Annotated in this window: 52 protein-coding genes and 1 pseudogene (1 of these 53 running past the window's edge); 33 read left to right on the forward strand and 20 right to left on the reverse strand. The window is 39.6% G+C overall.

The window, feature by feature from the left end:
- Positions 1 to 408 precede the first annotated feature (408 nt).
- From ACE1B6_RS26965 to ACE1B6_RS27000, 8 genes are all read left to right on the forward strand, one after another.
- Positions 409 to 1,302, forward strand: coding sequence for an AraC family transcriptional regulator (locus ACE1B6_RS26965; RefSeq protein WP_413260389.1), 894 nt, complete (start codon positions 409 to 411; stop codon positions 1,300 to 1,302).
- Between the two features lie 269 nt (positions 1,303 to 1,571).
- Complete coding sequence (locus tag ACE1B6_RS26970; RefSeq protein WP_413260390.1) at positions 1,572 to 1,763, forward strand: hypothetical protein; 192 nt, start codon at positions 1,572 to 1,574, stop codon at positions 1,761 to 1,763.
- 101 nt (positions 1,764 to 1,864) lie between these two features.
- A complete protein-coding gene (locus ACE1B6_RS26975) occupies positions 1,865 to 2,068 on the forward strand; it encodes a hypothetical protein (protein WP_413260391.1) in 204 nt (67 codons plus the stop codon).
- Between the two features lie 32 nt (positions 2,069 to 2,100).
- Complete coding sequence (locus tag ACE1B6_RS26980) at positions 2,101 to 2,277, forward strand: eCIS core domain-containing protein (protein WP_413260392.1); 177 nt, start codon at positions 2,101 to 2,103, stop codon at positions 2,275 to 2,277.
- 130 nt (positions 2,278 to 2,407) lie between these two features.
- Positions 2,408 to 2,584, forward strand: coding sequence for a hypothetical protein (locus ACE1B6_RS26985; protein WP_413260393.1), 177 nt, complete (start codon positions 2,408 to 2,410; stop codon positions 2,582 to 2,584).
- A gap of 22 nt (positions 2,585 to 2,606) precedes the next feature.
- The gene (locus ACE1B6_RS26990; protein ID WP_413260394.1) at positions 2,607 to 2,801 is read left to right on the forward strand and encodes a hypothetical protein; all 195 of its coding nucleotides are present in this window, start codon (positions 2,607 to 2,609) and stop codon (positions 2,799 to 2,801) included.
- Between the two features lie 130 nt (positions 2,802 to 2,931).
- Positions 2,932 to 3,144, forward strand: coding sequence for a hypothetical protein (locus tag ACE1B6_RS26995; RefSeq protein WP_413260395.1), 213 nt, complete (start codon positions 2,932 to 2,934; stop codon positions 3,142 to 3,144).
- Positions 3,145 to 3,188: 44 nt separating this feature from the next.
- Complete coding sequence (locus ACE1B6_RS27000; protein WP_413260396.1) at positions 3,189 to 3,368, forward strand: hypothetical protein; 180 nt, start codon at positions 3,189 to 3,191, stop codon at positions 3,366 to 3,368.
- A 61-nt stretch (positions 3,369 to 3,429) separates the two neighbouring features.
- Here ACE1B6_RS27000 and ACE1B6_RS27005 read toward each other — a convergent pair whose 3' ends face one another.
- The gene (locus tag ACE1B6_RS27005; protein ID WP_413260397.1) at positions 3,430 to 5,574 is read right to left on the reverse strand and encodes a peptidase domain-containing ABC transporter; all 2,145 of its coding nucleotides are present in this window, start codon (positions 5,572 to 5,574) and stop codon (positions 3,430 to 3,432) included.
- Between the two features lie 87 nt (positions 5,575 to 5,661).
- On the opposite strand from ACE1B6_RS27005, the gene ACE1B6_RS27010 reads away from it, so the two are divergent.
- From ACE1B6_RS27010 to rppB, 3 genes are all read left to right on the forward strand, one after another.
- Positions 5,662 to 7,245 carry an HlyD family efflux transporter periplasmic adaptor subunit gene (locus tag ACE1B6_RS27010; protein ID WP_413260398.1) on the forward strand — a complete coding sequence of 528 codons (1,584 nt, stop codon included), beginning with the start codon at positions 5,662 to 5,664 and terminating at the stop codon, positions 7,243 to 7,245.
- A 38-nt stretch (positions 7,246 to 7,283) separates the two neighbouring features.
- Positions 7,284 to 7,976 (forward strand): two-component system response regulator RppA, encoded by a 693-nt coding sequence (rppA, locus tag ACE1B6_RS27015; protein ID WP_413260399.1) that lies wholly within the window; start codon positions 7,284 to 7,286, stop codon positions 7,974 to 7,976.
- A 188-nt stretch (positions 7,977 to 8,164) separates the two neighbouring features.
- Positions 8,165 to 9,559, forward strand: coding sequence for a two-component system sensor histidine kinase RppB (gene rppB, locus ACE1B6_RS27020; protein ID WP_413260400.1), 1,395 nt, complete (start codon positions 8,165 to 8,167; stop codon positions 9,557 to 9,559).
- A gap of 130 nt (positions 9,560 to 9,689) precedes the next feature.
- Here rppB and ACE1B6_RS27025 read toward each other — a convergent pair whose 3' ends face one another.
- Positions 9,690 to 11,558, reverse strand: coding sequence for a hypothetical protein (locus ACE1B6_RS27025; RefSeq protein WP_413260401.1), 1,869 nt, complete (start codon positions 11,556 to 11,558; stop codon positions 9,690 to 9,692).
- Between the two features lie 114 nt (positions 11,559 to 11,672).
- On the opposite strand from ACE1B6_RS27025, the gene ACE1B6_RS27030 reads away from it, so the two are divergent.
- On the forward strand, positions 11,673 to 12,278 hold the full coding sequence (locus ACE1B6_RS27030) for a glutathione binding-like protein (RefSeq protein WP_413260402.1): 606 nt from the start codon (positions 11,673 to 11,675) through the stop codon (positions 12,276 to 12,278).
- A 66-nt stretch (positions 12,279 to 12,344) separates the two neighbouring features.
- On the opposite strand, the gene ACE1B6_RS27035 is transcribed toward ACE1B6_RS27030, so the two are convergent.
- Both ACE1B6_RS27035 and menB read right to left on the reverse strand, forming a co-directional pair.
- Positions 12,345 to 13,586 carry a M20 metallopeptidase family protein gene (locus ACE1B6_RS27035; protein WP_413260403.1) on the reverse strand — a complete coding sequence of 414 codons (1,242 nt, stop codon included), beginning with the start codon at positions 13,584 to 13,586 and terminating at the stop codon, positions 12,345 to 12,347.
- Positions 13,587 to 13,802: 216 nt separating this feature from the next.
- Positions 13,803 to 14,636, reverse strand: a complete 834-nt coding sequence (gene menB, locus ACE1B6_RS27040) for a 1,4-dihydroxy-2-naphthoyl-CoA synthase (protein WP_413260404.1) — start codon at positions 14,634 to 14,636, stop codon at positions 13,803 to 13,805.
- A 297-nt stretch (positions 14,637 to 14,933) separates the two neighbouring features.
- Here menB and ACE1B6_RS27045 point away from each other — a divergent pair, with 297 nt between their 5' ends.
- Together ACE1B6_RS27045 and ACE1B6_RS27050 are read left to right on the forward strand one after the other, a co-directional pair.
- Positions 14,934 to 15,473 (forward strand): tetratricopeptide repeat protein, encoded by a 540-nt coding sequence (locus ACE1B6_RS27045; RefSeq protein ID WP_413260405.1) that lies wholly within the window; start codon positions 14,934 to 14,936, stop codon positions 15,471 to 15,473.
- A 133-nt stretch (positions 15,474 to 15,606) separates the two neighbouring features.
- On the forward strand, positions 15,607 to 16,566 hold the full coding sequence (locus ACE1B6_RS27050; RefSeq protein ID WP_413260406.1) for a polysaccharide lyase: 960 nt from the start codon (positions 15,607 to 15,609) through the stop codon (positions 16,564 to 16,566).
- Between the two features lie 285 nt (positions 16,567 to 16,851).
- On the opposite strand, the gene ACE1B6_RS27055 is transcribed toward ACE1B6_RS27050, so the two are convergent.
- The 3 genes from ACE1B6_RS27055 to ACE1B6_RS27065 all read right to left on the reverse strand — a co-directional run bounded on the left by ACE1B6_RS27055 (position 16,852) and on the right by ACE1B6_RS27065 (position 25,813).
- Positions 16,852 to 20,235 carry a right-handed parallel beta-helix repeat-containing protein gene (locus tag ACE1B6_RS27055; protein ID WP_413260407.1) on the reverse strand — a complete coding sequence of 1,128 codons (3,384 nt, stop codon included), beginning with the start codon at positions 20,233 to 20,235 and terminating at the stop codon, positions 16,852 to 16,854.
- A gap of 718 nt (positions 20,236 to 20,953) precedes the next feature.
- Positions 20,954 to 24,109: a right-handed parallel beta-helix repeat-containing protein gene (locus ACE1B6_RS27060; RefSeq protein WP_413260408.1), complete on the reverse strand. Its 3,156-nt coding sequence runs from the start codon at positions 24,107 to 24,109 to the stop codon at positions 20,954 to 20,956.
- Positions 24,110 to 24,490: 381 nt separating this feature from the next.
- Positions 24,491 to 25,813, reverse strand: a complete 1,323-nt coding sequence (locus ACE1B6_RS27065; protein ID WP_413260409.1) for a nucleotide sugar dehydrogenase — start codon at positions 25,811 to 25,813, stop codon at positions 24,491 to 24,493.
- Between the two features lie 455 nt (positions 25,814 to 26,268).
- On the opposite strand from ACE1B6_RS27065, the gene ACE1B6_RS27070 reads away from it, so the two are divergent.
- Positions 26,269 to 26,406, forward strand: a complete 138-nt coding sequence (locus ACE1B6_RS27070; RefSeq protein WP_413260410.1) for a hypothetical protein — start codon at positions 26,269 to 26,271, stop codon at positions 26,404 to 26,406.
- 175 nt (positions 26,407 to 26,581) lie between these two features.
- Here ACE1B6_RS27070 and ACE1B6_RS27075 read toward each other — a convergent pair whose 3' ends face one another.
- The 3 genes from ACE1B6_RS27075 to ACE1B6_RS27085 form a co-directional block, all read right to left on the reverse strand.
- Positions 26,582 to 28,828, reverse strand: coding sequence for a glycosyltransferase (locus tag ACE1B6_RS27075; protein ID WP_413260411.1), 2,247 nt, complete (start codon positions 28,826 to 28,828; stop codon positions 26,582 to 26,584).
- Between the two features lie 435 nt (positions 28,829 to 29,263).
- Positions 29,264 to 30,709 (reverse strand): HlyD family secretion protein, encoded by a 1,446-nt coding sequence (locus tag ACE1B6_RS27080; RefSeq protein WP_413260412.1) that lies wholly within the window; start codon positions 30,707 to 30,709, stop codon positions 29,264 to 29,266.
- A 49-nt stretch (positions 30,710 to 30,758) separates the two neighbouring features.
- Complete coding sequence (locus ACE1B6_RS27085) at positions 30,759 to 31,076, reverse strand: DUF3067 family protein (RefSeq protein ID WP_413260413.1); 318 nt, start codon at positions 31,074 to 31,076, stop codon at positions 30,759 to 30,761.
- Between the two features lie 219 nt (positions 31,077 to 31,295).
- On the opposite strand from ACE1B6_RS27085, the gene petC reads away from it, so the two are divergent.
- The 5 genes from petC to ACE1B6_RS27110 all read left to right on the forward strand — a co-directional run bounded on the left by petC (position 31,296) and on the right by ACE1B6_RS27110 (position 35,061).
- Positions 31,296 to 31,835: a cytochrome b6-f complex iron-sulfur subunit gene (petC, locus tag ACE1B6_RS27090; RefSeq protein WP_413260414.1), complete on the forward strand. Its 540-nt coding sequence runs from the start codon at positions 31,296 to 31,298 to the stop codon at positions 31,833 to 31,835.
- A gap of 120 nt (positions 31,836 to 31,955) precedes the next feature.
- Positions 31,956 to 32,948, forward strand: coding sequence for a cytochrome f (gene petA / locus ACE1B6_RS27095; protein WP_413260415.1), 993 nt, complete (start codon positions 31,956 to 31,958; stop codon positions 32,946 to 32,948).
- A 112-nt stretch (positions 32,949 to 33,060) separates the two neighbouring features.
- A complete protein-coding gene (locus tag ACE1B6_RS27100) occupies positions 33,061 to 33,246 on the forward strand; it encodes a DUF6888 family protein (protein ID WP_413260610.1) in 186 nt (61 codons plus the stop codon).
- Complete coding sequence (locus ACE1B6_RS27105; RefSeq protein ID WP_413260416.1) at positions 33,243 to 33,467, forward strand: DUF6887 family protein; 225 nt, start codon at positions 33,243 to 33,245, stop codon at positions 33,465 to 33,467. Before ACE1B6_RS27100 ends, ACE1B6_RS27105 begins: the two co-directional genes overlap by 4 nt.
- Before the next feature lie 202 nt (positions 33,468 to 33,669).
- On the forward strand, positions 33,670 to 35,061 hold the full coding sequence (locus ACE1B6_RS27110; RefSeq protein ID WP_413260611.1) for an RNA-guided endonuclease InsQ/TnpB family protein: 1,392 nt from the start codon (positions 33,670 to 33,672) through the stop codon (positions 35,059 to 35,061).
- A 145-nt stretch (positions 35,062 to 35,206) separates the two neighbouring features.
- Here ACE1B6_RS27110 and ACE1B6_RS27115 read toward each other — a convergent pair.
- From ACE1B6_RS27115 to ACE1B6_RS27125, 3 genes and pseudogenes are all read right to left on the reverse strand, one after another.
- Positions 35,207 to 35,341: pseudogene (locus ACE1B6_RS27115) on the reverse strand (1,4-alpha-glucan branching protein domain-containing protein); the annotation flags it as partial.
- A gap of 3 nt (positions 35,342 to 35,344) precedes the next feature.
- Positions 35,345 to 35,563 carry a DUF2283 domain-containing protein gene (locus ACE1B6_RS27120; protein ID WP_413260417.1) on the reverse strand — a complete coding sequence of 73 codons (219 nt, stop codon included), beginning with the start codon at positions 35,561 to 35,563 and terminating at the stop codon, positions 35,345 to 35,347.
- Positions 35,564 to 35,787: 224 nt separating this feature from the next.
- Positions 35,788 to 37,377, reverse strand: a complete 1,590-nt coding sequence (locus ACE1B6_RS27125) for a glycoside hydrolase family 57 protein (RefSeq protein ID WP_413260418.1) — start codon at positions 37,375 to 37,377, stop codon at positions 35,788 to 35,790.
- Between the two features lie 426 nt (positions 37,378 to 37,803).
- Between ACE1B6_RS27125 and ACE1B6_RS27130 the strand changes: the two genes are divergently transcribed.
- Positions 37,804 to 38,391, forward strand: coding sequence for a DUF3038 domain-containing protein (locus tag ACE1B6_RS27130; RefSeq protein ID WP_413260419.1), 588 nt, complete (start codon positions 37,804 to 37,806; stop codon positions 38,389 to 38,391).
- Between the two features lie 117 nt (positions 38,392 to 38,508).
- On the forward strand, positions 38,509 to 40,521 hold the full coding sequence (locus ACE1B6_RS27135; RefSeq protein ID WP_413260420.1) for a DUF4335 domain-containing protein: 2,013 nt from the start codon (positions 38,509 to 38,511) through the stop codon (positions 40,519 to 40,521).
- Between the two features lie 194 nt (positions 40,522 to 40,715).
- On the opposite strand, the gene ACE1B6_RS27140 is transcribed toward ACE1B6_RS27135, so the two are convergent.
- Both ACE1B6_RS27140 and ACE1B6_RS27145 read right to left on the reverse strand, forming a co-directional pair.
- Complete coding sequence (locus tag ACE1B6_RS27140; protein WP_413260421.1) at positions 40,716 to 41,024, reverse strand: hypothetical protein; 309 nt, start codon at positions 41,022 to 41,024, stop codon at positions 40,716 to 40,718.
- 297 nt (positions 41,025 to 41,321) lie between these two features.
- Positions 41,322 to 41,474, reverse strand: coding sequence for a hypothetical protein (locus tag ACE1B6_RS27145; RefSeq protein WP_413260422.1), 153 nt, complete (start codon positions 41,472 to 41,474; stop codon positions 41,322 to 41,324).
- Positions 41,475 to 41,692: 218 nt separating this feature from the next.
- Between ACE1B6_RS27145 and ACE1B6_RS27150 the strand changes: the two genes are divergently transcribed.
- From ACE1B6_RS27150 to ACE1B6_RS27195, 10 genes are all read left to right on the forward strand, one after another.
- The gene (locus ACE1B6_RS27150; RefSeq protein ID WP_413260423.1) at positions 41,693 to 42,946 is read left to right on the forward strand and encodes an SPOR domain-containing protein; all 1,254 of its coding nucleotides are present in this window, start codon (positions 41,693 to 41,695) and stop codon (positions 42,944 to 42,946) included.
- A gap of 161 nt (positions 42,947 to 43,107) precedes the next feature.
- A complete protein-coding gene (locus tag ACE1B6_RS27155; protein WP_413260424.1) occupies positions 43,108 to 43,779 on the forward strand; it encodes a PspA/IM30 family protein in 672 nt (223 codons plus the stop codon).
- Between the two features lie 95 nt (positions 43,780 to 43,874).
- A complete protein-coding gene (locus ACE1B6_RS27160) occupies positions 43,875 to 44,864 on the forward strand; it encodes an aldo/keto reductase (RefSeq protein WP_413260425.1) in 990 nt (329 codons plus the stop codon).
- Between the two features lie 207 nt (positions 44,865 to 45,071).
- Complete coding sequence (locus ACE1B6_RS27165) at positions 45,072 to 46,352, forward strand: MFS transporter (protein WP_413260426.1); 1,281 nt, start codon at positions 45,072 to 45,074, stop codon at positions 46,350 to 46,352.
- 90 nt (positions 46,353 to 46,442) lie between these two features.
- Positions 46,443 to 47,459 (forward strand): medium chain dehydrogenase/reductase family protein, encoded by a 1,017-nt coding sequence (locus tag ACE1B6_RS27170; protein WP_413260427.1) that lies wholly within the window; start codon positions 46,443 to 46,445, stop codon positions 47,457 to 47,459.
- A 9-nt stretch (positions 47,460 to 47,468) separates the two neighbouring features.
- Positions 47,469 to 48,224, forward strand: coding sequence for a tyrosine-protein phosphatase (locus ACE1B6_RS27175; RefSeq protein ID WP_413260428.1), 756 nt, complete (start codon positions 47,469 to 47,471; stop codon positions 48,222 to 48,224).
- A 14-nt stretch (positions 48,225 to 48,238) separates the two neighbouring features.
- Positions 48,239 to 50,356 carry a hypothetical protein gene (locus tag ACE1B6_RS27180; protein ID WP_413260429.1) on the forward strand — a complete coding sequence of 706 codons (2,118 nt, stop codon included), beginning with the start codon at positions 48,239 to 48,241 and terminating at the stop codon, positions 50,354 to 50,356.
- Between the two features lie 101 nt (positions 50,357 to 50,457).
- On the forward strand, positions 50,458 to 50,775 hold the full coding sequence (locus ACE1B6_RS27185; RefSeq protein WP_413260430.1) for a hypothetical protein: 318 nt from the start codon (positions 50,458 to 50,460) through the stop codon (positions 50,773 to 50,775).
- The gene (locus ACE1B6_RS27190; RefSeq protein ID WP_459563115.1) at positions 50,772 to 51,140 is read left to right on the forward strand and encodes an aspartyl protease; all 369 of its coding nucleotides are present in this window, start codon (positions 50,772 to 50,774) and stop codon (positions 51,138 to 51,140) included. The genes ACE1B6_RS27185 and ACE1B6_RS27190 overlap by 4 nt, the downstream gene beginning before the upstream one ends.
- Positions 51,141 to 51,295: 155 nt before the next feature.
- Positions 51,296 to 52,405, forward strand: coding sequence for a three-Cys-motif partner protein TcmP (locus ACE1B6_RS27195; RefSeq protein ID WP_413260432.1), 1,110 nt, complete (start codon positions 51,296 to 51,298; stop codon positions 52,403 to 52,405).
- On the opposite strand, the gene ACE1B6_RS27200 is transcribed toward ACE1B6_RS27195, so the two are convergent.
- The 5 genes from ACE1B6_RS27200 to ACE1B6_RS27220 form a co-directional block, all read right to left on the reverse strand.
- The gene (locus ACE1B6_RS27200) at positions 52,395 to 53,171 is read right to left on the reverse strand and encodes a DUF5131 family protein (RefSeq protein ID WP_413260433.1); all 777 of its coding nucleotides are present in this window, start codon (positions 53,169 to 53,171) and stop codon (positions 52,395 to 52,397) included. The two genes, ACE1B6_RS27195 and ACE1B6_RS27200, sit on opposite strands and share 11 nt — an antisense overlap.
- A gap of 236 nt (positions 53,172 to 53,407) precedes the next feature.
- Positions 53,408 to 53,659 (reverse strand): hypothetical protein, encoded by a 252-nt coding sequence (locus tag ACE1B6_RS27205; protein WP_413260434.1) that lies wholly within the window; start codon positions 53,657 to 53,659, stop codon positions 53,408 to 53,410.
- On the reverse strand, positions 53,646 to 53,945 hold the full coding sequence (locus ACE1B6_RS27210; protein ID WP_413260435.1) for a hypothetical protein: 300 nt from the start codon (positions 53,943 to 53,945) through the stop codon (positions 53,646 to 53,648). The genes ACE1B6_RS27205 and ACE1B6_RS27210 overlap by 14 nt, the downstream gene beginning before the upstream one ends.
- Before the next feature lie 248 nt (positions 53,946 to 54,193).
- Positions 54,194 to 55,189, reverse strand: coding sequence for a pentapeptide repeat-containing protein (locus tag ACE1B6_RS27215; RefSeq protein WP_413260436.1), 996 nt, complete (start codon positions 55,187 to 55,189; stop codon positions 54,194 to 54,196).
- Positions 55,190 to 55,563: 374 nt separating this feature from the next.
- Positions 55,564 to 56,553, reverse strand: a complete 990-nt coding sequence (locus ACE1B6_RS27220; RefSeq protein WP_413260437.1) for a pentapeptide repeat-containing protein — start codon at positions 56,551 to 56,553, stop codon at positions 55,564 to 55,566.
- A 252-nt stretch (positions 56,554 to 56,805) separates the two neighbouring features.
- Here ACE1B6_RS27220 and ACE1B6_RS27225 point away from each other — a divergent pair, with 252 nt between their 5' ends.
- Positions 56,806 to 57,671, forward strand: partial view of an ATP-binding protein gene (locus ACE1B6_RS27225; protein ID WP_413260612.1) — the 5' portion only. Its footprint extends 439 nt past the window's final position; the window shows 866 of its 1,305 coding nt (coding positions 1-866); its start codon is at positions 56,806 to 56,808; its stop codon lies beyond the right edge, outside the window.

Here is a 57,671-nt window from a genome sequence, read left to right on the forward strand (position 1 = left end):
TCGTTTCTGCGGGTGGAGGCTTCGTCAATAGACAGCCTGTGAAGCCTGAAGCTTGGGGTTTTAGTGGAGTGCAATTAGCTCTATTTTAGTCCTAAGAAGCCCCCGTTATATTTCGCAGAAATTAACGGGGGAGAACGTCACGTAAAAGGACATAATGAACCAGAAAATAAATGGCGATATCTGGAAAGTAATGGCAAATTAGCTGCCTACGAAATTCCAGCAAATCAAACCAGGATGTATAATTGGGCTTGGAAAACTTCTCGACCTAGTGATTTTCGTTTAGTTGTCAGATATGCTAAAAATTGGGATGAGTTTGATTTGATGATGGATAAATAAGCAATAAGATTGGGGTGCTATTTCTACCAGTTAGGTAAAATAACAAAGTCACTTACTGGTAGGAGGTGAAGAATGTCACGCAAAAAGTCACCAGATATTGGTACAAACCGCGAAAATTCTTTGACAGAGCTTTTCATCAAACCACCTAGACTTTCTAGCAGGGGGAAAATGTGGAGTGGGATCGGTTTAGAACAGCACTATTTACCACCAGGAGAAACTCCTGAATATTCTCTGGAAAAATTCGCGATCGCTATTAATCTTGGTCAAAGTTTTGAGATAGAGAGAATTGCCGATCGGCATCTCGAAAAAGGTTTAATGATGACGGGTGCTGTTGGGCTTTGTCCAGTATACATTCCTCAAGTAATTCGTTGGAATAGAGATGCTAACATTTTGATGCTTAGTTTAGATGATGAATTACTGAGCAGTCATGCTTTAGAGTTGTTGGATACCGATCGATATGAGATGTTACCTCATTTGATCGCTCAGGATACTTTGATTTATCAAATGGGATTGAACCTTCAGGAACACCTGAAAAATAATGATTCAGATAGCCGTCTTTATGTTGAATCTGCTGCTAATTTTTTGGCTGTTCATCTTTTGCAAAATTACTCAATTCAAAAAGCTTTAGTTCGGGAGTATGCTGGGGGTTTACCAAAACAGCAACTAAGAAAAGTAATTGATTATATCGACGCTCATTTAACACAGGATATTTCCCTGGATGCGATCGCCAATTATCTCGGCATGAGTCGCTATCATTTTAGTCGATTGTTTAAACAATCTACTGGTTTGAGTCCACATCAATATGTGATTCAACAGCGGGTAGAACGAGCGAAACAACTATTAAGGCGAGGGAAGTTGAGTATTGCGGAAACTGCGATCGCTTGTGGTTTTAACCATCAAAGTCATCTTCATCGCCACTTTAAACGGTTAACAGGTACAACACCAGGAAATTTTCTCAATTCTTAGCAAGTTCGTGCAAAAACAGCAAGAAGGTGCAAGACTTTTGTACAATTATTTGCGACTATTAAGGCATCTTGATGAGATGTTCTACGCTTCAGTAGCAATTAAAAAACGGTAATTAGGCATTTTCCAGCATCTACCAAAGCTGGTTAAATCAATCAACAGGTATTTAACTTATTTTTCCTAAAGTCCCGAAAAATTTACTATTGCAGCCTCATGTTAGTGCTTGGCAAATAGTTAGTTCGCTCTCAAATGATTCTACAGGAGGAAATCTGATGAATAAGAAAGAAACTAAGAAATTACAATCTGCACAAAATGACTCAGTTGAAACTTTATTGACTGAAATCAACGATCGAGAAAGTGCTCAATTGGTAGGTGGTGGATCGCCCTCAATTTGGGAGTGGATTCGCGACAATGCAAGAGATTGGGGTTGGGCGATCGATCCTTACGCCGGAAAGTATAATTAAGCGGCAATTTTTTGATTTGGGTTTTCGATCTGATACAATCTTATGCGATCGCTTCCTTACCCCATTGTTGGACGTAAATCATAGTTGAATTTAGGAGTTGAATGATGTTTAATAAACATTCAAACAAAAGCATTTCTCAATCATCTTCAAAAGATGTACCTGCTAATGAAATGATCGTGGAATTAACAGATAACGATCAAGAATCATTGTCTGGTGGAACTATTAGTCCTCTTGACGACAAACTTACTATTACTCCTCCAAAAATTACTGCGCTAGTACTGCTATTTGCTAATCCTTTTGCTTAAGGTCGATCGCATTTAGAGGAGATTAATCTATTGTGGCTAAGTCATCAAAAAACCAAACATTGCCATTAGATCGAAGCTTGTACCGAGAAATTTCTGAGGTTGAAGCTAGTCAGTACCAAGGAGGAGCAATCTCCCATGAATTAACTCATGTTGTTCAACAAAACGGTGTTGTTTCTTCCCAAACAAAAATAATTATCTTCGCTGCATAGAAAGTTGCTTTTGTTTGAATTAGTAATTTGTAGTATTCCAACTTTAATGTAGCGGAATAGGGAAAATTTTGTGGAGATTAAAGCCAATTCTAAATTGGCTTTAAGGTTTTTGTTTTAGGGAGAAGTGACCATGAAAAAAGAAAAAATCAAAACAGATATTTGGCAAGAATTAGATGATTCTCAAGCTGAACTCGTTAGTGGAGGTAGTTTATATAACTTACAGCGACTTCAGCAAGAGTTTGAGGCTGAGTTAGCAAGATCCTCAAAACCAAAAGAAATTGTTGTCGTAGGCCCAAAAATTGATTAGTTGAGGTTTAGGAGTCAAACCAATGATTAATTTGTTTTCCAAAAGAGTGGCATTGAAAGATAGTTTAGGCAGGATTTCGTCAGAAAAACTGATTGAAAATCTGGACGAAAAACGGGAGGAGTTGTTAGCAGGAGGTTCGATCGCCACACCTAGTTTCCTCGGTCAAGTGAATAAGGCTAAGACTGCTAAATCAAGCGGCGTACTTTTTTGGTTCTAGAAGCCAATGAAAGTCAGGAAGCGATCGCTATCCTTAAAGATTCAAAAATTCCTAATGTTTAAATAATCACAAATAAGGGGCGATCGCATCTACCAATCATTCAATAAAAACTTACAAAGGAGTAAAACAAATGATTCGCAAGCCTTCAACCAAACAAGCTCCTAAGATTGTTTTAGATAGCGATCGATTGCAAGCATTGGTGACAGATCTAGGTGAAACAAAGGAAGGGATAATTGTTGGTGGGAACTACAATCGCTATGCCAGTATTGAATTGAACTATTTGGTGATCGAAAATCAAGAAACAGGATCTTATGGCGCTATTCGAGCGACGTTCAGGTTCTAGATTGGCAAATTTTTTGAGTACAAAATCACAAAGGAGTTAAATAAATGTTTCGTAAATCCTCAACTAAAAAACCATCTCCGCCTGTTTTAAAGAGCGAACAGTTACAAAATTTAGTGGTGGAAGTAACCGAACAAAATCAAGCAAATATTTCTGGTGGCTCTCGCTTCCCTTCTGATGGGCCGGGTCGGGGTGGTACTTGCGACATATCCGGCTGGTGGATATAAAGGAAAATTGGGTTTTTAGTTTGAAATTGGGTCAACTCTTCGGCGATAGATTTCGGAGTAATTACGGATTCAAAAAATCCAAATGTTCTCCCGGAAGTTTGCTTAATTCTGCCGTAGTTCCTGTTAGTTTCAGTTGACCTTGTTCTAACAAAATAATCCAATTTGCTCGTTGAATTACTCTCGGACGGTGGCTAATAATAATTGTGGTTTTGCCTTGACGGTAAGCTAAAAGTCGGTCTAAAATTTCCGTTTCTGTTACTGGGTCGAGTGCGCCTGTTGATTCATCTAAAATTAGCACAGGTGGGTCGGTGACAATGCCACGAGCGATCGCTAATCGTTGTCTTTGTCCACCCGAAATATTAGCCCCAAACTCTCCCAAAACCGTTTTATATTTGTCAGGTAACTGACTAATAAATTCATCAGCACCGACAATTTGACAAGCCGCAACAATTTGTTCAAAACTTACTTGGGGATAGCTAAAACGGAAATTATCCACAATAGCCCGACTCCAAAAATGCGGTTCTTGTGGCACTAAAACTACTTGCCATCTGAGACATTCTAAAGAAAGGTCATCTTGGTTATAAGCACCAAAGCGAATGTTACCAGATTGTGAGGAATATAGCCCAGCAATTAACTTAGCCAGAGTGCTTTTACCACAACCAGATTTACCAATTAATGCCGTAACTTTTCCCCCTGGAATTGTGACTGAAAAATCTTTGAGCAAGTCTACTCTACCAACATGATGAAAGTTGAGGTTAGTACAATTAATTTCGACATTGTTAGCAATTTCTACCCATTCTTTTTGGCTATCTTCCGAGCTTTCTGGTGTGGCATCAATGATGTCATTTAAACGCTGAGTCGCTGTTTTCGCTCTGGCAAATTCATCCATAAAATTGATTTGGGTGTTAATAAAGTTGGTAAAATTGCGATTCACAGCGTTAAAAGCTAATAATTGACCAATAGTTAGTTCTTGGTTGATTACTAAAACACTACCAAACCAAAGAATAGCAATGCTACCAACCCCGGAAATTAAGCTAGAAAAAACATTGTTAATAATGGCAATTTTTAATAGCTTTAATGTAACATTAGCTAAACGACCTAAACGACCTTGCATTTCGTCCCAAGCTTGGGGTGCTGCGCTGGAAGCTTTCAGAGTTAATGCACCTTTGAAAGTTTCGACTAATACACCTTGATTTTCTGATTCTGTGACTAAAACATCACGGGTTTTTTGTTGCAGTGCGGGTAAAAATATGAAGGTTGAAAGAGTCATTAAACCAGCTAAAAGGATAGCTGCTGCTGTTAGTTTCCAACTGTAAATCAGCATTAAAATTAAAGATAATAAAGCAATGAATAATCCACTTGGTAAGCTGATAATTACTTGCGAAACTAACAAATTAACTTCCCGAATATCTCTCAGGCGGCTGACTATTTCTCCACTGCGATGAGATTCGTAATAAGTTAAAGGGAGTTGTAAAATTTGTTGGGCAAATTCTAAGGCTAAACCTAATTCTAATCTTTGGGCGAAGTGAGCAACTAAATAGGATTGAACTAACTGTAATAGATTGCTAAAAACGATCGCCACCATCACCCCAATAGCCACAACAGTTAATAACTGCAAATCTCCTCTAACTATTACCTCGTCGGTAATAATTTGGATTAAAATTGGTAGAGCGAGTGAAAGAATGCCAATTGCTAAGTTGATCAGCAATACTTCTGCGAGAAGTCCTTGATAGTTCCAAACTCGTTTTAAAAAACGGGAAAAACCGGAAATGCGATCGCTCTTTTGCTCATAAAAACGGTCTTCATCTATTACTAAAAGTAACATGACACCGTTTGTCCATCCTTCCATTAATGCTTGCTTGCTTAAATAGCGAATTCCCACTGCTGGATCGGCGACAACATATTTATTTCTTCGTTGTCCGTATAAAACAACCCAGTGATAACCTTTCCAGTGAATAATTGCAGGTAAGGGAACTTCATTTAGGCGATCGATCAACTCAGGAGATGCTTTAACTGAACGAGTGTCAAATCCTAAAGTTTCCGCACCTCTTCTTAATCCTAAAAGAGTTGTCCCTAACTGTCCTGTACCCACTGCTTCTCTAACGCGAGAAATTGCAAATTTCCGCCCATAATATTTAGCAATGGTAGCGAGACAAGCCGCACCACAATCTTCTTCACTATGCTGTAAAACGAGAGGATTCTTCATGTTAAATTGCTAAAATTTTCCCTTAGTAAATACTTTATAATTAGATCCATATAAATTGCAAAATATCAGGCAAAAAAAACCAAATTTATGACAGATACAACTAGTTTACCGACAATTTCTGAATCCCAATCTAAAAATCGTTATCAAGTGAACTCTGCTTTTCTGCAAACTGCTAAACCGGATGAATTTTTACCCCCTATTAGTAGATGGGCAGTTGTTGGCGGGTTATTGTTAGTTGGAACGATGGGAACGGCGATCGCTTATGCGGCGATCGCTCCCTACAATGTTACTGTGAAAGCTCCGGCTACTGTTCGTCCTACGGGAGAAATTCGCATTGTGGAAGCGGCGACTGCGGGAGTAGTTAAACAAATTTCAGTTAAGGAGAATCAGGTTGTTAAACAGGGAGAAGCGATCGCTTTTCTAGATTCCTCTCAACTGTTAACAAAAAAAAGTAAACTCGAAGGAAATCTGCAAAATTACCAACTTCAATTAAATCAAATTTCTGCTCAAATTAACGCTTTAGAAAATCAATTAAACGCTGAAAGACGAGCTATAGAAAGGACAATTGCTTCGGCTCAAGCTGATTTAAGTCGCAAGCAAAAAGAGTATCAAGAACAAAAAACTAGTATAATTACAGAAGTACAAGCCGCCGAAGCTAACTTAAAATTAGCTGAATCGGAATGGCAAAAAGCCCAGAAAGATTTACAAAAGGAACAAGCAAATTTACAAACAGTTATCGCTAATTTAAAAGCAGCAGAAGCCAGTTTAAAAGCAGCAATTTCTAAATTTAATCGCTATTCACCTTTACGAAATTCTGGGGCAATTTCCTTAGATTTACTGGAAGAAATCAAACTGGATGTTGACCAACAAAAACAAGCATTAGCTGGACAAAAGGCGGCTTTAGAAGTACAAAAGCAAGTAGTTGAAAGTCAAAGAAAAACTGTTACCAAACAACAACAAGCGATAGCTGTAGCTAAAGCTAAATTAACCGGAGTTAAAGCTACTCTTAATCCTACTAATGCAGCAGTTGTAATTGCTACTGAAAGAATCGCAGAAGAAAAAGCGAAAGGTGAGGTAACTTTGGCGAATTTAAAACAAGAACGAGAAGCTTTAGTGCAGCGTCGAGTGGAAATTCAAAATCAAATAAATCGCGATCGCCAAGAGTTGCAACAGTTAAAAGAAGATCTGAAAAAAACTATTGTGCGTTCTCCTGTCACCGGAACAATTTTTCAATTAAATTTACGAAATTCAGGACAAAATGTAGAAGTAGGTACAACAATTGCGCGAATTTCTCCTAGTTCTGGTAAACTAATTATTAAAGCTAAAGTAGCTCCTCAAGATATTGGTAAAATTGCTTTAGGTCAAAAATCTTTAATGCGAGTTTCTGCTTATCCTTATCCTGATTATGGAGTTTTGTCAGGAAAGGTGAGTGCGATCGCTCCTGATGCAATAATTCCGCAAAATAATACTATTACTCAAACTCCCTCATATTATGAAGTAAGTATTCAACCAGAAAAAAGTTATTTGTTTAAAGGCGATCGAACTGGGGAATCAGGTTGTTGTCAGTATCCGATTCAACCAGGAATGGAAGTTACAACAAATATTATTACTCATCAAGAAACAATTCTTTCATTTCTCCTAAGAAAAGCTCGGTTGCTCACAGATATATAATAAAGGTAGTTGAGCGATCGAGTTTTATTTTTGACTGTATGCGAGTTCTATTAGTCGAAGATGAGCCAGATTTGGGTGCAGCAATTAAGCGAATTTTGCACCAAGAAAAGTATGTAGTTGATTGGGTGCAAAATGGCAAAGAAGCGTGGAATTATTTATCAGATGAACAAACACAATATACTTTGGCGATCTTTGATTGGTTGTTACCAGGAATTTCAGGATTAGAGTTGTGCAAAAAAGTGCGATCGCAACGCAATCCTTTACCAATTTTAATGCTAACAGCAAAAGATCATGAAGAAGATAAAGTCGCTGGATTAGATGCTGGCGCAGATGATTATTTAGTAAAACCTTTCGGAATGGCGGAACTTTTGGCTCGACTAAGAGCTTTGCAAAGGCGATCGCCTCAACTTCAACCAGAAAAACTAACAGTTGGAAATCTAACTTTAGAATACAGCACTCGCACAGTTTGTTTCCAAAATACCAAAGGTGAAAAGCAGGTGATTTCTCTAACTACTAAAGAATTTCAACTTTTGGAATACTTTATGAAACATCCTAAGTTTGTACTGAGTACCGATCAAATTCGCACTCAATTATGGGAATTAAGTGCAGAACCTATTAGTAATGTTGTGGCGGCGCAAGTACGTTTATTGCGGCGTAAATTAGCTGCTAATAGTTGTCCTGATTTGATTGAAACTTTGCATGGTATGGGATATCGTTTTAACCCTAATTAAGGCAATTTGTTAGTTACAAATGTTGTTGGTTCGATCCCCCCTAACCCCCCTTAACAAGGGGGGAACCGGATTCAAAGTCCCCCTTATTAAGGGGGATTTAGGGGGATCTAAGCAGAAGCTTCTCAATGCAAAGTCCCCCTTATTAAGGGGGATTTAGGGGGATCTAAAACTAGGAACAAAAGTTAATTATGAATCAAAATAAACTATTTAACAGAACTCGCACTCGCTTAGCTTTATCTTATGCTGGAGTGATGGGAATAATTTTAAGTTTGTCGGGATTTGGTGTGTATGAGGCGATCGCTCATGCTCATCATGTTGCGATTAACCGCGAGTTAGAATCTGTAGCTGGAACACTCCATGACAGCATTGAATTAAAGTTAAATAAACCGGGAGTTTTAGAACCAATTATTGAGGAACTTTTACCCAATCTTTGTTTAGCAGGATCTAGCTGTATGGCAAAGAAAGTCAATTTTTCTCGTCACATTCTCACCGCCATTAATCAAGGGAATTATTATATTCGTTTCTTTGATAATTCAGGTAAATTAATTGCTGTAGCTGGTAATCATCCAGAGGGTTTACCACTAATATTGAATAAGGAAAAATGGCAAACTCTTCAAGATAGTAAAGGCAACTTTTATCATCAAATTTCTATATCTTTGCATACTCGCGATCGTCGGGATTGGGGTTACTTTCAAGTCGGGCGCAGTCTCAAAGATTTTAATGATTATCTGAATAATGTGAAATGGATCATGAAGTTGGGATTACCAACTACATTAATTTTAGTAGCTATTTCTAGTTGGTGGTTAGCTGGTTTAGCAATGCAACCAATTTACCGATCGTACAAGCAAATCCAACAATTTACAGCCGATGCTGCTCATGAGTTGCGAACACCATTAGCAGCGACACAAGCAACAATAGAATCAGCCCATCCCATATCTAATTTTGACTCTAAAGAAGTACAAGAAATATTTGAAACGATCGCTCGGCAAAACCGACGTTTAATTCAATTAGTAGCTGATTTATTACTGTTAGCTCGCTTGGAACAACCAGCTACAAAAACCCGATTTAAAGTTTGTTATTTAGATGATATTATTAACGATTTAGTCGAAGAATTTACTGCTTTAGCAATCTCGAAATCCGTCAATTTAACCTCAGAAATTCGAGTAAATAATCCCCTTAATATTATGGGTAACGAAGAACAACTTTATCGCTTATTTTCTAATTTAATTATTAATGCGATTCAATATACTCCTGCTGAAGGTCGAGTAAAAGTTATATTAGATAGTATTGACAATCAAGCATTAATTCAAATTCAAGACACAGGTATTGGTATTCCTCCTGCTGAACAAAAGCGAATTTTCGATCGCTTCTACCGGGTAAATAGCGATCGCTCTCGTCACACAGGCGGATCGGGATTAGGATTAGCGATCGCCAAAGCAATCACTCAATCTCACAAAGGTACTATCCAACTACAAAGTGAAGCAAACAAAGGGAGTACTTTTACTATTAAATTACCCTTAGAAAATACAGCGCAAGAGAGCGATCGTACTAACTACCCCTTTTCCCTGAAATGGTTCTCTTAAAAATATTAAAACCCAATAATCTTATCTTCTTCTTTCTTCGTTTTCTTCGTGTCTTCGTGGTTTAAAAAAAAGATTTTTTGAACCACGAAGACACGAAGAAAACGAAGGAAGAAGAAGCTCAAGAGATGAGTTAACTTGGATTTGATATTAACTCCCATTTGGGGCTGGTTAAAGTATTGCGTAAACGCCAGGTTTTTCCAGGCAAAAACATTTCTAAAATTCCACTTTTTAAACTTTGGCGCAAATAAGGACTTTCTAAAACTGACCAATTTTTTAATATTCGTTCTTGATCATTAATCATGGCGCGACTGATAGCTTCATTTGGTTGATAGGTCATTTCTAAACGATTTCCAGCTAAACTAGTGTAGGTTAATTTGCCGACACTTTCCCATTGTCGATCGCCAATTTCACTTCGATCTAACGCCGCAGTTAAACGCTGAAAATCTGGATAATCGCTAACTCTAGCTATATCGGTAATCCAAGCAGTGCGATCGCCTTTCGCCACCAAAGCTTGATAGTCTTTATAACGTTCCGAAATCGGGGAAAGTAAACTTATTTCTCCCCAAGGACGAACACACAACCAAACTTCGTGAATCCGCCAAATATACCAAGATTTATATTGTTTTGCTTGCCCAAAACTTGCAGGTAAAACTAAATGCGATCGATTGGGAACTCCCGCTTTTTTGTCCTGTTCATTCAACCGCAATTGATAAATTACAGTCCCATCTTTTTGCAAATATCGATCGCCCGGACTTCGCCCAGTTCCCATTAAATTATGATAAGTTCCCCCTAAACTAATTACAGCATTATTCTCTCTTTTAGGGTCACGCACTACTAATTTATAAGTAGCATATTGAGCATTAATAGTTCCTTTAGTTTGATAGGATTTTCCGGGAATTAATAAAGTAGACAAACTGTAGTCATTCGTAATATAAAAAGTTTCCCAAAATTGGTTATCTTCGTGATAGCTGTAATATGCTGGATGACTGGCTAAAAGTTGAAAAGGTAAAGGAATTTCTTTTCTAGCTAAAGCTTTAAATTCTGCGGGCGGACGGTAACTACTTAAACCAGCAAGTAACGCTAATGGGGTAACATTTTTTCGCATTCTTTCAGCAACTTTAACATCATCTCCCCACCACATCCAAGCCACAGCTGATAAGGAAGTTTCATCCCAAGTTCCGCGATCGAAACCTCGACTTTCCGCACCTCCCGCAGTTCCCCAACTTAAGCGAACTGCCATATTAGCAGCATACCAATCTAAAGCAGCTTTTGCTAATTCTTTTAATTCGGGAGTTTTGGCAAAGTCGTAAAGATTTAATAAACCTCCAATGCTATATCCATAATAAGTAGAAGAGTGAAATTCCCCTTGTCCAATAGTTAGAAATTTATTAATTTCTGCACGCAACCAAGCTTCAATAGATGCAGGAGTCGCCGGATCGCTATTTGACCATCCACTACCATCTATTAATGCTAAACCAGAAAGACGTTGCATCATCATGTGGTTTTCTGTACCAGTTTCTAGCCATTCTTTAACACGGTTTGATTCCACCATACTACGATAATATTCTTTTACATTGTCTGGCATTTTATCGCGAAAATAAAAGAAAATTGGCAGATCATAAATACTGCGAAAATGGTAAATATCTGATCGATCTTTGTCTATGTTTAATAGGATGTTCCAACTGTGTTGGCGATCGTACTTTTCTCCCAAACTTAAACGAGCTAAAATAACAGGTAACAAGTATTTATGAGGATCGCCAATATTTTCTCTCCGCCACCAAACATCCAACTCATCTAAATTTTGGGCGGCTATTTTTTGGCGAATAGCAAGACTACGTTCAGCAAAAGCAGTCTCTTCATTTCTTGCCGAACTCTCCTGAACTGCTACTAAATAATTATCTTGTTTAACAGGTAGTTTACTGTTTGCTGGAATACCAACAGCACAAGCAAAACTGATTAAACTAACTAAAACAACAGTTACAATAAATTTAATTTTCATTAACCAACTTTTTCGCTACACTACCATATTAGTGATTAGTCATAGGTCATTTGGCAAAAGTAAATAGTTATTTACCAATCACCAACTACCCATTACCAACTACCAACAAAATATATGATTGACCTTTACACCTTCACCACTCCTAACGGTCGCAAAGCTTCTATTATGTTAGAGGAAGTCGGTCTTCCTTACAATGTGCATAAAATTGATATCACCAAAGGAGAACAATTTACGCCGGAATTTATGGCAATTAATCCTAATAGTAAAATTCCGGCAATTGTCGATCGAGAAAGCAATATAACTGTTTTTGAATCAGGGGCTATTCTAATTTACTTGGCAGAAAAAACTGGGAAATTGTTACCAACTGACACTAAAAATCGCTTTCAGGTGTTGGAATGGTTAATGTTTCAAATGGGCAGCGTTGGGCCAATGTTTGGGCAATTAAACCATTTTAAAAACTTTGCGCCGTCAAAAATTGATTATGCGATCGCACGTTACGAAAAAGAAACCTTACGCCTCTACAGTGTCTTAGATACCCAATTAGCAAACCAGGAATTTATCTGCGGTAATTACTCTATTGCTGACATTGCTACTTATCCTTGGGTAGCAATTTATGAATTTCAAGGATTAACTTTAGATAATCACCCAAATCTTAAACGCTGGGTAGAAACAATGCAGCAACGTCCAGCAGTACAAGAAGGAATGAAAGTACCCAGTTAGAATATAGATATCCGACTTCTGAAGAAGTCGGATATCTGTCAAGAAGTCGGGAATCTATCCTGAAAATTAATACTCTTCAGAAAAGTACTTTTCCACACAACGCACAAAGATTTCTACACCCATTCCTAACACAGTTTCATCAAAATCAAACCGGGGATGATGATGGGGAAAAGCTAAATTTAAACTGGGATTAGCTGAACCTAAAAAGAAATAACAACCAGGAACTTCTTGCAGAAAATAAGACATATCTTCCGCTGCCATTGTTTGACAATCTGGCACTATTCCTGCGGGAGTTTCTACCACATTTACTGCTACCGATCTGACTAATTCTGCAATTTCTGCATTATTAATTGTTGCTGGATATTGTCGGCGGTAATCTAGTTCGTATTTTGCACCGTAACTTTTACAAACTCCGGCAATAATTTGGTCAATTTTTTCGGGAATTATTTCACCGACAGCAGGGTTAAAATATCGCACTGTTCCGGCTATTTCCGCTTTATCTGCAATTACATTAAATGCACTACCTGCATGGAATTTTCCCACTGTTACCACTGCCGAATCGATCGGGTTAATATTGCGGGATACAATAGTTTGTAAGTTGTTAACTATTTGGGCAGCAACTAATATTGAATCTACAGTTTGATGAGGCATCGCCCCATGTCCACCTTTACCAAAAATTGTGCAATTAAATGCTTCCGTAGCTGCCATTAATGCACCAGTACGCACACCTACTGTTCCCATTGGTAAGACATTCCACAAATGTAAACCAATGATGGCATTAACATCGGGATTTTTTAATACTCCCGCTTCAATCATCGGTTGTGCGCCACCTGGCCCTTCTTCTGCGGGTTGGAAAATAATTTTTACTGTTCCGGCAAAATTTTGCCGATGTTGGTAAAGATAATAAGCTGTTCCTAATGCAATAGCGGTGTGTCCATCATGACCGCAAGCGTGCATAATTCCTTCATGTTGCGATCGATAACTCACCTCATTTTCTTCTTTAATTGGCAAAGCATCCATATCCGCCCGAATCGCTAAAACTTTCCCTTTTCTAGCTATTTCCGAACTAACTTTTTCCCCTTTAATAATTGCAACAATACCTGTTTGTGCAATCCCAGTTTGATGCTCAATTCCCCATTCGGTTAACTTTTTAGCGATAAATTCTGTAGTCAATTTTTCTTTAAAACCAAGTTCAGGACGTTCATGAATTGTTCTGCGCCATACCACAAGCTGCGGCTGTAATTGTCGAATCTCTAATCGAATTCGAGATAAATCTACGTTAGGAGAATTGGGTAATGTGGATATCATTTCTAAGACTTTAATAGGAGAAATTTGGATTGGGATATAGATTTTTAGTTCCGATTTTTTGCTGCTTAGTTAAAGCCAGCTTTTGTTCACACCACTAACTTCGTTGTACCATTGGAACTTCTTCATATAGCTTAACACAATTAGTCGTTGTCATTACAAGTGCAATTTGTTTAACAATCGGTAGAGACGTTGTATACAACGTCTCTACAATTTACTTTATGGTAGCCAGGGATATTGCCGAAAATCGGGTTTACGTTTTTCCAAAAATGCCTGTTTTCCTTCTGCTCCTTCCTGGGTCATATAATAAAGTAGCGTGGCATTTCCTGCTAGTTCTTGTAACCCTGCTTGTCCGTCACAATCAGCATTGAAAGCAGCTTTTAAACAGCGAATTGCGATCGGACTTTTTTCCAGTATCTCCTGAGCCCATTTAATTCCTTCCGTCTCCAACTCTGCCACCGGAACAACACAATTAACCAGACCCATTTCTAAAGCTTGATTCGCATCATATTGCCGACATAAAAACCAAATTTCTCTCGCTTTTTTCTGTCCCACAATTCTCGCCAAATAACTAGCACCAAAACCGCCATCAAAACTCCCAACTTTGGGCCCAGTTTGACCGAAAATTGCGTTATCTGCCGCAATTGTTAAATCGCAAATAATGTGTAAAACATGACCTCCGCCGATCGCATATCCCGCCACCAAAGCAATCACAACCTTGGGCATCGATCGAATTAAACGTTGCAAATCTAACACATTCAATCGCGGCACACCATCATCATCAACATAACCCGCATTTCCGCGCACACTTTGATCGCCCCCTGCACAAAACGCATATTTCCCATCAGTATGCGGCCCCGCACCAGTAAAAAGTACTACCCCAATATTTCTGTCCTCACGGGCATCGCAAAAAGCATCGTAAAGTTCAAAAACAGTTTTTGGACGGAAGGCATTACGTTTATGAGGACGATTAATAGTAATTTTGGCTATGCCGTCCATTTTGTGATAAAGAATGTCTTCGTAAGTTTTAACAGTTTGCCATTCAACTTGCATAAATGATGATCTAAATATCGACTTACAGTATTATCTGTCCTGAAACGCCGATTCTGACAGCGATCGCCCTAACACCGCACAGCAAATGGAAAATTTTCTTCCTCAGCCTTGTACTGCATACTCTGTCTATTTTGTCAATCCGTGAGACACTAAAAACTTATATCTAACTGAATCGAGGATATACGGAAACAAAACCTCAGTGAAGCTGCAATTTCTCACGATGTCAATTCAATGGGAAATTTTGAAAATAGAAACACCATCAAATTGTTATTAGAACTTGTCCCCAGGAGTAGTGCAATGTTAATATCTCACCAAGTTTCCCAATCAGGTGTCGATCGAACAAATACTTATCAGGTGTTGCACAAACAGGGATGTTCATTACTAAGTGCCGGAAATTTTCAGGAAGCACTAATATATTTTGACCAAGCAATTGCCATCATGCCCAACCAAGCTGACTCTTGGTATCGTCGGGGAGAAGTGCTGGCAAATCTTACTGATTATCAAGCTGCATTGTTCAATTTTGACCAAGTTTTATTATTAGATTCGCAACATCAACAAGCTTGGGCATTTCGGGCAGCAGTTTTGATTTTTCTATCAAGATACATGGAAGCATTAGAAAGTTGCGATCGGGCTTTACTCCTAGATCCAAAAGATTCCGAAACTTGGGTAATGCGGGGAGTTGCTTTACAGCGACTCAATCTGTATAAACAAGCATATAACAGTTTCGATCGCGCACTAGGCATCGAAAGAAAACCACTCTTAGAACAAGTAATTAAGCCAGCTTTAACTTTAATAAAGCAACTCGGAAGACGATTGTCAATTCAGCTAGCTAAATAACTTGAAGTCTACTTAAAAAGAATCGAATTAAGCGGAGAGAGAAAAGACAAACTTTGTCTTTTCTCTCTTTTTATAGATATCAATTAATCGGTGATTTCTTCTAAAATATATCTAAGTCATTTGCCCTAACTTTATGAAAACAAAATTTCCTTTCCTAACCAGCAAAAAGCCTAAAATTTTCAGTATTTGCTTGCTGTCTTTAACCTTACTCAGTTGCACTAAACCCAGCGCAACCGAAACAGTTTTAGCTAAACGTTCATCTCTCGATCGAAAACCAACAGAAGTAACTAAAACCTCATCGCCATCCCCCAACTCCAAAGATCTACCAGAACCAAAAGAAAACCCAAACTCTGACAACAAATCATCTCTTTGGGCAAATGATTTTACCAGTAATAAATGGCAAGAAGAATGGGGCGTAAAAAAATCTGGTTCTTGGGGATTAAAAAATATTGAAGTCATGGAAAATCCCCGCAGTAAATTTACTAAATACCTGAGAGTACGCTACCCAGAAAAATCTGCAAGCCCCACAGTCAACAGGAAAGAAGAAGCACCTTTAGGCGGTGCTCAATTTTTCGCCAACTTAAATATGCAACCACGCGACGCTTTACGCTTAAGTTACTATGTAAGATTTTCTGACAACTTTGACTTTGTAAAAGGTGGAAAATTACCCGGATTATTTGGGGGAAATAATAACACCGGAGGCAAAATTCCTGACGGTACGGATGGCTTTTCTACCCGCTATATGTGGAGACGCAACGGTGATGGCGAAGTTTATGCTTATCTCCCTACCAGTAAAAAACATGGTACTTCATTAGGCAGAGGTAACTGGCAATTCCAACCAGGAAAATGGCACTTTATCGAACAAGAATTAACCCTCAATCAACCCGGAAAAAATGATGGCAGAATTCGGGTTTGGTTCGATGGTGAACAAGTACTAGATGAAAAAGAATTAGCTTTTCGTACTACTAAGGATTTAAAAATTGAAGGCATTCTTTTTTCTACCTTTTTTGGTGGTGGAGATTCTTCTTGGGCAAGTTCTAAAGATGTGTATGCAGACTTTGCAAATTTCTCTGTAACTTCTGTAAATCAATAAAAGCAAAATTAGTAGGTGCGTCAGAAGTTTAACCCTTAATACTTTCAATCAAATCTATGTCTGACGCAATACTTCTCGGTTAAGCATTTTTTGCCTTTGTAGGGGCGAAGCATTCGGACAGAAAATCTAGGGTTTGAGTCATAAATTGTCGCCCGAATGCTTCGCCCCTACTCTTAACCGAGCAGTATTGATGTCTGACGCACCCTACAACTATAAGTTAATAACTAAAAAAAGACCCCCTTTTCAGGGGGAAAATTCAAACTTAGCTGTAAATCTGGAAAAAATCTAAGACAAAATGACCGAATTTGGCCCTAACAAACGGATGGGTTTATTTGAGAAGACACCGCTAATAATATTACCATCAAGAATGTTGAAATCATCAATGTTGGTGCGTTCTGCAATTCCCCAACGAGCGCGAATTTCTAAAGTTGGATCGTTGGCAATATCGTTGTTATAAACTTCGTTATGGGTAGAAGCAGTCACGCCATCATCATCTAGGTAAATCTCATGATACTTGTTGTTTTCTGTTCGCCCGTTGTTGCGTAATGTGTTATTACTAATCAGGTTGTAAGAAGACGATCGCACCTGAATTCCATGTCTACCATTGTCAGAAACAACATTACCAAAAATTTCATTATTCTGACCTAAGTAAGTGTAAATTCCACTCCGCTGATTGAAGCTAGAAATATTGTTCCGAATCAGGTTGAAATCGGAAGTACGAGATATATTAACGGCACCAGGTTGCACCGTAATCCCATTCCCGCCATTATTAGTAGTGATGTTATTCACAAAATCATTGTAGCGGGATTCAGTCACAATATTCATCCCATGTCGGACATTAGAATCGGAAATATTGTCAGCCACTAAAGAGTACAACAAGTTGTCAATTGTAATCCCATCCTTGCCATTATTGTCAGCTAGGGAATCGGTAATTGTTAAGGCAATAGTCGGTACTGGTGCGTAGGAATTTTCGTGAGGATCGAAACCATAAGCACCGAAGTTTGTTACCCGCAAATCTTCAAAACTACTATCTCCGTAAGTACCGTAATTGCCGTAACTGTTAGATGCAGATGTTTGATTTTCCTTGTTACCATCTAGCCGCAAATGGCGAACATTTTGATTGTAAAAACGAGGAATTAAAATGTTTTCTGCTTCCGAATGTAAGGCAGATCGCAACATTCCCGCATTTTCAAATACTACATTATTCGCCTGTCTCAAATGCGTTAACCAACCGACACCAGAAAGGTTTACATTGTCATAAACAATCCGAATGTTATCAGCAATATCGTAAGTTCCACCTAACAACACTACACTACCACCGCCACTTTGTCCGACTTGCCTAATCACGTCATTAATTAAGTTTTGATCGCCCTTACCAGTAGCCACAAAATCTGCACTAGCTTTATCTTCTGCTGAGCTATTTGCCGCTGCAATTGTGAAAGTTTCGTCAGCATTATGTGGTTGGAATAACAGACTGTATTTATCATCGTTATCCCAGAAAGAATTACCAATCATTTCACCAGGAGTCACATTCACAAAGTAATTACCTACATCTAAATCTGTGGTAATTGAACCTTCTGTAGCATTATTACCAGTAGTACCTTTGTTAGTGGAACTAGTGATTAAGCTGCCATTACTATCGAGCAATTCTATTTTAGTTCCGCCAGCTAATCCATTGAGAAAAATGCTAAAGCGATCGGCTTCAGTTACATTAAAACTGTAGAAGTCGCTCAGATCTAAATCCCCTACATAATCCTCAACTTTAAAGTAATCCGTTATGCTACCTAAACTCCTAGCTGTTTCCTGATTATTCCCAGCTTGGTCGTTATTTTTGAAATCAACAAATTCGTATTTGGGAGCTTCGTTAATATCCTTCATTGGATCGCCAACTGCTGCATCCCAAACAGTTCTACCTGTGGTAAGAGTACTAGCATTGCCATCAATTACGATCTGAGAATTTTGTCCCACAATGCTATAGTCTTTGCCCGGTCCCTCAATGATATTGTCTTTATAAGTGTTGAAATCATCATTAGGACTTCTTTCCCTAATTCCATATTTGGCGCGATTAGTTTTGTTGTTGAGGATATTATTTTCCTCAATCAAATTGTTAGTGGAATATAGCCATTCACCGCCAACTTCTCTGCTGTAATCATCTACATAAATTTCAATGTAGCGATTGTTTTCCTGTTGAGAATTATTCAGCAATTGATTATTACGAACTGTGTTAAATGAAGCCGATCGCAACTGAATTCCATGTTGTCCATTCTCTTGAACCAGATTATTTTCTACCAGCGTGTTGTTGGCTAACTCAACGTAAATTCCATGACGATTATTAAACTTACTAACATTGCCAACTAAAATGTTATTGTCGGAAGTTCTAGTCTTATCTGAACCTGACTGCACGACAATTCCATGAGCCTGATTATTTGCCACTACATTATTACGAATAATGTTGTTTTCTGAATCAGTAACTATGTTAATTCCATGTCTACCATTGGCATCACTAATGTTATCTTCAATCACTGAATCTACAACGTTGTCCAGCGTAATTCCATCTACACCATTGCGATCGGCTAAGTTATCTTTAACTAACAATCCGACAGTAGGTGTTTCCGCCCAACTATTTTCGTGGGGATCGAGTCCATAATATTTAAAATCATGAACTCGCAAATCTTCAAAACTACCACCTTCATAAGTTCCAAAATTACCATAGGCATTTTTAGAATTGGTTTGATTTGCTTTATTTCCATCCAAACGGAAATGTTTAAAATTCTGATCGATGAAAGAAGACTTAATCACATTGTCTGAACTCTTGGCGAACATCGATCGCAACATTCCCGCATAACTAAATACGACATCATCCGCCTGTCTCAAATGTGTATTCCAACCTACGCCACGCAAATTAACCTTGTCATAGGTGATCATAATATTATTAGAAATGTCGTAGGTTCCGTCTAATAATAGTACCGTACCACCGCCTTTTTCTCCTAGCTCTTGAATCGCTTGATTAATTACCTCTTGATCGTCAGTACCATCAGCAAAGAGATCCGCACTACCTTTATTTTCTGTATTAGCAGCAGCAATTACAATAGTGTCAGGTGCGCTGTGTGACTGGAACATCAAGCTATATTTATCACCTTGATCGTAAAGCAGATTACCCGTAATTTCGTCTGGTGTAACGTTAACAAAATAAGTTCCCGCTGCTAAAGTTCTAGTAATCGAACCTCCTGTACCTTCGCTGTTATTTGCACTCCAACTAGTACCCGTGTTCGTTGAAGTTTCGATTAGATTTCCTGCATTATCTAACAGTTCTATTTTGGTTCCAGCAGCTAAACCATTGAGAAATACACTAACTGTGTCTTCTCGATCTAAAGTCAATTTGTAAAAATCATTTGGATCTTCGGCATTAACAGCATCCGTGAAACTTTGATAATCAGTTAAAACCTCTATGTTACGAGCTTCTGCTAAAGTATTACCAGCACCATCAGGAATTGTATCTACTGTTTGTACCCTGGCTAAAGCTTCATTAAATTGAGCCGTCGTTGGATCGTCATTAGTAGAATTAAGGGAATTTTGAGTTGTACCCAATGCGTCATCAAAAGTATTAGCCGCAGTGGTTTGATTTTGTTGTTCCTGATTAAGTTCAGGATTTACTTGGGGATCTAACATTAAAAACCTCTGAGAGTCCTAAATTAGTGATTGTTTCGCTATTTTGAAGATAGAAAAGCCGTATTTCTTTGATTGGCTAATTCGATCGGTACTAAGTACCAGCTTTGCGTTCAATAAAATTTGCAGATTAGTCGCTGCATCCTTTATTTGTAGTGCCAAAAGAATTAATTAGTGATGATTTTTATCTAGAGGCACTGAAGAGCAAAAACCTAATACTGCTTTCAGAAATTCTCTAACTCAACTGCATGATTTAGCGTCAAAAACCAAATCTCAAATCTTTGTACTCTGACTTAGTGACCCTGCCAATTAACTATTTATGTATTTCTACTATACGTATTTTGAACGAGAAATTCAAATTCGCAAATTTGGCTTTTTATAGAATAACCATCAACTCAGTTCTATTCACTTCACAATAAGTTTAAATAAGCCTTTTTTTAATAAAATATCTTTAAAGTTTAGGGAAAGATTTGGTAAAGAATTAGCCATAATGTCTAGAGTTATAAATTATTTTTATCCTTTATTTGATTTTTGGGAAAAAGCATTTTAATTATTAATCTAATTGAATTCAAACTCTCTCAAAAAATACAAAACACAAATTAGGATACAGGAGAAAATTTCCCGATCCTAATTTTTTTATTTCAGCTATTTATAGGGTGCGTTAGTGATACCATAACGCACTATTTTTGCTAGCAAATGTAATTTTTGCAGCTTTCCTTAATCAAGCAGTCACCTCCGAATAAACTCGATATTGTTTAGTTAGACCCTGAATAATATTGCCAATTAAAGTATTGCCAGAGTTAGAAATACTCTTTTCTCCAATACCCCATTTTGCTTGGTCAATTGGGTCGTTGACAATTAAATTTCCTTCCACAATGTTTTCTGTAGAGAAGGTAGTAGTGTCATCATCAATATAAATTTCTGAGTAACCACCCTTAACTGCTTGTGAATTATTTAGCAGTTGATTACCATTGACAGTGTTGTAGGAAGAAGATCGGAGACGAATTCCATAGGTGGAATTGTATTCCACAATATTGTTTCTGTATTCGTTATTTTTACCCAAATATGAGTAAATTCCACTGGTTTTGTTGTATCGAGAAATATTGCCTTCAAACAAATTGTAATCAGAAGTTCTCGATAAATCTATTGCTCCTGGTTGAACTGTAATTCCATTACCACTACCACCAGTACCATTGTTAGTAGTAACGTTGTTAAAGAAGTTGGTATATTGAGTAGCAGTTACTACATTAATACCATGACGTTTGTTAGAATCAGAAATATTGTCAGCAACCAAAGAATACTCTAAATTATCGATCGTAATTCCATCTTGACCATTATGATCCGCCAGAGAATCTTTGATAGTTAATGCCACTGTAGGAACAGGAGCATAAGAATTTTCATGAGGATCAAAACCGTAGTAAGCAAAGTTAGTTACTCGCAAGTCTTCAAAAGTGCTATTACCGTAGGTACCATAATTACCATAAGCGTTCCGAGTAGTGGTTTGATTTTTCTTGTTACCGTCTAATTTCAAGTGGCGAATATTTTGATTGTAGAAGCGAGGAACTGCTATATTTTCCTCTGCGGAGTGTAGTGCAGAACGCAACATTCCGGCATCTTCAAATTCAACATTATTTGCCTGTTTGAGAATACTATTCCAACCTACACCAGAAAGAGTAACGTTATCGTAGGTAAGCAAAACATTATCAGAAATACTGAAAGTTCCTGGCAGAAGTAAGACTGTACCACCACCATTCATTCCCACTTGTGCGATCGCCTGATTAATCACATTTTGGTCATTACTTCCACTAGCAATGAAATCAGCACCACCTTGATTTACAGTATCTTTCGCTGCGACTGCAACTGTCTTCAATCCATCATGAGGTTGAAAAATGACACTGTATTTTTCATCATTATCGTAAATCTGATTACCCGTCATTTCCCCTGGCTTCACGTTGACAAAATAAGTACCCGCAGCCAAAGTTTCGCTAATTAAACCTTCAGTTTTACCGCTATCAGTTTCCGTCCAAGTAGTACCTTTATTTGTGGAACTCTTCAAAACTGAACCATCACTATTGAGCAGATCGATCGTAGTTCCCGCAGCTAAACCATTGACAAATAAGCTAACAGTTTCTTCCTTGTCAATACTAAATTTATAGAAATCATTAGCATCAAATTCCCCAACATAATCAGTGAATTTCTTGTACTCCGTTAAACTGCCAACATCACGAGAAGCTTCCTTAGTATTACCTGCACCATCGTTAGCTTTGTAATCAATTTTGACATACTCAGGAGCTTGTGTAATTCCCGCTAAAGGATCGCCTTCTTCTGAATTCCAAAAAGTTCGACCTGCTTGATTAACACTGTAAATTTCCTTGGAGTTTGGCCCTTGGATTCGGCTGGTTTTATATGTTCCTTGAATGGTATTATCTTTGTAAGTGTTGAAGTCGTTCTTTGGATCTTTTTCTTCTATTCCGTACTTCGCAACTACTGATTGATTGTTGAGAATAATATTGTTTTCCGCAACATTGTTAGTTGAGTAAGTAGTTTCATTCGTGCTGGTATTCAAGTAATGATTAACCAGTAACTCGCTGTAACCTTGATGTTTAGATTGCGAGTTATTTAGTAACTGGTTGTCAGTAATAGTGCTATCTGATGCACCTTTTAAATGAATCCCACTTTGACCATTTTCTTCGACAAAGTTGTTTTTAACTTTGGTTCCTTCGGCTAGTTCTAAATAAATCCCATCTCTGGCGTTAAATTTAGCGATGTTGTTCTCTAACAGGTTGTTGTCAGAAGTTCTAGCTTTATCGCTTCCTGACTGCACAACAATTCCCCGATAACCGTTACTAGTAACAACATTATTTCTAATAACATTATTGTCCGAGTTGGTAACTACATTTATCCCATGTCGGTTGTTGGAATCACTAATGTTATCTTCAACTACTGAATCCACAATGTTATCTAATGTGATCCCGTCTTGACCATTGCGATCGGCTAAATTATCTTTAACTGTTAATCTCAACGTTGGGACTTTAGCATCACTATTTTCATGAGGATCTAAACCGTAGTATTTGAAACTATGAACTCGCAGATCTTCAAAGCTACTATCTTGATAAAAACCAAAGTTGCCATAAGCATTTTTGCTGCTAGTTTGATTTGCTTTATTACCATCCCAACTCATGTGTCGAAAATGCTGGTTAATATAAACAGGTTTAGCAATATTTCCCGCAGATGAATTAGCAGCAGAACGCACCATTCCCGCATTAGTAAATACGACATTATTCCCTTGTTTGAGAACGGTACCCCAACCAACTCCTGTTAAAGTAACATTATCGTAGATTGTTAAAATGTTATCGGTAATATTGAAAGTACCATCTAACAAAAGTACAGTTCCGCCTCCAGCTTGTCCGACTTGTGCGATCGCCTGATTAATCTCCTCTTGATCCCCAGTCCCATCAGTTAAAAAATCAGCACCATCTTTATTTTCCGAACTAGAAGATGCCACAACTACTGTATTTGCTTCATCATGTGGTTGGAAAATTAAGCTATACTTTTCTCCTTGGTCATAGAGTGGATTACCAGTAATTTCATCAACATGAGAAACTCTAACTTGGTAATCACCCACAGCTAAAGTTTCGGTAATTAATCCCCCTGTTGTTCCCCCATTGTTAGCCGTCCCAAAATTAACCGAACTATCAATCAGCGTTCCATTATTATCAAACAGTTCTATTTTCGTCCCTGCTGACAAACCACTGAGAAACATACTGACAGTTTGTTGTTGTCCCACACTGAATTTATATAAATCCGTTGGCTCGGATGTACTCACAAACTCAGTCTGCTTATTGTAAGCACTCAATGAACCTAGTTCAAACTCCATGATTCACCTATCACTTAATTTGCCGATTTATTACCAAAAATTCTGTAGTTTCTGCACGGATTCACCAAAGATTTAATCAATCACGAACTAAATCCATTGTTTGGCTATTCAAAGCAAACAACGGTTACATTACGTGATTCAACTTTAGGAAAAAAACAGACAAGAAACTTGCTTTATAACTCAAGCTAAAGGCAGAGAAGCATAATTTATTTTCTCTCCTTTCTCTTTAGTTCAAGCTCAATGAAACAGGTTTTGTGATTCTAAAATTTGGTTTTGGGTGAAAGCTGCAAACTGTCGATCTAAACCTCTGGAATCTGCAAATTAACCATTGACAAATCAGACTTTTACAGTTAGCAGTCTCACCCATAAAATATCAGCAAACTAAGCAGCTATTTGAGAAAGAACAGGCTTCTCGATCGCAGCAGCTGAATGAACTTCCCAACGAGACAAGTCTAAAACAGGCAAACGACCATTCAACGATTGCAACGCCGTACTAAACACAGGATGTTGCTTAGAAAGCACAATGCCATCACATTCTTTGAGCACTTGATTCAAATCAGAACTTACCAATTGATGAATTTGCGGCAACTGTCTTTCCAAATACTCCAGATTGCTACCTAACATTTTCTCAATTTGCACATCTGGATCGTAAACCATCATCGGCATTCCATCACGCCACAACTCGCGAATCAGCGCAATGATGGGACTTTCCCGCAAATCATCAGTACCACCCTTAAAGCTTAAACCCAAAATAGCAATCTTTTTAGCTTTCAGTTCATGAGCCTTGATTCTCGCCGCCTCAATGTGCAATGTATTAGAAGGTAAAATCGAGTCAACAATAGGCGCTTCCACACCTAAGCGACGTGCATTGTACATTAGCGATCGCAAATCCTTCGGCAAGCAAGAACCACCAAAAGCAAATCCAGGCATTAAATACTTCGGAGAAATATTCAACTTATTGTCTGCACAGACCAATTGCATAATCGCACGGCTGTCCAAACCTAACGCATCACCAATCCGACCGATTTCATTCGCAAAACCCACCTTCAGCGCATGGAAAGAATTATTAATCACCTTCAACAATTCTGCTTCTTCCAAACCCACACGGTAAATTGGCGCTTTAATACTCTCATATAAACCAGCTACCATATCTCCACTAGCAGCATCTAATTCGCCAATTACCGTGTAAGGTGGTTCGTAGAAATCTCTGACTGCCGTAGTTTCCCGCAAAAACTCTGGATTAATTGCTATACCAAAACCTTCTCCAGCTTTACTGTGAGAATATTTTTCGACAATTTTAGCTAATAAATTTCGGGAAACTCCGGGAAATACCGTACTCCGTAATACTACTACATGATATTTATTAGAATCTCGCAGACCTTCCCCAATTTCACGGGCTGCACTTTCAATGTAGGTCATCACTGGAGAACCATCTGGGGCGCTAGGTGTTCCTACGCAAATCAGTGACACATCCGCCCAAGCTACATATTCTTTACCCTTGTTAACTGCTTTCAGGTTGCCTTTTTTGATTCCCGAAGCAATTAAATCATCTAACTCTGGTTCAACAATTGGGCTTCTTCCTTCATTGAAAGCTTTAACTTTCTCGATGTTGGTTTCTACACCAACAACTTCATGACCCATTTCCGCAAAGCAAGCAGATACTACTGTGCCTACATAGCCTAAGCCCCAAACTAAAATTCGCATAATTGCACCTTTTCTATGTTTATACAGGGATGAAATGTTGTTTCGGACTGTCTTTGTCTTCAGAACTCTTCGTCCGTTCTTCTCTGTAAGATTACTGAATTTCCTCTCTGGTTGGCTAGTGTTTTCTCGCAACTTCATCAAAACATCACACTTGTACTTTTCTCTAGTGAAATTGCTTCATAATAACCACACAATCAAGGTATTGCAATACACTAAAACTAGTTAAGTATGTTTGGAATTACTACTTTTGATATACGTAGTTGTACCTATAAAAAAAATTAGCGTTTACTCATTTCAGTAATATTACTGAAATAGGAAAAATAAGCAGTATATCTCGATCGCAATTGTAATTTAAGTAAGTATTATTAGGGTATTAATCCCAGTTCAATCTTATTAGAGATGATAAATTTAACACTAGCAATTACATTGTACAGTAGAAAGCAAAATTTTATTTTATGACTAATAATTGTGTCAACTTCTTTCGTTATGAAACCTTAGTAGCTGGCATAAATGAGATCTTGCACCAGCCCCAAAATCCGCCCGGAAATCAATTTCCAGGCGGGCTAAAAGCGCAGGTGCAAAATCTCAGATAAAAAGCAAATCCCTCCTTTAAAGGAGGGAAGACTAAAAAGAATTTAAAACACTAAGCTGTTACGCATCTAAAAGTCATATTGTAGGGTGCGTCAGATTTAGATATTTCCCTTTCTATATCAGGCTTTACCCTCTGACACACCCTACTCGTTAATAAGCGATCTAAATCAAACTACTTCATGAAGAACCTGTAGGGAGATTAATTCCTTTAATAACTGTATTTACAGCATTCTTTTGGGCAATTTGTTCGTTTAAGCAAAGACTTTCTTGGTGGGAATCTACCGTACTAGAATTCATACAATCAAAATTTCCTTCTATAGCTATGTACTCGACATTTACACCTTGAGTATTGTTAAGTACTAAAGCATGAGGCTGACTCTGTTCAAACTGAATATTTTTTAAAGCAGCTTTCTCTACTCTATCGAGCACAATACTGTCTACTTTGTAGTTTAATTCTGATTCTTTGGGGGGGACGACTTCCAGAGAAAAACGACTAAGTTCCACATTAATCAGTGTGGGAATACTTGAATTATCTTCTGAAACTGTCTCGATTTGGGAACTACTAGCCATAAGATTTTTGCTAAAGTTTGGCGGCTTAATAGTAATAAACGAATCTGGAACTTTTCGGCTCACATGAGCTTTAATTACCGTGCGTCCAGCACCTTGACCTTTAATAATTATATTGCTGCGGTTGATTTCCACAGGCTGAAACAAATCTAGTTCACCAATGGGTAAATTAACTTGAATTAAGCCCTCTTGAGGTAAACTGGCAATTAATTTTTGCAGTGCAGCACCATCATCTTTCCCGTCATTAGGTAAAATCCCGTAGTTAATCGCTTTAACAATTTGCATTGGTGCAGGTTTAGTTTGCACATTAGCGTGCCACCAGAAGTTCGGCAAGTCATCAGGTGGACTGAACACTTTCGCCATTGAACATAAGAAAATGGCGAAGCCAAACAACTGTGCATAGTAAAGAAAGCTAGAAGTGCTGAGTTTGAGCCATTTTCCGAAACCTGTACCAGCAATGTCCGTTTTTTGATTGCCGCGGTTAGACCATTTTTGCTTGGCTAAGTTCATCTGTGTGTAAATCTTGATTAGTGATGAACTCCACTGTGAGGCAAGCATATAGATAAGATGTATTGGTCTGAGATAATCATCTCTACCAAGGGAAAAAATGATTAAACTTAAGGCGCGAGTAAAAGTCAGCCAAGAAAAGATTAAGCCGAGTTTGATCCAATCGCCTGTGAGTGCATAAATAATCATTAATCCAGGTGCAATCAGTGCCGTCCAAATGCTCAGCCTTTGGTCAATGATACAGTACCAAATAAACCAACCTACTTTGTTGGGCCCCAGGAGAAGGGCTCGGCTACCGTTACGGAGCATATTTCCGAACCAACGCCGCATATTTTGGTAAGCTCGCATGGGTACAGATCCAGAGATGGTTTCGATCGTATCTACCATTGCGTCTGGAATGTACATCATGTCGTATCCTTCTTTGAGTACCCAATACCAAGTACTTTTGTCGTCGCCAGAAAGGAATTTAAATTCGCCCCACAACCAATCGTTGAGCATATCTTTTTCTAGCAAGTCGGCGAAGGTGGGATTGAGTGCAGCTTCGGCTCGATATAAGGAGAAACGCCCTGTCAAACACAGCACTTTTTTAGAAAGTCCGTGGGAACACATATATAAGTGTCTTTGGGCGAATCTTAAAACTAGCCATTCTTCAAAAAATTTGGAACCCAAAACTGTGGCACGTTCATCGGTGGTTAATGCACCCATTTTGGGGAACATATTAAAGAATGGTAAGCAACCTTTGAGGACTCCAGGGTTAATTACTGCGTCTCCATCCATTAAACCGACAATGGTGTTTTTTGGCGGATTGGAACGAGCTAATAGTCTTAAGCCTTCTGCTAATGCTTTGCGTTTCCCTCCAGCAGGATCGAGCATTGGCATATATTTAATGTACTTGTGCTCTGGGTCTTCTTCTTCGAGGATTTTACCGATCGCTTCAATTTCCTCCGGCGTGGTGACTACAATTACGATCGTTGGATTAATCAGACTTTTGGCATTGTTGGCGATCGCCCGAAACACCTTATCCGTAATCCAAGGTTTCTCTTTAAAAGTCGGCGCAATTAAACAAGCTGTCGGCAAATCTTCCAAGGGTATTCGGTTCGCTTTCCGTCGCCAACGCGCAAATACCCATTTACGATAGTACCAACCCCGGAGCAAATGAAAGCCAAACCAACTCCACCTAATTGCTCCCAGTGTTCCTACTGATACTGCTGCCCACCCACCATAAACGGATATTTCTAGCTGCGGGCTAAAATAATAGAGTCCGGCAAATCCACAAGCAGAAATCGACAGCAGAGCTAGTAAGTTGAGGTAAAGTTTTGGTGTTTTCCAAGGATTTACTGATGTACTCATATCCCTTTCTAGCCCTCAGTTCTAGACTCTGCCCTTGCGGATTGAGCAATTAAATAAATCTTTGTAAACAAAAAAGAGAGATTTTCCAGAAGTGACTGGAATTTTCCTTTTAGTACTGTTAAAATGAATACCATGTTTATACAGGGATGAAGTTCTCTTGCTGATGGTTGTTAGACAATTCTCTATTGTCTGTACATATCTGTAAGATTACTGAATCCCTTTTCTAACTGACTACCTTTTCTCTATCTCTTCATCAAATTATTACAGTTTGACTGTAAAGTTTTCCACTTCTTCACAAAAATTACACATTTACCAACAATGCCGTCAGTAGTTCCTCGCTAAAAATAGCGGAAAATCGCTGAGATTTGAACTAGGGAAAAATGACGACATTGTGACATTCAAAGATAACTTTGGCAGAAGAAAAATGTAGCTGAGTCAGCTTTGACCGGGTAAGCGGAAATTACTGAGACCCAAACTTTGCCAGCTAGGTAAATCTACTGGCTTCTTTTGGAAAGTTAAACGAGTTAACTGTCCCACCCCACAAAACTGATTAGATTGGGTGTATTGCGGTGGGGGAGGAATTCTGACTGTGACTCTGGCTAGAGGTTGACCTGCTAAGTTAGGGGGCACGCTGGGAGAGAGAGCTTGTGCCTGAGTGGATGGTAACTGTTGAGCGATCCCTTGACCGCTAACTGGCTGAATTAAGTCAATTTCTCCGGCAATAGTTTCAGGATAACCAGCTATTTGCACGCTGACGGGTTTTTGGATTTGCAGACTGCTGACTTCACTGGCGGGAACTACGGCTTCCACCCAAAGTTCGTTGCAGTCTAACATGGTTAAGATCGCTTCGGTCCGGTTGATTTGTTCTCCGGGTTCGCGATCGGTTTTGTAAACAATTCCGGCAAATGGCGCTGCAACTTCGTAATCTTGGCGAGCCAGGTAGCGTTTGGTAGTGCTGACTGGTTGTAGAATCGAATTTGGTTTAAAAGCTTGAGTTTGCTTCAATCGTTCCCTAGCACTATCTAACTGAGTTTTTAGGGTATTAACTAACACCGTTTGCGTTTGAATTAACTGCATTAATTTAGTGCGTTGATCCAAAATGCTGGTAGTGTTGTTATTTATAGTTACGCCTGTTTGAAATGCTCGCAAGGAATCCTTGGCAGCATTTAAATTTGCCTGTGCTTGTTGAACTTCCGCCTTGGCTGACTCCCAAGCAAAACGTAATTGATCCACTTTTTGCTGGGGGACAATTCCATTTTTGAGTAGCTGTGCATAGCGTTCATAATCTAACCGAGCCGCAGTAGTTTTAGCGTTAGCTGCGTCTAAAGCCGCTTTAGCTTGCGCCACTTCTTTATTCGCCAGCTGAACATTCACCTTGCCTACAGAATTATACTGACGATTGATGTCAAGCAATTGACTTTTGAGGATTTCGAGAGTTTGTTGAGCAGAGGTTAACTGAGTCAGATTGGTTTGAACTTCACCTTCAATTTGTAACCGTTGTTGCTGAAATGCGTTCTGTTGTTGTTTTTGGTCTTGTTGGGTACGTTCAATTTGCAAACGAATTTGTTCTTGTTGTGGGCTAGGATCGACACCAATCCGGGCTAAGACTTGTCCCGATCGCACCGATACACCCGGTCTAGCGTAAAAAGCTTTCACATTGCCATCGATCGGAGAACGTAACTGAGTAGTTCGACCATTAATTAAGCCAGATTCAACAATATAGTGCGTCATTCGATAGGAAATTAGACTAACCCCCACACCAGCCGCTGCTAATCCGAGCAAAACAAACATTGTACCTACAGCCAATCGTCGCCAAGGAATCGGCTTCTTTTCTTCCACAGGCGCGGCGACTGACCCTTTAACGTCAACTTTGTCTACCATAATTCGCTATTTACTAGTAATGAACCTAAGAATTCGGCAAAAATCAGCTTCAAAAGTCTTCAATCAGCCACTCGGATGAAAGTTCACCCAAGTCGATCGGAATACTGACGGCTTTGCCCAAACGGGGACGATCGCGTGTCTGTTCCACAAAATCTTGCACCTGTAAACTAGCACCCCAAGCTAACAGGTAACTAGCAACCGTATCTAAACGTGCCATATACTCTGCTTCTGTTAAAGGGAAAGATGCTTGTTCTAAATACTTCCACATTATCTGGACAAAAATCTTGCCCTGAGTCCGCCTTATTTGTATATCGTAAGAGCGTCCCCACTTATTCAGCAACAGTTGACGTAAGTTTGCTCCGGTCATGACCTAATTAAATTAACGTCTTTTGATTGATGTCAATAAATTATGAGAGGGGGATCAAAAAATGTAATAATACCAGATGAAAGTTGTAAACCAGTTTCTCAAAGGATTTTTGGGAGATTGCCCTCACGGGAAATTGCACTTCACCATCCCAATTCCCAAAAGTTTTGGGGTGTGAGTTCCAGGGTAGTTAACGAAAAGATACAGACTCCAGCATAGGTTATGGCTCAAATCTCCGGATCTGCTGACGCACCTGATATGGGTCGTCGTCAGTTTATGAATCTCCTAACTTTCGGCACAATTACAGGAACAGCTTTGGGGGCACTGTATCCCGTTGTCAAATACTTTATTCCCCCCACAAAAGGCGGTGCTGGTGGTGGCGTAATCGCTAAAGATGCTTTGGGCAACGCGATCGGCGCTAGCGAGTTCCTCAATACTCACAATGCAGGCGATCGCACCTTAGCTCAAGGACTAAAAGGCGATCCAACTTACATTGTAGTCACAGAAGACAAGCAAATCGCAGATTACGGCATCAACGCCATCTGCACTCACTTGGGCTGCGTCGTTCCTTGGAATATCGCAGAAAACAAGTTTAAATGTCCCTGTCATGGTTCCCAGTATGACAGCACTGGCAAGGTGGTTAGAGGTCCAGCACCTCTGTCTCTAGCATTGGTTCACGCTAATGTCGAAGACGACAAAGTTAACTTTACGCCTTGGACAGAAACCGACTTCCGCACTGGGGAAAAACCTTGGTGGGCATAGAAATTTTAGATTTTAGATTTGGGATTTTCGATTTATTCAGCAAGTCAAAAATCTAAAGTTTACTAACAGAAGCCTTCAATGTATTGATTAAAAGCTTGTCACGGAATCTATTTGTAACAGATGAAAAAAGCTTGTTTAGCGGCGACGTTGCTGAATAGACAAAAAGCAAGAATCGCCAAACTGTTCTTGGTGGCGATCGCTACTTTAGGACTATTCCTGACCTCCGATTTGGTCTTCCCTCAATCCGCTGCTGCCTACCCATTTTGGGCGCAACAAACCGCACCCGAAACCCCCCGCGAACCTACAGGACGCATCGTTTGCGCTAACTGTCACCTAGCAGCAAAACCCACAGATGTAGAAGTTCCTCAGTCCGTCCTCCCAGACACAGTATTTGAAGCAGTTGTTAAAGTCCCCTACGACACCGCAGCACAACAAGTACTCAGCGATGGATCTAAAGGCGGTTTAAATGTCGGCGCAGTATTGATGTTACCTGAAGGTTTCAAAATCGCCCCAGAAGACCGCATTCCCGAAGAAATGAAGGAAAAAGTCGAAGGGCTATACTATCAACCTTACAGCGAAGACCAAGAAAACGTTGTCATCATCGGGCCTTTACCGGGCGATCAATATCAGGAAATTGTTTTCCCAGTCCTCTCTCCCGATCCTAAAACAGACAAAAATATTCACTTCGGTAAATATGCCGTTCACGTAGGCGGTAATCGCGGACGCGGACAAGTTTATCCCACTGGCGATAAAACCAATAATACCGTTTACAATGCTTCAGTTGCAGGCACAATCTCCAAGATTGCCACAACTGAAGATAGTGGCTACGAAGTAACCATTAAAACTGAATCTGGTGAAACTGTAGTCGAAACTATCCCTGCTGGCCCAGAATTAATCGTTACCGAAGGCGAAACTGTAAGCGCAGGCGCACTTTTGACCAATAACCCCAATGTCGGCGGTTTTGGTCAAGATGACGGTGAAATTGTGTTGCAAGATCCTAATCGCATTAAGTGGTTAATGGCTTTCTTCGCTGCAATTATGCTTTCTCAAACTTTCCTCGTTTTGAAGAAGAAACAAATCGAAAAAGTCCAAGCCGCAGAAATGAATTTCTAAGTTTGGCTTTCGATTTAAATGACAAAATAATAAAAAAGACGGGCAAATGACCCGTCTTTTTTATTGAAAAACTTCAGTGTTACACTTAATATTGATTAGACTAGATAAGAGCGTGCCAAGAATTCCCACATCAGAGCAAAAAACACAATGCTTCAATTTGTGTGTATGGTTCAGTAAACTGTATTTGCCTATCAATATAGTGCGGATTGACGATCGCACAGGCAATATTTTCTTTTTGGCTGGTGAGGAAAATATTATTGAGATCTACCCCAACGGTCAATGGAGGTATGTAAGATGAGCAAACCTAATTTTAAAGCAATGAGTCAGAAAGATTTACAAGCTTACGTTCTTGCTCACCGAGATGACCAAGAAGCCTTTTATGCTTATATAGACAAATTACACGCAGAAGCTACCTGGATCGAAATGCCACCTTTAGAATCAGCTGAAGATCTAGATAATTATCCTGAATTTGTTGAACATATTCGGAAAAGTTCTGAACCACACGATAAAGCAATTTAACAAATCAATAATCATTTTATCTTCTGGATACTAGACTAAACTCCAGCAGTTGACCCGATATCCCTGATTTTATTGGCTATCGGAAAAATATGGGAGCGTGAGAACCCCTAGCTTTTAAGCAGGGGATGAAACGCGACTCAAGGGGATTTATCCCCTTGTATCTCTTTAAGCTATACTAATAAAATAAAAGGAGGTGATGAATCTGTTTAAAACTATTCCAATTAAAGCCAACTTTACCGAAGAAGAAAAAGCCTTTTGGGTTGACCAATGCAAAAACTCAAATAGCCTAATAAACTGTGCTATTTACCATACTCGTCAAACCCACTACGATAGGTTGTCAAGCATGGACAATGCTTTGACAACTTACTGGGTTGGTGATGAATTGCGCTCCGGCTGGAAGGCATACAAATGTCATACAACTTACCAGCAATTAGACAAAATCCTGAAAGAAAATCCCCACTATAAAGCAGTAGCAGCCCAAACAGCACAACAGACATTGCAAACCGTTGGCGAATCAATTAATAGTTACAACAAATTGGTAGATCTTTACTACCAAGGAGAAGTTGACAGACCATCGCTACCTAGATACCGAAAGAAGGGTGGATTGGCAGCAATTACCTTTCCAAAACAAGCACTCATTTATAAAAATGGGTGCTTTTATCCGTCTATAAGCCGGGGAACTAAGCCAGAATTAATAACAGAGATTTCGCTTCCTTTGCCAGAATTTATTGATGTTGACTGGGTAAGAGAAGTGAGAATTCGCCCTAATTTAGGAGGGTTCTGGATCGATTGGATAATTGATGACGGTAAAAAGCCGATTAATATCAATCCAAACTTAGATTACACCCAAGCGTGGGGATTCGATCATGGTGGGACTAATTGGCTGACTGGCGTTTCTACTCACGGTAAAAGCTTAATCATTGATGGCAGAAAGCTAAAATCAATGAATCAAGGTTATTGTCGTTTGGTGGCTAAGTATAAACAAGGCAAATCCGAGTTTTATTGGGATACTAATTTAGATAGAGTGCAGCGCAAGCGTAACAACCAAATGCGCGATGCCATCAATAAAGCTGCTAGGTTTATTATCAATCAATGCTTAAATGACCGAGTAGGAAATTTAGTTATTGGTTGGAATGAAGAACAGAAAAACTGCTCTGATATGGGGAAAAGGAACAATCAAAACTTTGTGGCGATTCCTACAGGGCGGTTAATTGAAAGGCTCAAACAACTTTGTCGTGAGTACGGAATTGCACTCACAATTACCGAAGAAGCCTATACTTCCAAAGCTTCATTTCTTGATGGTGATTCTCTACCAAAACACGGTGAAAAACCCGCAACGTGGAAGGCATCTGGTACAAGAATTAAGCGTGGTTTGTATAAAACAAAGTTGGGTCATCTAATTAATGCTGATGCCAATGGTGCAGCTAACATAATTAAAAAAGTAGCCACACAGCTAGGCTTGTGCCTAGCCGAGGTGGGTAGAAGCAGTTTGGCACTGCCACAACGAATTGATTTAGATAGAAAACTTTCTAAATCATATCGTAAAAAGGCGTTGCGAAGTGTGTCTTTAGACCACGTAGCAACATCCTTTTAGAATCCCCCTTTTTCAAATGGGGGAGATGTCAAGAATTCATAGGCTTACATTGATACAAAAACCGGGTTTCTGAAACTTAAAGAGAAACCCGGTTGATAAGATTCTGCAAGTTAAGAAAGCAACTCGCCAACCAAAAAAACAGCAATTAGCTCGATCGATAAGTGCGATAGATAATATTGGGGAAAATATTATCTATTCCCTCAACCTTTTGCAACCAACCACTATCGATTTTCCCAGCATTGATGTCATCATAAAGCTTATTAAAGCGCATCAAATGCGATGTCTAAACTACAGTAAAAGATATGTTTTCTAGGACTACATTAGGAACATTTCCAGAACCTAAAACCTCTTTAGCATCTAAAATTTCTATACCTACTAACAACTCATTTTTACCAATATTTAAAGCAATTTCCTCAGTTAATTGTAAAGTGCGGCACTGATGCTCACCCTCCGCAAGTCTAATGTAGAGAGCATCAATTTCCGAATCATAAGTAATTTTCATAGATACCTCAAAACTAAAAAGTATAAACCTCTTTCAACTGCTTGCTCTTGAGCGTGATTAGTTAATCTAATTAGTTTCACGTTGGCTTATCCATATTCACAATATAGGGAATGATTAACCGGGTTTCTGGTAATTTAAGGAGAAACCCGGTTGATGAGATTTTGCAAGTTAAGGAAGGGCGTTGGTGTTAGCTGCTGTAGACATTCGCACAGCGAAAACAGCAATTAGCTCGATCGATAAGTGCGATAGTTAATATTGGGAAAAATATTATCTATTCCCTCAACTTTTTGTAACCAACCACTATCGATTTTGCCAGCATTGATGTCATCATAAAGCTTATTAAAGCGCATCAAATGCGATCGCGTCCGCCTCACAGCATAAGGAACCATCGTCCCAGTCCGCATAATAAAAGCCCAATCAGAAGACTGCGCCAACAACAACTCACGCGCCGCCTGATTCAAAGCCCGCCACTCCAACTCATCAGCAGGTTCTCGCTTAGCCAACTCAATCATTCTCTCCGCAGACTTATGCAAATAAGGATAAATCCAAGCATTAGTTTCATTCAACCAATACTCATGAAAACCCTTATAACCCCAACTCGACTGAGCCAACCGAATCACTTGCTGAGTCGGGTACTTCCGCAGATAATCAGCTAAATGAGTCATTTCATAAGTACTTTGGTCATACCAAGACTTACGAAACAGTGAATCTAAAAACCAAGGGCCTTCATACCACCAATGACCGAACAATTCTGCATCATAAGGAGAAAGAACGATCGGTCTTTTCTGCATCACATTATATAGATGCCTCACCTGCTGCTCGCGGTTGTACATAAAATTACCCGCGTGTTCCGCAGCCTTTTCCCGCGCCCAATAGGGGTCATAAAGAGCCTTCTCACCCAAACCTAACCCCCGACCAGTGATTTTATGGTACTTAATCCCAGTATTCTTCCGCTGACCATTGGGCATAATGTAAGGCTTAATATACTCATATTCCGCCTCCCAACCCAAATCCTTGTAAAATTCCCGATATTCAGGATCTCCAGGATAACCCAACTGAGAAGACCAAACCTGGTGTGAAGATTCATGGTCCCGACCAAAAGCCGCAATACCCGACTCCGTAAACACCGGAGTATAAGTACCAAACCGCGGACGAGGACGACCATAAAGCATCGCGTGCCCATCAATAATGAAATAGCGTAAACCAGCATCAGCCAGCATTCGCTCCAAACCATAATAATAAGCACATTCCGGCAACCAAATACCTCTAGCCGGACGACCAAAACTTTCCTCGTAATGTTCGCAAGCAACCTTAATCTGCGCCCAAACTGCTTGCGGGTACATATTCATTAAAGGCAAATAACCGTGAGTCGCCCCACAAGTAATCACCTCCAAATTATTGCTGTCTTGGTATTGCTTAAAAGCCTTCACCAAGTCACCACCATAACGTTCCCAGTACTCGCGAGTCTGTTGAAAATCCTTAGCATAGAACTCAGACAAGTACTTCAAATGACCATGATGACGGTTATGTTCGATTTCCTTTTCAGCCAGTTCTTGTAACTTAGCTAAGTGTTCGTCATAACGTTCTTGCAACAAAGAGTCGCGCAGCATCGACACCAGCGGTGGTGTCAGCGTCATGGTGATTTTGAAATCTATACCGTCTCGCTTTAATCCCTCAAATATCCGTAACAAAGGAATGTAAGTTTCTGTAATGGCTTCATAAAGCCACTCTTCTTCTAAGACATAATCACTCTCAGGGTGCCGCACAAAAGGTAAGTGGGCATGAAGAACAAGGGCAAGGTAGCCAATAGCCATAGTGAATCAGCCGTGTTGAAATTGGGTCAAACTGCGGCAGTAAAGGGAAGCTTTTGCAGTATTTTAAGATTTTAGTCGAAACCAGTGGGAGAAGAGAAATCTAGTAGCAACTTTGCTAAAATTTGCTGATTTGATTGGGGATTGGGGAGTTTTGAGTTGTAGGGGCGGGTTTAGCAGAAAATCCTTGACTCACAGCAGAAGAATTAACAACAAAACCCGCCCTGGAGAGACTTTTGAGTTAAGAAGTTTTCTTGCCCCCCTGCCCCTCTGCCCCTCTGCCCCCCTGCCCCCTGCCCCCCTGCCCCTCTGCCCCCCTGCCCCCCTGCCCCCCTGCCCCTCTGCCCCCCTGCCCCTCTGCCTAAATTTAGCGATCGCTTCCCTCAAATTTCATTAAAATTCCTGTATGTTGTCGAGCACTGTGGATTTATGCAATTACAACGATTATCGCCTACCCTAGTCAGCGAAAGAGAGGAATTAACCTTAACCTCCTCACTGGACCCAGTGCAGTTGAGCAACATGAAAAGCCAACTAGACGAAACATTTCTAGCTTTAGAAGCATTGGCAGGAGTTGACGAACAAGCAATACTGACAGCAGCAAGCCAGTTAAATATGCCATCAGCAGAAGAGAGAATGGATATTTGGCAGAGAAATCAGCCGGAGAATGAAAGATTGAATCTGGAAGATTTGCGATCGCTAACCCTAATTATCAATCATCTAGCCAAACAACACCAAGAACTAATTCGCCGCGCCGTAGCCCTCCTCGAACAACTAACAGAGGAACAACGAGAACTGCAAACCTCCAGTTTGCTAAACGACTACATCAACACCTTCAGCAAGCTATACTCTGAGGGCATGAAACACCAAACCATATTATCAAAAGAAGCCTTAACTCAACTGGCACTCAAAAAAATAATGGATTTACTTTTCTACAGCACATCCAGCGGACATCAGCGCCTCTGGTTCTCCCTCTTAGAAAAAACCCACCCAGAACCTCAACAAAACCTCTATCCGTAAGATGCGTTAGAGACAACATAACGCACCATTCCACTTAATTTTAGTATCAGTGCGTAAATCCTCTTAACTCAAAACCTAAGAAATTAGATTTCCCTGACGAATTCAACCATAACCATTATGTCTTCCAACTCACTTCTGCGACGCTACACCCCACCTACCTGCACCCTGGAAATAAATTCCCAAGGCTTACCCCTATTTCGCTGGGTTGGTCGTTCAACACTCAAAAACCTCAACTTTTCCCTGAACTTCGACGACCCAAGACTACCCGAAGAACAGCGAATCACCATTCATGGCGACAAAACCCAACTAGAAGCACTTCACCAAGAAGTAAAAACATACATTCAAGAATTTCTCGTCCAAAAACCAGAAAACTTCCCCGGATGGCATTCCGTACTCACCGCACCAGAACAAACACCAACCACCACCGAAGCCACAAATACACCCTCATTTACTGACCAAAGTGAAATTGCTCAGTTACAACCAGAGGAAAACGAGATTATCAACATCTCTCCTGAGCAGGACTTCGCAAGCGAACTACCAGAAACAGCCGCAACTAACCCACATCCCGCCCCAGAAGAGAATTATCAACCAACTACTGCCCCTGACACAACCAACTTACCCCCACAAAATCTGCAATTCCCACAAGTAAATAGCGGCATTTACTTACAACCTCGCAACTTACTTTCTCACGATTTATTCCTGGGCTCTTTAGCTACTCCAGAATCAGGGCGAGCAATTAACCTGAGTTTGCTACAATTATTCGACCTAGCCACAGCCCTAGAAGAATACACAGCCGAACAAAAAGGTTTACCCAATAATCGCAGCACCTCTGGGCGAAAACTTCCTCCCTACTGGGCAATCTCTGCCGCAATGGTAGCAGTAACAGTTGGCTTAACCGCAGGTGTTGCCAAAATGCTAGACCAAGGAAAGCGCACTCCAGAAACAGCACCCGCCGTTATTAACCCCACAACAGACCCAAATAATCTTAATCCTGCACAGCCACAAGTCGCTGCCATTCCCTCACCTTTACCTGCACCAACCCCCGGAGTAGTAGTAACACCACCTGGAACTTCTCCCCAAACTCTACCATCTCCACCCGGACTACTAGGCAACCAAACCCCTAATCCCACTTCGCCAGGAAACAACACCCCCGGTACTCCGGCTCAAATTCCACCTCTGAGCATCACTCCTAATACTTCTCCCGGAGGATTGCCAGCCGGAACTTATCGCATTGGTAACTTACCAACTGGCACACCCAGCGTTCCGTCTAATTCTGGTGTAACATCTCAAGGAACAATTAATATTCCTGTAAATAACAATACAACACCGACTAACACGAAAAAATCACCCGTCAATTCCACACCAGCAACTCAAGTAAAACCGCAAACTAGAAACAATCAACAAACTAGAAACGCTCCACAAACTACTTCTCCTAGCCCCACTTCTATACAAATGTTTCCCAGAGAAACACCAGCGCCACTATCACCAATACTGTCCAACCTTTCGACAACACCGCTAGCTACAACTCCCTTAAATTCTGGTTCTGAGCCAAACACCCAAACTCAAGTGAAACCGAGTCCCGCCGCCAAGCCAAAGCCAAAAGAAAATCCTCAGTTGGCTGGATTAGGTCATCACTTGGGAACTTCTACTGCTGAACCTTTGTTTTCTAATACACTCAGAGGACAGCAAAATGGTCAAGCTACAGAAACAGTCGATAAAAAGGATTCAGAAGTTACAGCTAGCGAAACTTCTGGGAGTCCGACTGTGGCGGCTTTGGCTAGTGACACTACTCCCAAGAATAGCTCGGCTAGAAATGCTAGTGGTAATAACTCTCTGTTCGATCAAATACCACAAGTGGCGGAAGCTAGACAATTTTTTCAGCAACGCTGGCAACCACCTTCTAGTTTGACTCAAGATCAAATTGAGTATACTTTAGCTCTTAATGCTGACGGTACGATTAAACAAATAACTCCCAGGGGACAAGTAGCACAGATTTACTTAGACCGGACTCAAATGCCTTTGGTGGGTGAACCTTTTGTTTCTCCGGTGGAAGGAGGACGAACTCCCGAAATTCTGTTGATTTTGCACAAGAATGGTAAGGTGGAAACCCGTTTGCAGACTTTGAATTGATTTTCTTCTATTTATCTCTGTAAGGGTGAAGCATTCCGGCAATAATTTGTTGGGTAACGGAATGCTTCGTCCCTAGTCAAAACTTATAAAAATCGCACCTACCTTTTTTCAGGAGGTGCGATTTTGTTTGGAGCTTAAAGAAAAAATCTTGATTTATTAAATTTTTATTTTTTTAGTTACAAACTGGTAAGTGATTACACAGACATTGTTTCAATTTGTGAAGCTTTGTAGGTGTCAACATATTTTGGTTCTATGTCCTCTACAGGAGTATGTTGAGCAGTTTCCTTGGGCATTACCTCAGTTATTTTTAGCACCTCACTTTGTAAATTGAAGATTTCTTCTAAGCTTTCCCAAGAAGGTGCAAAAGGAGGTAGAGCTAAGGAACAGGCTTTCCAGCCACCTCGAACAGGAACACCAAGCTGTTGGCAATTTCCACCTCGTCTTCCTTCTGGGGTGTAATACCGACAGGACTTACAGGCTGAAGTAACAGGATTAAGCGCCATTTGTTTTCTCTACTTCTTTGCAGCTATCACTGCGAAATTTTATTCCTAATCTATTTATCGCAAATTGCTGGAAGACAAAATTCGGCTTCAAATATTTATGCTGCAAGGGTTGTAGCGATCCCAAAGAAAAATTAAATTTTAGATTCTTTTCACTTTTACGTTAATAAACTTATACATCATGTAAGCGATAACTCGGTTATTCTCTATAAGAACAGAGTTGGGATCAATGCAAACGCCAAGTGGTTATCCTATAATAGTTAAATGTCTTTACTGTAGAGATTTCACTTATAAATAAGTTTATACCGGAATAATGCTGAAGGAATATTTTTCAGTTACTTTATCTAGTAAAATGAGATATGGTATTTTGGCGATCGGGTAAATACTGGGAAAGATTTCTGCGTTACTCCCTAGTTTTCGCTGCTGGGAAAAGGCAATTCTGAATTGAATCACTGTAAATTAGAGCAGATATCTGATTAAGAAAAATCTTACTTAAGTATGAGAAGTTATCTAAAGTAGGAAAATTCAGGTAGGTTACTTAAACTGTTCAGCTGTCCTGCTTTTGCTCAATTTTTTAGATGGGAGAGAAAGTTGTATCAGCTGTATAAGCTGAAGTAGCGACAAATGAGTTTATCTCCGATAATTGTCCTTACTAGTAAAGAAGTTTAGCCATGAATCAACTTTCACCTGTTGAGCCATTGCCAGAAACCACCCGCAACCAACCTTGCTCTCCGGTGGTGCAGGGTGTGCTTAGCTGTTTAGATGTGCAGCTAGAGGAAGAAATAGTTCAATATCGCCGTAAACGTTCGATTAAACAAGTGCGCCAGGGAGGTGTGTCTAAGAGTGCTGTTGGTAAGAAGGGTTTGGATTTGATTTCTGTTACTGCTACAGAGAGCCAGGTTCATTTGCCTACTGCATCAGTAAAAGAAAAAGAAAAAGAGTCTGTGGCAGAGCCGCTGTTAAATGATGATTCTGGGGCGGAGGAAACAATGCCTTTGTCTGGAAATGAGGAGACTGCTGCTGTTGCACCTGTGTTAAATGGAAATGCAAAGGTGGCTGGGGAAGCGAGGTTAGAATCGCCAAGTCCTAGTTTGGGTTTAGGAAATCCTGTAGGGAAAAGGTTGCCAGATGAGTATTTAGAGTCGTCGGAAGCGTTGCTGAATAATCTGGAAGAAGATGAGTTTGTTGAGCCAACGGCAAGCCCTAATAATAAGTTAATGACTCCTTTGGGGATTGGTTCGATGCTGTTGTTGTTGGTGGCGGCAGCTGTTCTGGGTTTTGTGGCGATGAATCCGGCGACGATTAGCCATTTGGCTGGTAATAAACAGTCTGAGAGTTCTAGGGTGGCGGCTGGAGGTGGTAAAAATGCTGGTGGGATTCCGAATTCGCCGAATTTGGCGGAGCAGGAGTTTGTGGATTTGAATTTGGAGACGCTGGCTACGGTGAATCCCAGGGGTTCTGCTGTGAGTCAGGTGGCTCCGGGTGCGACGAAAACTCAAGTTCCTGTTAATCCTCCTGCGCCGTTACCTAGTCCGGCGGCGGTGAATAATCGGTTGGATTTACCTTCGGCTTTGATTCCGCCTGCGGTTCAGTCGGGTATTATTCCGCCACAGGTGGCACAACCGCCTATTCCGACGGCACCGCCGAAGGTGGTGAGTTCGCCGCAGGCGGCTGCTGGTAGTAAGCCTGGGGCGAAAAAGCCGACTGTGACGAAGAAGGCGGAGAATAAGTTTTTGGTGATTATGTCTTATGGTGGCGATCGCAGTTTAGCCCAAGCTCGCAAAGTTGCACCAAAAGCTTTGGTACGTCAACTCAAACAAGGTAAGGCAATTCAATTGTCTGCCTTTCCTGATGAAAAGGCGGCGCAAAAGAAAGTGCAGGATTTGAAAAAGCAGGGAATTTCTGCCAGAGTCTATCGGCTTTAGAAGGTAGAAGGTAGAAGGCAGAAGGCAGAAGGCTTGAAGGCTGAAGGATAAATTTCTCCCCTGCCCCCCTGCCCCTCTGCTCCCCTGCCCCCTTGCTCCTCTGCCCCCCTGCTCCTGGGACTTGTAGCATAAGAAGTAGGAATGCGTTGGGAGCAGCGGTGATGGGATTGATCGATCGGGTTGTGCGAGTAATTAAGGCAAATGTAAGTGATTTAATTAATAAGACGGAAGATCCTGAGAAGATTCTCGAACAAACTGTTTTGGAGATGCAGGAGGATTTGATTCAGTTGCGACAAGCGGTGGCGGCGGCTATTGCGACTAAAAAGCGGACGGAACGGGATGTGAATGGGGCTCAGTCTCATGCTGATTCTTGGTACGATCGTGCTCAGTTGGCGCTAGAAAAGGGAAATGAACAGTTAGCTAGAGAAGCTTTAGTTCGACGTAAGTCTTATGCGGAAACTGTTCAAGCGTTGCAAGGGCAAGTTAGTTCTCAAGAGACTATTATTACTAAGCTGAAGCAAGATTTAAGAACTTTGGAGGGTAAGATTGCTGAGGCGAGAATGCGGAAGGATATGTATATTGCTCGTGCGCGATCGGCTCAGGCAGCGGCGAAAATGAATGAGTTAATGGATAGATATAATCCTAGTGGAACTTTGCGGGCTTTTGAGCGAATGGAGGAGAAGATTTTGGAATTGGAAGCTCGCTCAGAGGTGATTGAAAATATGGGAAGTCGGGAGTTAGAAAGTAAGTTTGCGGCTTTGGAAAGGGGAAGTGATGTTGATGCTGAGTTGGCGCGAATGAAGCAAAGAATTGTTGGTGGGACTGGGGATTAGGGATTGAGGGCTGGGAAAGTTTTGAGTTAATAAACTTCTCTGTTTCCCCATCTCCATTTCTGCTAGCCTCTAAATTAGTAGCGATTTGTAGAAATATGAAATACCATCAATTGGGCAAGAGTTCTTTAAATGTTTCCTGCATCGGATTAGGCTGTATGGGAATGTCAGAATTTTATGTAGGTGGCGATGAGGAGGAGTCAATTGCTACTATTCATCGTGCCTTAGATTTGGGTGTAAATTTTCTCGATACTGCTGATATGTATGGTGTGGGAAAAAATGAAGAATTGGTGGGAAGGGCAATTAAAAATCGCCGGGATGAAGTGATTTTGGCTACGAAGTTTGGTAATGTACGATCGGCAAATGGTGAGTTTTTAGGTGTTAATGGAACACCGGAATATGTCCGCCAAGCTTGTGATGCGAGTCTGCAACGTTTGGGAATAGATGCGATCGATCTTTATTATCAACATCGTGTCGATCCGAATGTGCCAATTGAAGAAACTGTTGGTGCAATGGCGGAGTTGGTGCAAGCGGGAAAGGTGCGTTTTTTGGGGCTTTCGGAAGCTGCGCCGGAAACAATTCGACGGGCAAATGTAGTACATCAAATTACCGCTTTACAAACAGAATATTCCCTTTGGACTCGCGATCCTGAAGATGAAATTTTGCCAACTTGTCGCGATTTAGGAATTGCTTTTGTGGCTTATAGTCCTTTAGGTAGAGGTTTTTTAACTGGGCAAATTAAGAGTATTGATGATTTAGCGCCGGATGATTGGCGACGTTTTTCACCTCGCTTTCAAGGAGAGAATTTTTCCAAGAATTTGGATTTAGTAAAAAAGATTGAAGAATTAGCGAAAGAAAAAGATTGTCAACCTTCCCAATTAGCTTTAGCTTGGCTGTTAGCTCAAGGTGAGGATATTGTGCCAATTCCGGGTACAAAAAGAGTTAAATATTTAGAGGAAAATGTAGCAGCAGCGGAAGGAGTTGCTTTAAGTTTGGGTGAGTTGGAAATGCTCGATCGCATTGCGCCAAAAGGTGTCGCTTCTGGTGAACGTTACCCGGAATTCGCCATGAAAGCTGTTAACCTCTAACCTAAGATATAAGATGGCTTTTTTGCGAATGTTTATGATTAACTAACTTAGCGATCGTCTTTTTGTGGAAGCGATCGCTAACTACTTTAAAACTTTTAATTATAACTCAATTTGCCCTTCTTACTTAAGTTATAAATTCACTCTTCGACTACCCCCTAAAACCGAATTTTCAGTAATAATTGAAGAAATGTTAAGTAACCAACAGAGATGGCTATCATCGCAAAAAAGTTTATTCCCAATATACCAGCATTTAAATCGAGAAATTATCGCCTTTTCTTTGCCGGACAAGGTTTATCATTAATAGGCAGTTGGATGACTCAAGTCGCTGCCATTTGGCTAGTTTATAAACTATCAACATCACCTTGGTTATTGGGAATAGTGGGATTTGCAAGTCAAGTACCGAGTGTAGTATTCCTCCCTATTGCTGGGGTATTTGTGGAAAAATGGAATCGCCATCGAGTGATTATTGCCACCCAAGTATTATCAATGATTCAATCTTTAGCTTTAGCTATTTTAACCTTAACAGGAGTGATTGATATTTGGCATTTAATCTTGCTCAGTTTATTTCAGGGTACAGTAAATGCTTTTGATGCGCCAGCACGTCAAGCTTTTGTATCAGAAATTGTGGAAAAGAGAGATGATTTAGCAAATGCGATCGCTCTCAATTCTGCTATGTTTAATGGAGCCAGATTAATTGGCCCAGCTATTGCCGGAATAGTTTTAGCCACTATAGGCGCAGGATATTGCTTTCTCATCGATGGACTTAGCTACATTGCCGTAATTTCCGCCTTATTATCAATGAAACTTAAGCCTCATATTGTCCCCTTAAATATTAAAGGAAATTCTTTACAACGTTTAAAAGAAGGATTTGTTTATACTTTCACTTTTCCTCCAATTCGCGCCATCATCTTGCTACTAGCATTAGTCAGTTTCATGGGAATGCAATATACAATTTTAGCCCCCATTTTTGCCACAAAAATCTTAAATGGAGGCCCAGATGCTTTAGGCTTTTTAATGGCAGCGTCAGGAATTGGGGCATTAGTAGGTGCGGTGTATCTCAGCAGTCGCAAAAGTGTTGTTGGACTTGGTAAAATAATTGCTTATGCACCAGCAATTATGGGAGTTGGATTAGTTGCTTTCGGCTTATCTCGTGCATTGTGGCTTTCCCTATTAATGATGTTTGTAATCGGGCTAGGTTTTATCTTACAATTTGCCTCCAGTAACACCTTATTACAAACAATAGTTGAAGATGATAAAAGAGCCAGAGTACTCAGTATTTACACATTGGCATTTTTCGGAGTTATCCCCTTTGGTAACTTGTTTGCTGGCGGACTAGCTAATTATATTGGTGCGCCTAATACAGTGATAATCGGCGGTATATTTTGCATTTTAGGTTCCTTAATTTTTGCCCGACAACTCCCTCGACTCAAACCATTTGTACATCCTATCTATGCCGAAAAAGGTATCATTCCCTCAGCTAAAAATTAAAAAATCTGTGTGAAAAGCCATGACAGAGTAAAAAGTTGCTTATAATTTTTTACACAGAACTTCAGAGTTACCTTAGCTAAGGACAGTTCTATGAAATACAAGCAGGTAGTAATTACTCGTCACGGTAGTTCGGAAGTTTTACAAGTAACAGAAGATGAAATTCCCGAACCAAAATCGAACGAAGTGCGGGTAAAAGTTCTAGCCACAAGTGCAGCTTTTACTGATGTTTTGGTGCGTGAAGGAATATACCCCGGAACACCTAAAGTGCCTTTTTCACCAGGCTACGATATCGTCGGTATTGTTGATAAACTAGGCGCAGAAGTTAGCAATTTAGAACTAGGAAAAATAGTAGTCGCCATGACAATTTTTGGCGGCTACACTGAGTTTATTTGTTTACCTGAAACCGAACTAATTCCTGTACCTTCAGAAGTGAATCCTGTAGAAGCAGTTTGCTTACCTTTAAGTTATCTTACTGCTTATCAAATGTTACATCGCATTGCCAAAGTTCAATCTGGTGAACGCATTTTAGTTCATGGTGCTGGCGGTGCGGTGGGAATGGCTTTGTCGCAACTTGGTAAACTGGCAGAATTGCAAATATATGGTACTGCTTCTCAAGGTAAACATGAATTTGTTTCTAGTTTAGGAGCAATACCAATCGATTACAAAAATGAGGATTTTGTCAGCAAGATTCGGGAACTTACAAGTGATGGTGTAGACGTAGTTTTTGATGGGGTTGGCGGTAATTATATTCCCCGTTCTTATAAAATTTTGCGCCCCAAAGGAAGATTAGTTAATTACGGGTTTTCGGGAGTGTTAAAAAGTAAAAATGCCAGGTTAATTAAATTAGTTTTTGGTTTGGGATTATTGTCAATTCTCAACTTAATTCCTGATGAAAAGGAGGCAATTTTCTACTCTGTTGCTGATGCAAAAAAGAAACATCCTGATTGGTTTAGAGAAGATCTAACTCAGTTACTGCAATTACTGAAAAATCAACAAATTCAACCAAAAATTGCTGCAATAATGCCTTTATTAGAAGCAAGTCGCGCCCATGAATTAGTAGAAAATTCAGCTGTTAGCGGTAAAATAATTTTGGCTTGCAATACATAAGGGCATAACATGGAAAATTCTATAAATTCATCGCCAGTTTTTCAGCGTCATTTACCATTAGAAGGTAGCTATAATATCCGGGATATTGGAGGTTATGTTACAGTTGATGGTTATCAAACACGCTGGAAAACTATTCTGCGTTCAGATAGTTTGCATCGACTTTCACCAGTGAGTCAACAAGCAATAATTGATTACGGGGTAAAAATAATTATTGACTTACGTTACGCTTCGGAAGTTCAAAATAGACCAAGTGTTTTTGCTGAATCAAAACAGATAAAATATCTCAATGTTCCCTTGTTTGAGAATGAATTATTAGAAAAATTAAAAGTATTAAAAAGTCAGGCGGAAAACTACTATGTTTGGTTAGATAGCTGTCAAGCACAGTTTCGGAAGATTCTAGAAACTATTATTGATAGTTTACCATCACCACTTTTAATTCATTGTACGGGAGGAAAGGATCGCACGGGTTTAACTATTGCTTTATTGCTGAGTGTGGCGAATGTACCAGTAAATACTATTGTGGAAGATTTTGTTTTAAGTGGTGATTATCTCGCGCCGATGTTTGCGCCTTTGTTACCAAAAGCCAGAGAACTTGGCTATGCTTATATGTTTGAATGTCGTGCAGAAACTTTGTTAGATACTTTTAAGTATTTAGATGAAAAATATGGGGGAGTAATTGGTTATTTGCATACAATTGGTTTAACAAGCGAGCAAATAGATAATTTACGTTCTTTGTTGCTGGAAGATCGACAAAATCTAGATTAATTATGATATAAACAATGATTTTTCGCCAAATTATCCAATTTATTCTCACAGGCTTAGTAGCGTGCTGGTTTATAGTTTTTGGATACAGTGTTAACGCTATAACTACAGAATACTTAAGCGAACAAGGGGAATTGTTTCGGCAAGTACTAACGGCTGCTAAATTAACGCCTGATGATTTCAAATTAGATCGGGCAGATATGGCGTTATGGGGTGGTGACAAATATCGATTTAAAATGCTGGATTTGTTTTTTGATAACCCTTGGAAAATTAGCGGTTACACTCGCACTATCAGTGGAGACTTTTTGGCTGCTAAATCTGATTTAGCTTTTCTAGCTGCAAGTACTCAGAGAAGAATTGATGCAGAAGGTGTTAATCCTAGATTAAATACAGATTTATTAACCAAATATCAGCAGCAAGTCAAAAAATTGGGTGATGATGCTTTAGCTGTTAGTTTAAGTCAATTAACTGGCAAATCTGCTGATAGTTTTAAAAATCAGCAATATGAAGCTTTACCCTCACAGCTACGTTCTTTTGTCGCGCAGTTTTTATTAACCATACCTGATGTGCTGCATTATAGAGATTTGGGACTTTTGCGATCGCTCAAAAAGCTACAATTAAATCCGGATCTAACCTACAGCAATGTCATTGATTACATAATGCAGATTGTTAATCAAGACACTCCTCAAGCAAAAGAGGAAACCCCAGAACAGATAGTATTAATTGAATCTTTGCTAGATAATGTTGATTTTAAATTTCTGAATACGGGAGCTACCTTAGCTATCAGTGCGACTCAAGAATTGCAAAATCAATTGAGTCAGTTAAATCTCAGTTCTTTGTTGATTGATGAAGATTTCATTATAGATACACCCCAAGGTGAAATTATTATCAATGGTAAAGGCGATCGCATTTATCCCCCAAAAGATTATCTACTGATAATTGATATTGCAGGTAACGACACTTACTCTAGTGGTGCAGCAAATAGAAATATCAATCACGGTGTCAGCGTTATTGTTGACTTAGCAGGTAATGACCAATATTCCAGTCCACTAGGGACAGTGCCGAGTTTTGGTGCAGGTATCTTTGGCTATGGGGTGCTGATGGATATGCAAGGTAATGATATTTACCAAGCAGAGTACTTTAGCCAAGGAGTGGGAATTTTTGGTACAGGCATTTTGTACGACGCGCAAGGTGAAGACACTTATGGTGGTATTGGCAATCTCCAAGGTAGCGGTAGTTTTGGTATGGGACTGCTGATCGATAATCAAGGGAGCGATCGCTATTCTTTATATAGATATGGTCAAGGCTACGGTTTTACTAAAGGTGTGGGACTATTGCTAGATAGTGAGGGTGATGATTATTACATCGGTATGGAAGACAAATATCCCAATGGTGGCCCCTTTGGAGCCGAAAAGCACGTTCATTTCTCCCAAGGTGCAGCTTTTGGTAGACGTGCTGACTACAATGATGGTCACAGTTGGGCTGGTGGAATGGGGATGTTAATCGATGGCACAGGAAATGACCGCTACGAATGCGATGTTTACTGCCAAGGTACAGCTTACTGGTATAGTTTGGGTTTGTTAGTAGATAAAACCGGAGATGATTATCACCGAAGCGGAGTTTATAGTTTGGGAGGTTCACCACATTTTGCTGTTGGTATTTATCAAGATGATAGTGGTAGCGATCGCTATAAAGTGAGACTTTCGCAAAGTCTGGGTAAAGGTCGTGATTGGAGTATTGGCTGGTTTGAAGACAGTGCAGGCAACGACCAATATTTAGGACATCATGGAATATTAGGTAGTGCAGATGTTAATGGTATTAGCGTTTTTTGGGATAAGAAAGGTGATGATACTTATCTATCTTTTGCCGAACCTGCTTATGGACAATCTTCTGTTGAAGGTGTATCTGGTTTGCGAGAATTCATGCTTACTTTAGGCTTATTTGTTGATGGTGGGGGAAAAGATAATTACTTTTTAGTTCCAGAAAAATACAATCAAAGCAAGTTAGAAGAGGTAGAGATAGATCCGCAAAATTTGTTAATTAACCCTGTTGTTGGAAATAATCAAATTTGGTGTCGTCCTTCTATTCCTCATGATGTTAAAAGAGCTTACGGTTGTGGGATAGATAGAAATTAACAAATAGGGAATAAAAATATAACGATCGGATTTTTTGAAAGTGCGATCGCAATTCCCTATCCACAATATAATTATTAATACTTGAATAGACAACTTAAGCCATGACTCAAACAAACCGAAAAATTCCCCGTCGTCGAGGCAGACTATTCCCAGAATTCACAATACCCCCAGAAGAACTAGCCAGACGCAAAGCCGAAAAAGATGCTCGCTCTCAACGTTATCGTGAAGTTTTTTCAAAAGTCAGCCCTGAATTGATGAAAAACCATTACAACTGGTTTATTGTTATTGAACCAGACAGTGGTGATTATTTTATCGACATTGATGAAGAAGTAGCAGTTCAAAAAACTCGTCAAAAGTACCCTAGCGGAATGGTTGGCATTATGCGTCTTAATGAAACAGGAACTTGTGGAATGATATGATTTCAGGCAAGTTCGGTGAAATAGGGGAGTTAATTTTTGAAATTGATTTAATTGCTGCTGATGGAGAAAGGTTTACTATCGATGGGCTACTAGATACAGGATTTACAACAGGCTGGCTTGCACTTCATACCCAAGATGTTCTCAGTCTGGGGTGGGTTATGATTGAAAGTGAACGAGCCATGCAGATTGCACGGGGCGAGGCATTTTTTGATGTATATGAAGGAAGAGTTGTACTGGATGAACAGGAATACATAATTCCGGTTTTAGCTGGGGATGGAATTCCTGAATCTTTACTGGGTTTACAATGGTTGAAAATGCTGCCGCTAACGGTGAATTTTGCTGCTGGATTGTTGACTTTAGGGTAAATAGGAAAGGTGGGGAATTTGTTGATAATTGCAACGTCAAGGGATGGGGGTTTTATATGTCCAAGGATAAGTAAGTTATACAGCGCATTTATTTCATAGTTCTCTCTCAGTTAATAAAGGTTTTAGATCCATTTTTTTTAGTAAGAGCAGAAGTTATGAGCAACAGTTCTTTCTTTGGAAAACCCAAAGAACAATCGAAAGTCAAAATTGAAATAGTTGCTAAATACTTTCGGGCTTGGGCAGAAATAATTATACCTAGAGCCAAAAAATATCAAAAAAGTATTGCCTATGTAGATTTATTTTCTGGCCCTGGCGAATACCAAAATGGTTATAGATCTACACCACTGCTTATCTTAGAACGTGCTATAGCTGATCCTGAAATGCGAGATATGCTAATAACTATCTTTAATGATATAAATCCAGAGCATACTAAATCTCTACAGCAAGCAATAGACTCTATACCGAAGATACGCATTTTACAAAATAAGCCATTAGTCTTAAATAAAGCAGTAGGAGAAGAAATTTTACTCGAATTGGAAAGAATCAAATCAATTCCTAAACTCTTTTTTATAGATCCTTATGGGTACAAAGGTTTATCCCTTACTCTCATTAGCTCTGCAATTAAAGGCTGGGGTTGTGATTGTATATTTTTCTTCAATTACAACCGAATAAATATGGATTTGAATAATCAATTAGTAAAAGAAGATATGAATTCTCTATTCGGCAAAGAGCGAGCAGATAATCTTCGAGAAAGACTTGCACCAATGCAGCCTGATGAAAGAGAGTCAACTATTGTTAATGCTATTGGTGAAGCTTTGAAAGAAGTAGGTGGTTCACATATTCAGGAGTTTTGCTTCAAGAATGATAGGGGAAACCGTACTAGCCATTATCTAATTTTTGTATCCAAAGATAAGTGTGGGCATTCCATTATGAAAGATATAATGGCTAAAGAAGGTTTTATGACAGAAGAAGGTGTACCATCTTTTGAATATAGTTCGGTCACACATAGGCAGCTTTCTCTATTTGATGATTATCAACTAATTGAAAAATTGAAAAATATGTTGATGGATGAGTTTGCTGGTCAAACTATTACTATGATAGATATTTATGAGCAACATCATGTTGGAAAACGCTACATTAAAAAAAATTACAAGGATGCGCTTCTCCAACTAGAGGCTCAAGGGAAAATTACAGCTATTCCAGCTAAACGTAAAAAAAACACTTTCGGAGATAATGTACAGGTTATATTCCCGCCTAAGCAGTAAGTGCTACTTTATTTGATTTGCGGGATGTTCTCACTTTATGTTTTTCCCATTTTTTTCTATGCTGTTCCCATGCTGTAGGCATCTCATCCCAGATTTGATCATCTAAAAGTCTTCCACCTGCTTTTGGTGTTCTACCTCCCCATTGTTTAAAGAAAAATGCCACATCAGCTTCTTGACATTGAGCGCGAATACTTTGCACCCATTCTAATTCTATAGGACGGTGTTTTACACCCGATTCTCCGCCAACAATAACCCAGTCAATATCTGTTAAGTTAAGCTGCAAAGCACCTAACAGAGGTTCGCAGGAAAGAAAGCGTACATTTGCAGGTACTTGTCGCAAAGAATCAACCCGATGAACGTAATTTTGATTTTCTACAGAGACCCCCATCCAAATATTGTTGTGCCATTCTAATTCAGGTGCTAATTGAAGCAAACGATCATGGCGTTTAGTTAGTATTTGATATATATGCCAAGGGGTTTCACCAATTACATCAAACACTTGTTTAAGGAAATCAATTGGCACTTTTTCATGAAATAGATCGCTCATTGAATTCACAAAAATTCTGCTGGGAGTACGCCAGTGTTTAGGCTCTTCTAAACGTTCTGGATGCAGTGTCAACTCAAATCCATTAGGAAAGTTTTTTGGGAAACGTTTGGTGAGAGCTTCTGCATAGCAATGCGTGCAACCTGGACTGATTTTATTACAGCCAGTTGTAGGGTTCCAAGTTCTATCTGTCCACTCTATACCAGTATTAGTGCTAGCCATATTCAGACTGTACCATTGAAACAGCAACTTTTGTGTTGAGAGCCATAAAAACAAAATAGTACAATTGCACTATTTGTTAGGAATATTATGCCCTAAAATGCAGCAAAATACCAGAAATATATTTTCTATTTAGTAGATTAAATAAACAAATTCGCAATCTACAAGCTTGTAAATGAATGGATTAGAACTAATAAATATGAATAACTAAAAACAACGATCGCTCTCACCATTTTAAATTAATATCCGGCTACACCTTTTTTTTCGGGATGATAAGCGGTAATTGCTACTTTTTGATCGGGGGTGTAAATCGCCTCGACTTTTGCCCATTTGTAGTGATACCAATCTACCTTAATTCTGGCACCTTCAGCTGGCTGGCTACTGATACGTCTGTAGCCAGCTTGCTGCATAATTTCTTCAAATTTATGGGTAGGTAAAGTTTTACTACTAATCTTACCTATGCCGTCAATTTGATGTTTATCGAGGGTCATAGTCTCCCTGGTAGGTGCTGTATATCCGGTATCCCGGTAATACTAGCGCCAAACCAGCGAAACTATGTATTGTACCGGGATAGCTTCTTTCTGCTTTGCTACCACCGATGCGGAAATTCCATGAACCAAACCAACAATATATCCCTGGAACTAGAGCGTCCATACTGTATGCGATCGCTCTTTTCTTTTCACCTGGAATTGGTTGTATTTCTTTAAATGAACGCTTGTGATCTTTGTAGCGATAGGCGTTATTTAAAGCCAGCATTCTAAGTCCCTCTTTATTCATTAATTAATGATGTCTTAATCTTCCGAGAATTGGAGAACGTAATTGTTTCTCTTGGCTGTTTACTATTTCAAGATAACACAATGTCACACAGTATTAAATAAATATTTGCAATGATTAGGAAAAATTTCTTACTCTTGACATAGTTAGAAGTGAAGGTTATGTGAGTTTATCAAAATGTTAAGGAAAAAAATCAGATCGCACATCATGGAGAACACGCACGACCTAAAATTTGCATCTAGTGAAAAAATCTATGAATGACGACTTCCATCGGGCATAGTTGCTCCTGTTAAAATTGCTTCTTGCCATTTATTTGCTGTAACTTCCATGAATGCTCCCCGGAGACTAGCACCACGTAAATCTACTTTACTCATTTGTGCTACACAAAGGTTAGCTCCCCACAAGTAAGCTTCTCGCAAACAAGTTTCAGTTAAGTCAGCATCGCCCAAATTAGCCATATTTAAATTCGCGCCTGTTAAGTCAGCTTTGCTCAAATTTGTTTCACTCAAATCAGCTTTACTTAAATTAGCGGCACACAAATCAGCTTTAGTTAAATTTGCCCTAATTAAGTTAGCTGCATGAAGATTTGCTCTAGCTAACATGGAAACGCGCAACTGAGTATTGCTTAAATTACTAGCTAATAAATTAGCTCCGCTTAAGTTTGCGCCGCTTAATTTTGCCTCACTGAAATTAACTCCCTCTAAATCGACACTATTGAGATCTACACCATTTAACCAAGCATTACTTAATTTAACTCCGTTTAGTAATGCTCCCCGCAATATTGCGCCACTCAATCTGGCTCCGCTAAGATTAGCCCAACTAAAGTTAGCATCTACTAAATTGGCGGAACGGAAGTTAATTCCCCGTAAATCTGCGCCACAAAAATTTACACCTTCTAAGTTGGCTAAACGCAAATTAACTGCGGTAAGAATTGCGCCGCTGAGTCTGGCTCCTTTGAGTACAGATTTAACTAAATAAGCTCCTTGAAGATTTGCTTTTGTTAAGTCGGCATTTGTTAAGAATGACTCATTAATTTTGGCAAAACTTAAGTCTGCTCTATGGAGGAAAACGCCACTTAAATTGCTTCCGGTTAAATGCGATCGTTTTAAGTTAGCTGCTGCTAAGTATGCGCCGGAAAGGTTGATTCCTGTTAAGTTGGCATTTTCCAAGTCAGCGCCGATTAAATTAGCTCCGGTAAAATCCCTTTCCCCGGCTGCGTAGCGTTTGAGTAATTCATGAGCATCCATTATGATTAATCTCCATAATATTGCTAAAAATAGTCTCTATTTATAGCTTGCCCAATAAAACCCCAAAAAAATATTAATTTTCTTGCTATAAGTGATAACTTTACTTGCTGCAACATGAAGAATTTTTACTTTTCCTGATAATACTAGTAAAAGGAGCTAGCTTTTATGAGAATTGTAGCTCATCAAACAGGTTGGTAGTAGGGACTTCAGTTCTAGCTTTACATAAAGGAATGGTGCGTTTCTTTTCGCTCGAGAGTTAATGCCAACAGCTGTAAAAGTTTCGGCTGTGGGCGGAGGCACTAAAGAGATTTGCGCCTCTGAAATTTATTATTAAAAAAACCAGCGTTTTCCTGATAATTCCTCATTAAACTTAGCTATTCATGCAAAGTTCCATCGGGCATTGTTGCACCAGTTAAAATTGCCTCTTGCCAGTCTGCACCATGCAAATAAGCACCCCGAAGACTGGCTCCTCTTAAGTCTGCTCCGCGCAATTCAGCGACATTTAAATTAGCGCCCCACAGGTAAGCTTTCCGCAAACTGGCATCTGATAAATCGGCTTCGCTTAAATTAGCCATGTTTAATTTGGCTCCAGTTAAATCGGCTTCATTTAAACTAGCAGTAGTTAAATCAGCTTTGCTCAAATTTGCTTCGCACAAATCTGCTTTAGAAAGTACCGCTCCGGTTAAATTTGCTGCGTGCAAGTTAGATCTAGCTAATAATGTAACTCGCAACTGACAATTACTTAAATTAGTGGCAGATAAATTAGTTGCTGTTAAATTAGCACCACTCAGTTTAGAGTTACTTAAGTTAATTCCGTCTAATTCCATACCACTTAAATCTACACCGTTAAGCAGAGCTTCAGATAACTTAATTCCATTAAGTGATGCTCCTTGGAGTAATGCACCACTTAATCTAGCTCCAGTGAGATTAGCCCAATTTAAATTGGCATTGGTAAGATTTGCGGAACGCAAATTAACTTCGCGTAAGTCTGCTCCACATAAATTTATTGCTTCTAAATTAGCTAAACGAAAGTTGACTGCGGTTAAGATTGCTCCGCTTAGTTTGCTTCCTTTAAGTATTGACCTAACTAAATATGCTCCCTTCAAATTAGCCTTGGTTAAGTCTGCATTTGTTAGTAATGCTTCGTCAAGTCTAGCAAAGCTTAAGTTCGCTCGATGTAGGAAAGCATTTTCAAAGTTCGCTCCAGTTAATTGCGCTCGACTTAAGTTAGTTGCTCCCAAATATGCACCAGAAAAGTTAGCTTTTACTAAATGAGCTCTTTCTAAGTTAACGCCGATGAGATTGATCCCACTAAAGTTTCTTTCTCCTTTGGCATAACGTTCGATTAATTCATTAGCGTCCATTTCTTTAATCCCCAGTGAAGCCTATATTAATAAGTCTAGATTTATTTATGCTTATTCTCCACTGTAATCTTACGTGAAATAAATTTTTAAACAATTTTCAATATACTTTTGCGGCGAAATATAAATAAATTTTAACTTTCGCTCGGACAAGCTATGATTGAAATGAAGGTGGTAGTTGTTACTAGCGTGAATAAAGTTACTTTTGCTGCTACCATAAATTATGGTATTAGATTCTCGTTCTTTCTTTTATTAATGAATGCTTCTGCGATCGCTCCTGTGCAATTTCTCCAACGTCAAGCGGCTTCTCTATTGCTGTATCAATCTGTTTTGGAAGATACCCCAGGTGTGGCTTTCCTGAACTTGCTGCAAGCTTTGAGACATCGCGATGCAGATGGATTAAGTTATTTACAAGCTTATGGACAATGGGTAAAGGCTTTAGCTAGCAAAAATCAAAGCTGGCAGGAATATTTATTAAGCAAAATTCTCCGGGATGAAAATCCTTTTAGCCAACAAGCACAGTATTATAAATTAGCAGATTTACCTCCGGCTTTAGTTGCTGCGGCTAGTCAAGATTTACAAGCATTACAAAGTCTTTACGAATGTAGTGGCGCTGATATTAGTTATTGGATTCAAGAAGCTGCTCAACTGCCTTTGGCTCCGGTTGTTTGGTATTTAGAATCCGATCGAATAGCTGGTTCGGCGCAAGAAGTAGAGTTAATTAATACTTGGCAAGAATTAGAAGATTGGACAGATGTTTTAGCAGATTTAGCTAATTATTACCGGGAATTTGGTACGGGGATATTTGCGGAATATCAAGCTTTTCGCTGGCAAGCTGGAGAATTAGTGGGGATTGCTTATCCCGATCCGATTAACTTAAAAGAGTTAGTTGGCTATGAGTTACAACGAGAGGCGTTAATTAAAAATACTGAGTTTTTATTAGCAGGTTATCCGGCGCTTCATGTGTTACTTTATGGCAGTCGAGGTTCCGGTAAGTCTTCTTTAGTTAAAAGTTTGTTGAATGAATATGGCGATCGCAATTTGCGCCTGATTGAAGTCGCCAAAACTGAACTGAAAGATTTACCATCAATTGTGGAAAAGCTGCGAAATTTGCCTCAAAA

The organism is Floridaenema fluviatile BLCC-F154 (genome assembly GCF_041929135.1).
Lineage (GTDB): Bacteria > Cyanobacteriota > Cyanobacteriia > Cyanobacteriales > Aerosakkonemataceae > Floridanema > Floridanema fluviatile.

Coding starts and splice junctions, on each gene's coding strand:
- ACE1B6_RS26990 (WP_413260394.1), top strand. CDS start 2,607: ATGATTAATTTGTTTTCCAAAAGAGTGGCATTGAAAGATAGTTTAGGC.
- ACE1B6_RS27220 (WP_413260437.1), bottom strand. CDS start 56,553: ATGGACGCTAATGAATTAATCGAACGTTATGCCAAAGGAGAAAGAAAC.
- ACE1B6_RS27125 (WP_413260418.1), bottom strand. CDS start 37,377: ATGGCTATTGGCTACCTTGCCCTTGTTCTTCATGCCCACTTACCTTTT.
- ACE1B6_RS27160 (WP_413260425.1), top strand. CDS start 43,875: ATGAAATACCATCAATTGGGCAAGAGTTCTTTAAATGTTTCCTGCATC.
- petA (WP_413260415.1), top strand. CDS start 31,956: ATGAAAAAAGCTTGTTTAGCGGCGACGTTGCTGAATAGACAAAAAGCA.
- ACE1B6_RS27205 (WP_413260434.1), bottom strand. CDS start 53,659: ATGACCCTCGATAAACATCAAATTGACGGCATAGGTAAGATTAGTAGT.
- ACE1B6_RS27080 (WP_413260412.1), bottom strand. CDS start 30,709: ATGGTAGACAAAGTTGACGTTAAAGGGTCAGTCGCCGCGCCTGTGGAA.
- rppB (WP_413260400.1), top strand. CDS start 8,165: ATGAATCAAAATAAACTATTTAACAGAACTCGCACTCGCTTAGCTTTA.
- ACE1B6_RS27055 (WP_413260407.1), bottom strand. CDS start 20,235: ATGTTAGATCCCCAAGTAAATCCTGAACTTAATCAGGAACAACAAAAT.
- ACE1B6_RS27085 (WP_413260413.1), bottom strand. CDS start 31,076: ATGACCGGAGCAAACTTACGTCAACTGTTGCTGAATAAGTGGGGACGC.
- ACE1B6_RS27175 (WP_413260428.1), top strand. CDS start 47,469: ATGGAAAATTCTATAAATTCATCGCCAGTTTTTCAGCGTCATTTACCA.
- ACE1B6_RS26975 (WP_413260391.1), top strand. CDS start 1,865: ATGATGTTTAATAAACATTCAAACAAAAGCATTTCTCAATCATCTTCA.
- ACE1B6_RS27130 (WP_413260419.1), top strand. CDS start 37,804: ATGCAATTACAACGATTATCGCCTACCCTAGTCAGCGAAAGAGAGGAA.
- ACE1B6_RS27075 (WP_413260411.1), bottom strand. CDS start 28,828: ATGAGTACATCAGTAAATCCTTGGAAAACACCAAAACTTTACCTCAAC.
- ACE1B6_RS26985 (WP_413260393.1), top strand. CDS start 2,408: ATGAAAAAAGAAAAAATCAAAACAGATATTTGGCAAGAATTAGATGAT.
- ACE1B6_RS27170 (WP_413260427.1), top strand. CDS start 46,443: ATGAAATACAAGCAGGTAGTAATTACTCGTCACGGTAGTTCGGAAGTT.
- ACE1B6_RS27210 (WP_413260435.1), bottom strand. CDS start 53,945: ATGAATAAAGAGGGACTTAGAATGCTGGCTTTAAATAACGCCTATCGC.
- ACE1B6_RS27135 (WP_413260420.1), top strand. CDS start 38,509: ATGTCTTCCAACTCACTTCTGCGACGCTACACCCCACCTACCTGCACC.
- ACE1B6_RS27005 (WP_413260397.1), bottom strand. CDS start 5,574: ATGAAGAATCCTCTCGTTTTACAGCATAGTGAAGAAGATTGTGGTGCG.
- ACE1B6_RS27165 (WP_413260426.1), top strand. CDS start 45,072: ATGGCTATCATCGCAAAAAAGTTTATTCCCAATATACCAGCATTTAAA.
- ACE1B6_RS27030 (WP_413260402.1), top strand. CDS start 11,673: ATGATTGACCTTTACACCTTCACCACTCCTAACGGTCGCAAAGCTTCT.
- ACE1B6_RS27180 (WP_413260429.1), top strand. CDS start 48,239: ATGATTTTTCGCCAAATTATCCAATTTATTCTCACAGGCTTAGTAGCG.
- ACE1B6_RS27200 (WP_413260433.1), bottom strand. CDS start 53,171: ATGGCTAGCACTAATACTGGTATAGAGTGGACAGATAGAACTTGGAAC.
- ACE1B6_RS27215 (WP_413260436.1), bottom strand. CDS start 55,189: ATGGATGCTCATGAATTACTCAAACGCTACGCAGCCGGGGAAAGGGAT.
- ACE1B6_RS27195 (WP_413260432.1), top strand. CDS start 51,296: ATGAGCAACAGTTCTTTCTTTGGAAAACCCAAAGAACAATCGAAAGTC.
- ACE1B6_RS27035 (WP_413260403.1), bottom strand. CDS start 13,586: ATGATATCCACATTACCCAATTCTCCTAACGTAGATTTATCTCGAATT.
- rppA (WP_413260399.1), top strand. CDS start 7,284: ATGCGAGTTCTATTAGTCGAAGATGAGCCAGATTTGGGTGCAGCAATT.
- ACE1B6_RS26995 (WP_413260395.1), top strand. CDS start 2,932: ATGATTCGCAAGCCTTCAACCAAACAAGCTCCTAAGATTGTTTTAGAT.
- ACE1B6_RS27190 (WP_459563115.1), top strand. CDS start 50,772: ATGATTTCAGGCAAGTTCGGTGAAATAGGGGAGTTAATTTTTGAAATT.
- ACE1B6_RS27065 (WP_413260409.1), bottom strand. CDS start 25,813: ATGCGAATTTTAGTTTGGGGCTTAGGCTATGTAGGCACAGTAGTATCT.
- ACE1B6_RS27140 (WP_413260421.1), bottom strand. CDS start 41,024: ATGGCGCTTAATCCTGTTACTTCAGCCTGTAAGTCCTGTCGGTATTAC.
- menB (WP_413260404.1), bottom strand. CDS start 14,636: ATGCAAGTTGAATGGCAAACTGTTAAAACTTACGAAGACATTCTTTAT.
- ACE1B6_RS27045 (WP_413260405.1), top strand. CDS start 14,934: ATGTTAATATCTCACCAAGTTTCCCAATCAGGTGTCGATCGAACAAAT.
- ACE1B6_RS27150 (WP_413260423.1), top strand. CDS start 41,693: ATGAATCAACTTTCACCTGTTGAGCCATTGCCAGAAACCACCCGCAAC.
- ACE1B6_RS27050 (WP_413260406.1), top strand. CDS start 15,607: ATGAAAACAAAATTTCCTTTCCTAACCAGCAAAAAGCCTAAAATTTTC.
- ACE1B6_RS27105 (WP_413260416.1), top strand. CDS start 33,243: ATGAGCAAACCTAATTTTAAAGCAATGAGTCAGAAAGATTTACAAGCT.
- ACE1B6_RS27070 (WP_413260410.1), top strand. CDS start 26,269: ATGACTAATAATTGTGTCAACTTCTTTCGTTATGAAACCTTAGTAGCT.
- ACE1B6_RS27155 (WP_413260424.1), top strand. CDS start 43,108: ATGGGATTGATCGATCGGGTTGTGCGAGTAATTAAGGCAAATGTAAGT.
- ACE1B6_RS27060 (WP_413260408.1), bottom strand. CDS start 24,109: ATGGAGTTTGAACTAGGTTCATTGAGTGCTTACAATAAGCAGACTGAG.
- ACE1B6_RS27000 (WP_413260396.1), top strand. CDS start 3,189: ATGTTTCGTAAATCCTCAACTAAAAAACCATCTCCGCCTGTTTTAAAG.
- ACE1B6_RS26965 (WP_413260389.1), top strand. CDS start 409: ATGTCACGCAAAAAGTCACCAGATATTGGTACAAACCGCGAAAATTCT.
- ACE1B6_RS27010 (WP_413260398.1), top strand. CDS start 5,662: ATGACAGATACAACTAGTTTACCGACAATTTCTGAATCCCAATCTAAA.
- petC (WP_413260414.1), top strand. CDS start 31,296: ATGGCTCAAATCTCCGGATCTGCTGACGCACCTGATATGGGTCGTCGT.
- ACE1B6_RS26970 (WP_413260390.1), top strand. CDS start 1,572: ATGAATAAGAAAGAAACTAAGAAATTACAATCTGCACAAAATGACTCA.
- ACE1B6_RS27025 (WP_413260401.1), bottom strand. CDS start 11,558: ATGAAAATTAAATTTATTGTAACTGTTGTTTTAGTTAGTTTAATCAGT.
- ACE1B6_RS27120 (WP_413260417.1), bottom strand. CDS start 35,563: ATGAAAATTACTTATGATTCGGAAATTGATGCTCTCTACATTAGACTT.
- ACE1B6_RS27185 (WP_413260430.1), top strand. CDS start 50,458: ATGACTCAAACAAACCGAAAAATTCCCCGTCGTCGAGGCAGACTATTC.